Annotated in this window: 61 protein-coding genes and 6 pseudogenes (1 of these 67 cut by a window edge); 32 read left to right on the top strand and 35 right to left on the bottom strand. The window is 37.2% G+C overall.

Going from position 1 to position 57,671, the window contains the following annotated elements:
- Positions 1-109 carry the start of a thiamine-phosphate kinase gene (gene thiL, locus CA730_RS06695; RefSeq protein WP_096665439.1) on the bottom strand. The gene continues 959 nt to the left of window position 1, outside the view, so only the first 109 of its 1,068 coding nucleotides appear in the window; the start codon lies at positions 107-109; its stop codon lies beyond the left edge, outside the window.
- Positions 110-276: 167 nt separating this feature from the next.
- Between thiL and CA730_RS06690 the strand changes: the two genes are divergently transcribed.
- From CA730_RS06690 to CA730_RS06670, 5 genes are all read left to right on the top strand, one after another.
- Positions 277-1,455 carry an RNA-guided endonuclease InsQ/TnpB family protein gene (locus tag CA730_RS06690; RefSeq protein ID WP_096665435.1) on the top strand — a complete coding sequence of 393 codons (1,179 nt, stop codon included), beginning with the start codon at positions 277-279 and terminating at the stop codon, positions 1,453-1,455.
- Between the two features lie 93 nt (positions 1,456-1,548).
- Positions 1,549-2,121: a Uma2 family endonuclease gene (locus CA730_RS06685; protein WP_096665432.1), complete on the top strand. Its 573-nt coding sequence runs from the start codon at positions 1,549-1,551 to the stop codon at positions 2,119-2,121.
- A gap of 60 nt (positions 2,122-2,181) precedes the next feature.
- Positions 2,182-2,823 carry a type I restriction endonuclease gene (locus tag CA730_RS06680; RefSeq protein ID WP_096665429.1) on the top strand — a complete coding sequence of 214 codons (642 nt, stop codon included), beginning with the start codon at positions 2,182-2,184 and terminating at the stop codon, positions 2,821-2,823.
- 157 nt (positions 2,824-2,980) lie between these two features.
- Entirely contained in the window at positions 2,981-3,163 is a 183-nt protein-coding gene (locus CA730_RS06675) for a hypothetical protein (protein WP_096665426.1), read from the top strand.
- 153 nt (positions 3,164-3,316) lie between these two features.
- Positions 3,317-3,586, top strand: coding sequence for a hypothetical protein (locus CA730_RS06670; RefSeq protein ID WP_096665423.1), 270 nt, complete (start codon positions 3,317-3,319; stop codon positions 3,584-3,586).
- A gap of 311 nt (positions 3,587-3,897) precedes the next feature.
- On the opposite strand, the gene CA730_RS06665 is transcribed toward CA730_RS06670, so the two are convergent.
- Positions 3,898-5,004, bottom strand: coding sequence for a peptidylprolyl isomerase (locus tag CA730_RS06665; protein WP_096665420.1), 1,107 nt, complete (start codon positions 5,002-5,004; stop codon positions 3,898-3,900).
- Between the two features lie 261 nt (positions 5,005-5,265).
- Between CA730_RS06665 and efp the strand changes: the two genes are divergently transcribed.
- A complete protein-coding gene (efp, locus tag CA730_RS06660) occupies positions 5,266-5,823 on the top strand; it encodes an elongation factor P (RefSeq protein ID WP_096665417.1) in 558 nt (185 codons plus the stop codon).
- A 274-nt stretch (positions 5,824-6,097) separates the two neighbouring features.
- Positions 6,098-6,619 carry an acetyl-CoA carboxylase biotin carboxyl carrier protein gene (accB, locus tag CA730_RS06655; RefSeq protein WP_096665414.1) on the top strand — a complete coding sequence of 174 codons (522 nt, stop codon included), beginning with the start codon at positions 6,098-6,100 and terminating at the stop codon, positions 6,617-6,619.
- 3 nt (positions 6,620-6,622) lie between these two features.
- On the opposite strand, the gene CA730_RS24165 is transcribed toward accB, so the two are convergent.
- Together CA730_RS24165 and CA730_RS06645 are read right to left on the bottom strand one after the other, a co-directional pair.
- Positions 6,623-6,907 carry a hypothetical protein gene (locus tag CA730_RS24165; protein ID WP_197705504.1) on the bottom strand — a complete coding sequence of 95 codons (285 nt, stop codon included), beginning with the start codon at positions 6,905-6,907 and terminating at the stop codon, positions 6,623-6,625.
- 10 nt (positions 6,908-6,917) lie between these two features.
- Entirely contained in the window at positions 6,918-7,529 is a 612-nt protein-coding gene (locus tag CA730_RS06645; protein ID WP_096665411.1) for a GerMN domain-containing protein, read from the bottom strand.
- 548 nt (positions 7,530-8,077) lie between these two features.
- Between CA730_RS06645 and CA730_RS06635 the strand changes: the two are divergent.
- Positions 8,078-8,266, top strand: a pseudogene (locus CA730_RS06635) (Uma2 family endonuclease); the annotation flags it as partial.
- Between the two features lie 66 nt (positions 8,267-8,332).
- Here CA730_RS06635 and CA730_RS06630 read toward each other — a convergent pair.
- Positions 8,333-10,141, bottom strand: coding sequence for a proline--tRNA ligase (locus tag CA730_RS06630; RefSeq protein WP_096665404.1), 1,809 nt, complete (start codon positions 10,139-10,141; stop codon positions 8,333-8,335).
- Between the two features lie 224 nt (positions 10,142-10,365).
- On the opposite strand from CA730_RS06630, the pseudogene CA730_RS06625 reads away from it, so the two are divergent.
- Positions 10,366-11,603, top strand: a pseudogene (locus tag CA730_RS06625) (1-acyl-sn-glycerol-3-phosphate acyltransferase); the annotation flags it as partial.
- 56 nt (positions 11,604-11,659) lie between these two features.
- Here the strand turns inward: CA730_RS06625 and CA730_RS06620 are convergent.
- Positions 11,660-12,277 (bottom strand): hypothetical protein, encoded by a 618-nt coding sequence (locus tag CA730_RS06620; protein WP_096665400.1) that lies wholly within the window; start codon positions 12,275-12,277, stop codon positions 11,660-11,662.
- A gap of 240 nt (positions 12,278-12,517) precedes the next feature.
- On the opposite strand from CA730_RS06620, the gene CA730_RS06610 reads away from it, so the two are divergent.
- Positions 12,518-12,958, top strand: a complete 441-nt coding sequence (locus CA730_RS06610) for an ISAs1 family transposase (RefSeq protein WP_407919773.1) — start codon at positions 12,518-12,520, stop codon at positions 12,956-12,958.
- A 239-nt stretch (positions 12,959-13,197) separates the two neighbouring features.
- Complete coding sequence (locus CA730_RS25985; protein ID WP_269076503.1) at positions 13,198-13,320, top strand: hypothetical protein; 123 nt, start codon at positions 13,198-13,200, stop codon at positions 13,318-13,320.
- A 2-nt stretch (positions 13,321-13,322) separates the two neighbouring features.
- On the opposite strand, the gene CA730_RS06605 is transcribed toward CA730_RS25985, so the two are convergent.
- The 6 genes from CA730_RS06605 to CA730_RS06585 all read right to left on the bottom strand — a co-directional run bounded on the left by CA730_RS06605 (position 13,323) and on the right by CA730_RS06585 (position 17,294).
- Entirely contained in the window at positions 13,323-14,909 is a 1,587-nt protein-coding gene (locus tag CA730_RS06605) for an Hsp70 family protein (protein ID WP_096665394.1), read from the bottom strand.
- A 100-nt stretch (positions 14,910-15,009) separates the two neighbouring features.
- Entirely contained in the window at positions 15,010-15,561 is a 552-nt protein-coding gene (locus tag CA730_RS06600; protein WP_096665391.1) for a nucleotide exchange factor GrpE, read from the bottom strand.
- A 54-nt stretch (positions 15,562-15,615) separates the two neighbouring features.
- Positions 15,616-15,828, bottom strand: coding sequence for a DUF2997 domain-containing protein (locus tag CA730_RS06595; protein ID WP_096665388.1), 213 nt, complete (start codon positions 15,826-15,828; stop codon positions 15,616-15,618).
- A gap of 101 nt (positions 15,829-15,929) precedes the next feature.
- Positions 15,930-16,304, bottom strand: a complete 375-nt coding sequence (locus CA730_RS06590) for a DUF1257 domain-containing protein (RefSeq protein ID WP_096665385.1) — start codon at positions 16,302-16,304, stop codon at positions 15,930-15,932.
- A gap of 239 nt (positions 16,305-16,543) precedes the next feature.
- A complete protein-coding gene (locus CA730_RS25980; RefSeq protein ID WP_269076504.1) occupies positions 16,544-16,672 on the bottom strand; it encodes a hypothetical protein in 129 nt (42 codons plus the stop codon).
- 10 nt (positions 16,673-16,682) lie between these two features.
- The gene (locus tag CA730_RS06585; RefSeq protein WP_096665411.1) at positions 16,683-17,294 is read right to left on the bottom strand and encodes a GerMN domain-containing protein; all 612 of its coding nucleotides are present in this window, start codon (positions 17,292-17,294) and stop codon (positions 16,683-16,685) included.
- A 548-nt stretch (positions 17,295-17,842) separates the two neighbouring features.
- Here CA730_RS06585 and CA730_RS06575 point away from each other — a divergent pair.
- Positions 17,843-18,031 (top strand): annotated as a pseudogene (locus tag CA730_RS06575) (Uma2 family endonuclease); the annotation flags it as partial.
- Positions 18,032-18,097: 66 nt separating this feature from the next.
- On the opposite strand, the gene CA730_RS06570 reads toward CA730_RS06575, so the two are convergent.
- A complete protein-coding gene (locus CA730_RS06570; RefSeq protein WP_096665404.1) occupies positions 18,098-19,906 on the bottom strand; it encodes a proline--tRNA ligase in 1,809 nt (602 codons plus the stop codon).
- A gap of 224 nt (positions 19,907-20,130) precedes the next feature.
- On the opposite strand from CA730_RS06570, the pseudogene CA730_RS06565 reads away from it, so the two are divergent.
- Positions 20,131-21,368 (top strand): annotated as a pseudogene (locus tag CA730_RS06565) (1-acyl-sn-glycerol-3-phosphate acyltransferase); the annotation flags it as partial.
- Between the two features lie 56 nt (positions 21,369-21,424).
- On the opposite strand, the gene CA730_RS06560 reads toward CA730_RS06565, so the two are convergent.
- Entirely contained in the window at positions 21,425-22,042 is a 618-nt protein-coding gene (locus tag CA730_RS06560; protein ID WP_096665400.1) for a hypothetical protein, read from the bottom strand.
- A 240-nt stretch (positions 22,043-22,282) separates the two neighbouring features.
- Between CA730_RS06560 and CA730_RS06550 the strand changes: the two genes are divergently transcribed.
- Both CA730_RS06550 and CA730_RS25975 read left to right on the top strand, forming a co-directional pair.
- The gene (locus CA730_RS06550) at positions 22,283-22,723 is read left to right on the top strand and encodes an ISAs1 family transposase (RefSeq protein WP_407919773.1); all 441 of its coding nucleotides are present in this window, start codon (positions 22,283-22,285) and stop codon (positions 22,721-22,723) included.
- 239 nt (positions 22,724-22,962) lie between these two features.
- Positions 22,963-23,085, top strand: a complete 123-nt coding sequence (locus tag CA730_RS25975) for a hypothetical protein (protein ID WP_269076503.1) — start codon at positions 22,963-22,965, stop codon at positions 23,083-23,085.
- A 2-nt stretch (positions 23,086-23,087) separates the two neighbouring features.
- Here the strand turns inward: CA730_RS25975 and CA730_RS06545 are convergent, their stop codons facing one another.
- The 8 genes from CA730_RS06545 to CA730_RS06505 form a co-directional block, all read right to left on the bottom strand.
- Positions 23,088-24,674 carry an Hsp70 family protein gene (locus CA730_RS06545; RefSeq protein ID WP_096665394.1) on the bottom strand — a complete coding sequence of 529 codons (1,587 nt, stop codon included), beginning with the start codon at positions 24,672-24,674 and terminating at the stop codon, positions 23,088-23,090.
- A gap of 100 nt (positions 24,675-24,774) precedes the next feature.
- Complete coding sequence (locus tag CA730_RS06540) at positions 24,775-25,326, bottom strand: nucleotide exchange factor GrpE (protein WP_096665391.1); 552 nt, start codon at positions 25,324-25,326, stop codon at positions 24,775-24,777.
- A gap of 54 nt (positions 25,327-25,380) precedes the next feature.
- The gene (locus CA730_RS06535; protein ID WP_096665388.1) at positions 25,381-25,593 is read right to left on the bottom strand and encodes a DUF2997 domain-containing protein; all 213 of its coding nucleotides are present in this window, start codon (positions 25,591-25,593) and stop codon (positions 25,381-25,383) included.
- A 101-nt stretch (positions 25,594-25,694) separates the two neighbouring features.
- The gene (locus CA730_RS06530; RefSeq protein WP_096665385.1) at positions 25,695-26,069 is read right to left on the bottom strand and encodes a DUF1257 domain-containing protein; all 375 of its coding nucleotides are present in this window, start codon (positions 26,067-26,069) and stop codon (positions 25,695-25,697) included.
- 284 nt (positions 26,070-26,353) lie between these two features.
- Positions 26,354-27,943 carry an AAA family ATPase gene (locus CA730_RS06520; protein ID WP_096665379.1) on the bottom strand — a complete coding sequence of 530 codons (1,590 nt, stop codon included), beginning with the start codon at positions 27,941-27,943 and terminating at the stop codon, positions 26,354-26,356.
- A gap of 139 nt (positions 27,944-28,082) precedes the next feature.
- Positions 28,083-28,874: a GUN4 domain-containing protein gene (locus CA730_RS06515; RefSeq protein WP_172891160.1), complete on the bottom strand. Its 792-nt coding sequence runs from the start codon at positions 28,872-28,874 to the stop codon at positions 28,083-28,085.
- Positions 28,875-29,348: 474 nt separating this feature from the next.
- Positions 29,349-30,464 (bottom strand): SUMF1/EgtB/PvdO family nonheme iron enzyme, encoded by a 1,116-nt coding sequence (locus tag CA730_RS06510; RefSeq protein ID WP_096665376.1) that lies wholly within the window; start codon positions 30,462-30,464, stop codon positions 29,349-29,351.
- Positions 30,465-31,188: 724 nt separating this feature from the next.
- Entirely contained in the window at positions 31,189-32,667 is a 1,479-nt protein-coding gene (locus tag CA730_RS06505; protein ID WP_231940004.1) for a formylglycine-generating enzyme family protein, read from the bottom strand.
- Positions 32,668-33,222: 555 nt separating this feature from the next.
- On the opposite strand from CA730_RS06505, the gene CA730_RS06500 reads away from it, so the two are divergent.
- Entirely contained in the window at positions 33,223-33,420 is a 198-nt protein-coding gene (locus CA730_RS06500; protein WP_039200944.1) for a hypothetical protein, read from the top strand.
- Between the two features lie 252 nt (positions 33,421-33,672).
- Here the strand turns inward: CA730_RS06500 and CA730_RS06495 are convergent, their stop codons facing one another.
- The 10 genes from CA730_RS06495 to CA730_RS06445 all read right to left on the bottom strand — a co-directional run bounded on the left by CA730_RS06495 (position 33,673) and on the right by CA730_RS06445 (position 40,046).
- Entirely contained in the window at positions 33,673-34,053 is a 381-nt protein-coding gene (locus CA730_RS06495) for a HEPN domain-containing protein (protein ID WP_096665374.1), read from the bottom strand.
- The gene (locus CA730_RS06490) at positions 34,050-34,373 is read right to left on the bottom strand and encodes a nucleotidyltransferase domain-containing protein (RefSeq protein WP_096665371.1); all 324 of its coding nucleotides are present in this window, start codon (positions 34,371-34,373) and stop codon (positions 34,050-34,052) included. The genes CA730_RS06495 and CA730_RS06490 overlap by 4 nt, the downstream gene beginning before the upstream one ends.
- A gap of 473 nt (positions 34,374-34,846) precedes the next feature.
- On the bottom strand, positions 34,847-35,389 hold the full coding sequence (locus CA730_RS06480) for a (2Fe-2S) ferredoxin domain-containing protein (RefSeq protein WP_096665367.1): 543 nt from the start codon (positions 35,387-35,389) through the stop codon (positions 34,847-34,849).
- A 156-nt stretch (positions 35,390-35,545) separates the two neighbouring features.
- A complete protein-coding gene (gene nifT / locus CA730_RS06475; protein WP_096665364.1) occupies positions 35,546-35,749 on the bottom strand; it encodes a putative nitrogen fixation protein NifT in 204 nt (67 codons plus the stop codon).
- Positions 35,724-36,011 carry a nitrogen fixation protein NifZ gene (locus CA730_RS06470; protein WP_096665361.1) on the bottom strand — a complete coding sequence of 96 codons (288 nt, stop codon included), beginning with the start codon at positions 36,009-36,011 and terminating at the stop codon, positions 35,724-35,726. Before CA730_RS06470 ends, nifT begins: the two co-directional genes overlap by 26 nt.
- Entirely contained in the window at positions 36,001-37,131 is a 1,131-nt protein-coding gene (gene nifV / locus CA730_RS06465) for a homocitrate synthase (RefSeq protein ID WP_096665359.1), read from the bottom strand. The genes CA730_RS06470 and nifV overlap by 11 nt, the downstream gene beginning before the upstream one ends.
- A gap of 432 nt (positions 37,132-37,563) precedes the next feature.
- On the bottom strand, positions 37,564-37,770 hold the full coding sequence (locus CA730_RS06460; RefSeq protein WP_027404318.1) for a DUF2949 domain-containing protein: 207 nt from the start codon (positions 37,768-37,770) through the stop codon (positions 37,564-37,566).
- A 270-nt stretch (positions 37,771-38,040) separates the two neighbouring features.
- Positions 38,041-38,295, bottom strand: coding sequence for an Asr1405/Asl0597 family protein (locus tag CA730_RS06455; protein WP_096671330.1), 255 nt, complete (start codon positions 38,293-38,295; stop codon positions 38,041-38,043).
- A 28-nt stretch (positions 38,296-38,323) separates the two neighbouring features.
- The gene (gene cysE / locus CA730_RS06450; RefSeq protein WP_096665356.1) at positions 38,324-39,055 is read right to left on the bottom strand and encodes a serine O-acetyltransferase; all 732 of its coding nucleotides are present in this window, start codon (positions 39,053-39,055) and stop codon (positions 38,324-38,326) included.
- 550 nt (positions 39,056-39,605) lie between these two features.
- Positions 39,606-40,046 (bottom strand): DUF2141 domain-containing protein, encoded by a 441-nt coding sequence (locus CA730_RS06445; protein ID WP_231940002.1) that lies wholly within the window; start codon positions 40,044-40,046, stop codon positions 39,606-39,608.
- Between the two features lie 1,184 nt (positions 40,047-41,230).
- On the opposite strand from CA730_RS06445, the gene nifB reads away from it, so the two are divergent.
- From nifB to CA730_RS06390, 11 genes and pseudogenes are all read left to right on the top strand, one after another.
- The gene (gene nifB, locus CA730_RS06440) at positions 41,231-42,670 is read left to right on the top strand and encodes a nitrogenase cofactor biosynthesis protein NifB (RefSeq protein ID WP_096665349.1); all 1,440 of its coding nucleotides are present in this window, start codon (positions 41,231-41,233) and stop codon (positions 42,668-42,670) included.
- A 92-nt stretch (positions 42,671-42,762) separates the two neighbouring features.
- Positions 42,763-43,107, top strand: a complete 345-nt coding sequence (locus tag CA730_RS06435) for a DUF362 domain-containing protein (RefSeq protein WP_096665346.1) — start codon at positions 42,763-42,765, stop codon at positions 43,105-43,107.
- 108 nt (positions 43,108-43,215) lie between these two features.
- Positions 43,216-44,424, top strand: a complete 1,209-nt coding sequence (gene nifS, locus CA730_RS06430; RefSeq protein WP_096671328.1) for a cysteine desulfurase NifS — start codon at positions 43,216-43,218, stop codon at positions 44,422-44,424.
- Between the two features lie 96 nt (positions 44,425-44,520).
- A complete protein-coding gene (gene nifU, locus CA730_RS06425; RefSeq protein WP_096665343.1) occupies positions 44,521-45,420 on the top strand; it encodes a Fe-S cluster assembly protein NifU in 900 nt (299 codons plus the stop codon).
- Between the two features lie 206 nt (positions 45,421-45,626).
- Positions 45,627-46,058 (top strand): annotated as a pseudogene (locus CA730_RS06420) (AAA family ATPase); the annotation flags it as partial.
- A 253-nt stretch (positions 46,059-46,311) separates the two neighbouring features.
- Entirely contained in the window at positions 46,312-48,561 is a 2,250-nt protein-coding gene (locus CA730_RS06415) for a WD40 repeat domain-containing protein (RefSeq protein ID WP_096671326.1), read from the top strand.
- Positions 48,562-48,773: 212 nt separating this feature from the next.
- Positions 48,774-48,986 (top strand): hypothetical protein, encoded by a 213-nt coding sequence (locus CA730_RS06410; RefSeq protein ID WP_096665337.1) that lies wholly within the window; start codon positions 48,774-48,776, stop codon positions 48,984-48,986.
- Positions 48,967-49,245, top strand: a complete 279-nt coding sequence (locus tag CA730_RS06405) for a type II toxin-antitoxin system RelE family toxin (RefSeq protein WP_096665330.1) — start codon at positions 48,967-48,969, stop codon at positions 49,243-49,245. Before CA730_RS06410 ends, CA730_RS06405 begins: the two co-directional genes overlap by 20 nt.
- Before the next feature lie 192 nt (positions 49,246-49,437).
- A complete protein-coding gene (locus CA730_RS06400) occupies positions 49,438-49,611 on the top strand; it encodes a type II toxin-antitoxin system HigB family toxin (RefSeq protein ID WP_407644796.1) in 174 nt (57 codons plus the stop codon).
- Positions 49,611-49,841: a hypothetical protein gene (locus CA730_RS06395; protein WP_096665327.1), complete on the top strand. Its 231-nt coding sequence runs from the start codon at positions 49,611-49,613 to the stop codon at positions 49,839-49,841. Before CA730_RS06400 ends, CA730_RS06395 begins: the two co-directional genes overlap by 1 nt.
- Positions 49,842-49,843: 2 nt before the next feature.
- On the top strand, positions 49,844-50,068 hold the full coding sequence (locus CA730_RS06390; protein WP_096665324.1) for a type II toxin-antitoxin system HicB family antitoxin: 225 nt from the start codon (positions 49,844-49,846) through the stop codon (positions 50,066-50,068).
- Between the two features lie 18 nt (positions 50,069-50,086).
- Here the strand turns inward: CA730_RS06390 and CA730_RS06385 are convergent, their stop codons facing one another.
- Both CA730_RS06385 and CA730_RS06380 read right to left on the bottom strand, forming a co-directional pair.
- Positions 50,087-50,692 carry a hypothetical protein gene (locus tag CA730_RS06385; RefSeq protein WP_015081303.1) on the bottom strand — a complete coding sequence of 202 codons (606 nt, stop codon included), beginning with the start codon at positions 50,690-50,692 and terminating at the stop codon, positions 50,087-50,089.
- 60 nt (positions 50,693-50,752) lie between these two features.
- Positions 50,753-52,180 carry an integrase gene (locus tag CA730_RS06380; protein WP_096665321.1) on the bottom strand — a complete coding sequence of 476 codons (1,428 nt, stop codon included), beginning with the start codon at positions 52,178-52,180 and terminating at the stop codon, positions 50,753-50,755.
- A 110-nt stretch (positions 52,181-52,290) separates the two neighbouring features.
- Between CA730_RS06380 and nifH the strand changes: the two are divergent.
- From nifH to CA730_RS06360, 4 genes and pseudogenes are all read left to right on the top strand, one after another.
- A pseudogene (gene nifH / locus CA730_RS06375) lies at positions 52,291-52,737 on the top strand (nitrogenase reductase); the annotation flags it as partial.
- A gap of 174 nt (positions 52,738-52,911) precedes the next feature.
- The gene (gene nifD, locus CA730_RS06370) at positions 52,912-54,306 is read left to right on the top strand and encodes a nitrogenase molybdenum-iron protein alpha chain (protein ID WP_096665318.1); all 1,395 of its coding nucleotides are present in this window, start codon (positions 52,912-52,914) and stop codon (positions 54,304-54,306) included.
- Positions 54,307-54,755: 449 nt separating this feature from the next.
- Positions 54,756-55,502: a hypothetical protein gene (locus CA730_RS06365; RefSeq protein WP_096665315.1), complete on the top strand. Its 747-nt coding sequence runs from the start codon at positions 54,756-54,758 to the stop codon at positions 55,500-55,502.
- Positions 55,503-55,710: 208 nt separating this feature from the next.
- The gene (locus CA730_RS06360) at positions 55,711-56,319 is read left to right on the top strand and encodes a Uma2 family endonuclease (RefSeq protein ID WP_096665312.1); all 609 of its coding nucleotides are present in this window, start codon (positions 55,711-55,713) and stop codon (positions 56,317-56,319) included.
- A 16-nt stretch (positions 56,320-56,335) separates the two neighbouring features.
- Here the strand turns inward: CA730_RS06360 and CA730_RS06355 are convergent, their stop codons facing one another.
- Positions 56,336-56,725, bottom strand: a complete 390-nt coding sequence (locus tag CA730_RS06355) for a hypothetical protein (RefSeq protein ID WP_096665309.1) — start codon at positions 56,723-56,725, stop codon at positions 56,336-56,338.
- 137 nt (positions 56,726-56,862) lie between these two features.
- Here CA730_RS06355 and CA730_RS06350 point away from each other — a divergent pair, with 137 nt between their 5' ends.
- Entirely contained in the window at positions 56,863-57,618 is a 756-nt protein-coding gene (locus CA730_RS06350; RefSeq protein ID WP_096665304.1) for a Uma2 family endonuclease, read from the top strand.
- The last annotated feature ends 53 nt before the right edge of the window (positions 57,619-57,671 follow it).

Genomic DNA, 57,671 nt, shown 5'->3' with positions numbered 1-57,671 from the left:
CTGCGGCATCATCACCAATGATATCGGGTGGACAAAAGCGTTGTAATCTTTCTAAAAGACCTTGTTCACCAATATCTCGAACTCGCAGGGAAGATAAATTATTATTCATAATAACATTTACTGATTACAGAAGTATCTGGTAAGCGTAAAGCTCAGTGGCTTCAGAGAAAGAGATATAAGCGACACGGGCGGTTTTAACCGCCTTTAATCTTGTACTGCTAAATATCTTGACAATCTTACGCCACAAATAGTAGTATAAGATTGGAAGTGGGAATAATGCTAATTTTTGAGTTTAAAGTTTACGGAAAATCAGTTCAGTTAACAGCAATAGATGATGCAATTCGTACTGCCCAATTCGTTCGTAATAGCTGTATTCGGCTATGGATGGATGTTAAAGATACAGGCAAAAATGACTTGCAAAAATATTGTGCTGTACTAGCAGCTAATTTACCGTTTGCTAATGAACTCAATTCAATGGCGCGACAAGCTAGTGCTGAACGGGCATGGTCTTCTATCTCTCGGTTTTACGATAATTGCAAGAAGAATATTCCTGGTTTAAAGGGATATCCTCAATTTCAAAAAGATTGTCGTTCTGTTGAATATAAAACATCAGGATGGCGGCTTGCTGATAATCGTAAATCCATCACATTTACCGACAAAAAGGGTATTGGTAGATTAAAAATCAAGGGAACTCGTGACCTTCATTTCTACCAAATCAACCAAATAAAACGGGTAAGATTGGTAAAACGGGCTGATGGTTATTATTGTCAATTTTGTATTGATGTGAACCGTCGAGAAAATGTAGAACCATCAGGAAATACAATTGGATTAGATGTAGGACTAAAAGAATACTACACCGACTCCAATGGTGTAATGATTGAGAATCCTAAATTTCTGCGTATTGGGGAAAAAGTTCTTAAACGTTCGCAACGTCGTGTTTCTAGAAAAATCAAAGGTTCAAAGAATAGGGGCAAAGCTAGACAGATTTTAGGAAAACGCCACCTCAAAATAAGTAGGAAACGTAAAGACCATGCTGTGAAATTAGCACGGTGCGTAGTTCAGTCTAACGACTTGATATCCTACGAAGATTTGAGAATTAAAAATCTGGTGAAAAATCATTGTCTAGCTAAGTCTATTAACGACGCATCTTGGTATCAGTTTCGTGTCTGGCTTGAATATTTTGGACTCGTATTCAAGAGGGTAAGAGTAGCGGTTAACCCGCAATACACGAGCCAAGAATGCTCTAGCTGTGGTGAAATTGTCAAAAAATCTCTGTCCACTAGAACGCATACTTGTAAATGCGGTTGTGTGATGGATAGAGATGAAAATGCGGCTAGAAATATCCTGAGTCGAGGATTGAGTACGGTAGGACATACCGGAACTTTTGCGCTAGACGCAAGCAACGCTTTAGGAGATAAGACCTCTATTCAGACTGGAGAAATCCTGCCTGAGTAAGTCATATCGTTGATTAAAGAATCTCAGTGTCTTTAGACCTGAGAGTGTCAATTTACAGACTAAAATAAAAGTATCATCTAGGACAATATTGATATGGTAACAACATTAGTAAAAAACCTCTCCTTTGAGGAATACTTAAACTATGATGATGGATTTGGTTTGAAGTATGAACTGGTTGATGGACAGTTAGAAATTATGAACCCACCAAAAATTGAACATTTCTTGATTGTCAATTTTCTTGATACAACATTAACAGCGGAAATAAAGCGTTTAACTCTACATTGGCTGTGTTTTCGGGAAACTGGGGTGAGAACAAGTAGAAACAAATCGCGGTTGAGTGATTTGTGTGTAGTCACCCTAGAAGATGCAAAGGAATTACAAAATACTTCTGCTGTATTTCAATCACCACCATTATTGATTATCGAAGTGGTTAGTCCAGAATCGGTAAAAAGAGATTATCGTTATAAACGGTCGGAATATGCAGCTTTAGGAGTTCCTGAATATTGGATTGTCGATCCTTTAGAGAATAAGATTTCTGTGTTATTTCTGGAAGAAGGATTATATGAAGATACGGTATTTACTGCTAATCAAAAAATTATATCGCGGACTTTTTCCGAATTGAATATTACAGTTGAGCAGGTATTCAATGCAGGTAATTTGGGATAGTCAGTGTAAATAGTGGGTTAGCTACCCTACAAATCTGAGATATTTTTAAAGGTAGCAGAAATGGTTTCTACCGTTGGCATTACAGACACTATTAAAAGCTTGAGTGATTTACAAGCTCGTTGTAACTTACACCAAGCAGAAGATGAAAACTTTTTTAATGAATGGTTGATAGATTTACCCCAACTCAAACCACAAGAACAATCAGGTGTTACTCGCATTAAACAGCGTTATGATTATCATCGTGTTGATAGTCTATTATTAGAAGGGACAATTAATCTTTTAGTCGTTTCACCACTTTTGGAACTTGCAGGTTTTCTAGATTCACCTTACCGAATTCGTTCACCCTATGGCATAACTTTAGAAATTGAAGAACCAGAAGAAACAATTCGCGGTTTTATTGATGTCCTAGTTGTACAGGGAGAACTTTGGATTTTTGTGGTTGAATCTAAACGAAATAGCATTTCAGTTGTCGCAGCAATACCGCAGTTATTAGCCTATATGTTAACTACTCCCCACCGGGATAAATCAGTATTTGGTATGGCTACAAATGGCGATGAATTTATATTTATAAAACTAGCTATCACAGACAAACCTGAATACGACGTATCACGCACATTTTCCCTATTTCCCCGACGACATGAATTAGCTGAAGTGTTGCAAATTTTAAAACGATTAGGAGAAGCTATAGCGGTATGCACTTGAGTGAGATACAGTCAGCAAATCGTCAAGTCTGTAGGGGCGGGGAAACCCCGCCCTGGATTGTATTGTATCAAGCGCGATAACCCCTATAGTGGTTGGTTATGCAAGTTTTTGTCGAAATTAGGGGATACTACAGATAGTTATTTTTTTAGTTTCCCAAATGAGTGACATCAAAAGAATAGACACAAACGCCTATGTAACAGTACAGGGGCAATATGCTGTAGTTAATGAAGGTTCTGGATATGCGATCATCAATACTCAGACGAAACAGGTAATTGCCCGCAATATATCATCTTTCCTGGATTGTGTAAAAACTCTAGAGTATATCTTTAGTAATGCTTAATCTCAAAATTCTGATCCAATCCAAACCTCCGCTTTTATTTCTGAACCAGACACTCCTCCTAAATCAGTTTAAGAAAAAATTAATTATGAACCTAAAAAACTAGATGAACTAGATTTTGCTCTTGTCAGAAGTCTAGCCTCTTATTTTGAAGAAATGAATGGTAAAATCCGCCATTACCGTAAAGATCATCATGCTTCAGAAGAAGAAGCAGAGGTAATAGGGAGTTATTACCTAAAGACTGCTGGTATTGTTAGGGGCGTTAAAACTCAAAAAGATTTGGCGGAACTAATTGAATATATAGAAAACCTCAAGGAAAAGGTTAGTATATACCAGCATGAAAGCTATAAATATCGTTGGTCTACAAGTTTAGAAAACAACGTTCTAGTTAAATTAAGGAAAATAATGGATAGACTCAAGAATTAATTGAAAGACGTTATTACTACTAACCGCAAGCGGAAAAGGTTAGAGTCGCTTTTAGAGGATATTTTAAAAGTTTATGGCTAACGCCACGCTACGCTATCGGCGATTAGAAATCGCTACTACACAAACGAAGTCCACCTGCGTGGACTAACTAAAAATTAAGGGTTTGAAACCCATGAAGATGGGTTTTGTCTGTGTAGCCGCGACTTCCAGTCGCCAAGGCAAGTAATAAATTAGATTTTTCAAACATCCTCTTAGAAAGTAGAGACGTTTATCAAACTCAAACGTCCCTACATTTTGATTTTAATCTCTTATTAAGCTGCTTGAGGCTGAACTAAATTTTCAATTCCTTTAACAACGGTTGCAGATTCAATTTTGTCACCAGCTTTGAGTTTATCTAAAACCTCTCTCCCTTCAGTCAAATAACCAAACACAGAATAACGACCATCTAAAAGATTACGTCCTGCGGGAGTAAGTTCTGGTTCAAAAAGGAAAAAGAAAACTTGAGAAGAACCACCATTAGCTTCATTTTCTGGACGTGCCATAACTAAAGCGCCAAAAGACGAAAATGGTAAAACCGGCATATCTAAATAACGTCCAGCTTCTTCGAGAGTAATGCCATAGGTTGGTTCTTTTTCACCTTGGACTAGAATTTCTAAAGGAACAGCCCGATATTCGCCAGTTTGAGGATCAATAAAACCGACTTCCTTACCTACAGGATCTCCGGTTTGGAGAAAATAAGATTCTTCCGAACGGGTGAACTCTAAACCGTTATAAAAACCTCTTTGTACCAAATCAACAAAGTTACCAGCAGTCACGGGAGCGCTATAGCCATCAACAACTACAGTCAAATCACCTTTATTAGTTTTAAAAGCAATGGTAGCGCGTCCTTTGAGTTGGGGTAAGTTACTATACTCAGCCGGGACTTCAAAGGGGAATTCCTTCACCATTGATTCTTCTAACAAGCTAACAAGATTGAGTAATTTAGCTCTTCCGTCAAGAACGGGTTCTTTTTGTTTAGTTTTCACCACTTCTTGCAGTTCTATGATGCCAGATTTCAATTCAGTCATCCAAGCTTCGGCTTGAGGTTGGCGTTCTTCCGGAACGCTTGCTAATATTTGGGAAGGTTTATCGAGTATTCGCAATGCCTGTTTGAGGTCATTATTAACTGCACCCCATCGTTTATTTGCCCGCAGTTGGTTAGAAATATCCTCTAAACTGGCTTGCAATTTACGGACAGGTTGATTATCTATCGGCAGTGCATAGCGCAACAAAGCCTTACCGTCGGTAATTGCGTTTCCTGCTGGTAAGCCGGCATTACTAGCGGGAGTCCACCCAGCCGTACTTGTGCCTAAAAATATTGTTAATAGCAATATTACTTTTAGGCTATTCTTCACCCAGGACTTAAATAAGTTCAACATGAAATTTCCCTTTCTTCAGCATCAAAGTGTTGACTGGAAGTAACTCATTGATTATCTTCCCACATTGGGGGACTGGGGATTGAAGAGGCAGGAGAGCAGGAAGCAGGGAGAATATCTGTCTATTGCCTCTTTCTTAACAACTGACAACTGACAACTGACAACTGAGCGCTGACAACTGACAACTGACAACTAACAATTAACCAATTATGACGCTGGAAGGGTACAATAAATGCCGATTGTCTTGCAAAATTTGAAAGTTTCATGATCTCTAGTAACGACTTTCGACCTGGTGTTTCAATTGTATTAGATGGTTCGGTTTGGCGCGTGATAGATTTCCTTCACGTTAAGCCAGGCAAGGGTTCTGCCTTCGTGCGGACAACACTGAAAAATGTCCAAACTGGCAAACAGTTAGAAAAAACTTTTCGGGCTGGGGAAAGCGTTCCTCAAGCGACTTTGGAAAAGGTGACGATGCAACATACCTATAAAGAAGGCGATGAGTTTATCTTTATGGATATGGAAACCTATGAGGAAGGTAGATTAACTTCAGCGCAAATTGGCGATCGCGTCAAGTACCTCAAAGATGGTATGGAAGTTAACGTGATTCGCTGGGGTGAACAAGTCCTAGAAGTGGAGTTACCTAATTCTGTAGTTTTGGAAATTGTGCAAACAGATCCCGGTGTCAAAGGTGATACTGCTACAGGTGGTACTAAACCCGCAATCCTGGAAACTGGGGCAACTATCATGGTTCCTTTGTTTATTGCCCAAGGGGAACGGATCAAAATTGATACCAGAGAAGATAAGTATTTAGGCAGGGAATAATTTTCCTATTTTTTTGATACCAATTTGGAATAGTGAGGAATACAGCAGGAGTCAGGAGTTAGGAGTCAGCGTCAGGAGTAAAACCCTGTTGTGGCATAAGTTTAATTCATGTCAATTGAGTTCCTAATCACCTGGAAAGTTGCCATAAAATCCCAAATCTAAAATCCCAAATCTAAAATTGGTGCTAATGATTTCAATCCCTTTTTTATAGAGGGATTAAATCCCTGCCTTACTTAGAATTTTAATTTAACAGTTAGGTCGAGGTAAAATAATTGTGACATTAGACTTTAATGAAATCCGTCAGCTATTAGTAACTATTGCCCAAACAGATATTGCGGAAGTTACCCTCAAAAATAATGAATTTGAGCTAAAAGTCCGAAAAGCTGTCAGTTTTAGTAATAATGCTCCAGGAACAGTTAGTGGTGTGGTGAGCGCTGGTGTAACCCAGTTAGTATCTACAGCCTTACCCAGTTCCACTGAGGGGGCTGTAACCAATAAAGTTGTTGATAATTCAGTCGCACAACCTCCTCATTCTTCTTCACCAATTAATCAAAAATTAGTTGAAGTACCATCACCAATGGTAGGGACATTTTACCGCTCCCCAGCCCCAGGAGAAGCAGCGTTTGTGGAGGTAGGCGATCGCGTCAAAGCTGGTCAAAGTGTCTGTATCATTGAAGCTATGAAGCTAATGAACGAAATTGAAGCCGAAGTCTCTGGACAGGTGATGGAAATTTTAGTTCAAAATGGTGAACCAGTAGAATATGGTCAGCCTTTAATGAGAATTAACCCTGATTAAGTATTAAATAGGGAACAGGGAACAGGGAACAGGGAACAGGGAACAGGGAACAGGGAACAGGGAACAGGGAACAGGGGGAATATATTTCCCAATGACCAATGACCAATGACCAATGACCAATGACCAATGACCAATGACCAATGACCAATGACCAATGACCAATGACCAATGACCAATGACCAATAACCAATGACTAATGACCAATGACCAATAACCAATGACTAATGACCAATGACCAATGACCAATGACCAATGACCAATGACTAATGACCAATGACCAATGACCAATGACTAATGACTAAAGCGGATAATTTTTCTGAAAACTTTCGCGGGTGAGAGGTTGTTCTAATTCCACACCTTCACCCCCTAAAACCTCTAAAAGCTTGCCATTGACTTCGATATATACTTTGGCTTGAGGATTTAAACTAGTAGCAGTATATACAACTTGCCCTACACGCCCCATCATGGACGTGCTACCTCCACCAGTGGTAAACTTTTCAGACAAATTCACATGAATATTATTATTTTCTGCTTTGAGTCCCAATAGTTGAGTACCCTGGGGAATAGTAGTAGAGCCTGTGCCTTCACTTCGACCTGCTAATAAAGTTTTAAATGCTGCTTCTAAAACTTGATTGGGTTGGGTAGCAGCAACTTTAAAGGGTTGGGGAACTAAATCCAGGTGATTTTCCTTGGATCTGAGCCAATATATACTAGCAATCTGTTCATTACCTTGTTGAGTTGTTGATTGCTTGATAGGCTGTTTAATGGTTTGTGAAGAGTTATCAGGTGTAGAATTATTGGGAGTCTGAGCAGAAAACCAAGCCATACCACCGCTAACCACCACCACTGCTGCGGAAATAGCTGCTATCACACCGGAAGAAACGCCGTTAGTTCTTTGTTGGTTATTCATAATATAAAACCTACTGGATTGAGGATGGAAATAGTATTTGTAAGATAAGTAGTACAGCACCGCGTAAATAAAGCAACCATTTTTAATCGCCGAGAAGCTTGCTCAATATTGCTTTTGACTTTTGACTTTTGACTTTTGACTTTTGACTTTTGACTTTTGACTTCCGCCTTGCGATAGTATCCTGTTTATAAACGTTATTCCCCGCTTCAAATCTTGGCTTTTGATTTGGACATGAATTTTTATTGCCAGTTTTGCCTCTTGCCATTCCAATTGTAGAGTGATCTTTACAAGTCAGTTACCTTTCTCTTTATCTAAATCCTATGGTTTCTTGAAAAAATTTTTAAATTAGAATTGAGTAAAATATGGTAAGCAAATCAAATAGCAGCAAATAAACGCACTAAATTCTCAGTTTTACTCCTGATTTCGGAAAAAGGGCGCAGTCCCTGCGCCCCTACATATTGCTATAATCAAGTTCTCAAGGACAATTTCCCAAAAAAAGAATTTATAAAATACTATAATTAATAATCGATCCCTTATTTGTGGTTGTTATGGTTGTTACTGCTTCGACCCACAAGATTACCTGGGAACTCTTGCCTGAAGATTTTGTTTTAGAAGATGAACCAGTGGATGATGTTAATCAACCTTCTTTAGCCGCTGCACTGACGGAAAGCCTACAACTGGCAGGGACACTCCCAGCAACAGCCCTGACTACGACCAATTACGGCATCTGTACCTCATGAGGGCAGGAAGGGTAATACTTCGACTGATTTAGTCTCAGAATACCCACTTGACAATAGTTAAAGTTAACTTGCTATTGCATCTTTAATCCATTGTTGCAATGTATTGATCACTTCGTCAATGGCAATTTCTTGAGATTCACGGGTTGCGCGTTTGACTACTTCGACTTTACCATTTGTAATGGCTCTGCCAGTGACGATTCTGAAGGGGATACCGATTAAATCTGCATCTTTGAATTTTACTCCTGCCCGTTCATCTCTGTCATCTAATAAGGTTTCTATTCCTGCTTGGTTGAGTTCTGTGTAAAGTTTTTCGGCAACGGCGATTTGTTGGGCATCTTTAATGTTAGGAATGGTGATGATGGCGTGATAGGGGGCGATCGCCACTGGCCAAATTATGCCATCTTTATCATAGGATTGTTCTACGGCTGATTGTGCTAAACGTGACACACCTACACCATAACAACCCATAACTAAAGGTTTCTCTTCCCCTTGTTCGTTGGTATAAGTTGCACCCATCACCTGGGAGTATTTTGTCCCCAGTTGGAAGATATGACCGGCTTCGATGCCTCTAGCTGTTTGTAGGGTTTGGGTTGGGTCGTGCAGGGAGCGATCGCCTAATTTTGCCTTACGAATATCTACGGTTAGTGCAGGTAATTTAAATTGCTCACCCCAATTTGCGCCAACGACGTGAAAACCAGCTTCATTTGCACCAGTGACAAAGTTTTTTAACTCCACAGCAGTCTTATCCACCAACCGCACAAACTGAGAATTTACCTGTTTACTTTCCGCAATATAATCATCACTAAGATCAGGTGCTATGTAACCCAAAGGCAAAGATTTTGTTTGCCATGTTGCTTGAGCTTCAGCATTTGGTACAGTTAAAGTGAGGATAGTTTTAGCACCAAATTGAGGAGCTAATTTAGTCAATTCATTTTGTAATTTAACTTCATTAATTTCCTGATCTGAGCGAATATTTATTAATACCAAAACAGTAAAACCGTTATCATAAACAGTTTGATATAAAACGTTTTTCACAATTTGGGTAGGAGAACATTTCAAGAAATTACAAACTTTATCTATAGTTTCTGTTCCCGGAGTTTCCCGTTTTTCATAAGTTGTAAAAGGTGAAATTTCCGCATCTGCTGGTAAAGAAACTGCTTTTTCTACGTTTGCTGCATATTTACTATCTTCAGTATAGAGAACTTCATCTTCTCCCGCTTCTGCTAACACCATAAACTCTGTAGAACCAGAACCACCAATGGCACCAGAATCAGCTTCCACAGCCCGAAAAGCCAAACCAGAACGCCGCAACATATTACTGTAAGCAGTGTACATTTCCTGGTAAGTTTTTTGCAAACTTTCCTCATCAGCATGGAAAGAATAACCATCTTTCATAATAAATTCTCGTCCGCGCATTAAACCAAACCGGGGACGAATTTCATCACGAAACTTAGTTTGAATTTGATATAAATGTACAGGTAATTGACGATAGGAACGAATCATATCACGAGCAACAGTTGTAATTACTTCTTCATGAGTTGGTCCTAGTCCTAATTGTTGTTCCCTTCTATCCACCAAGGAAAACATAATTCCCTCAGCCTTAGTATAAGTGTCCCAGCGTCCCGACTCCTGCCATAATTCAGCAGGTTGTAACTGCGGTAATAAACATTCTTGTGCGCCGGTAGCATTCATTTCTTCCCGAACAATTTGGGAAACTTTTTGCAAAACCCGCCACATTAGGGGAAGATAAGCATAAATCCCACTACCAATGCGGCGGATATAACCTGCACGTAGTAACAATTTATGGCTAGGAATTTCCGCATCAGCCGGATCATCCCGTAGTGTAAAAAATAACATTTGTGATAATCGCATTCTTTTTCCCTTTACTTTACTAACTTTTCAAATCGGTTGCGTCTAAAATGTTTCCTTGTAGTCAAAAAAGTTTTGTAGTAAGGACTTACAACCTAGACCACAAAATGAATTTATCTATTTCTTTGCGTCTTTGCTCCTTTGCGTCTTTGCGCGAAACATTCATAAATATGTGCTTAATTATCACCAACCATGCTTTTTCCATCTAACTTGAGGAGATAACTAGCTTGTCAGAATTAATGTATCAAGCACAACCACCTTTAGAATTTATTCCGCCAGCTTTTAACCCTTTATTGTTAAAAATGATACATTTAGTTCTACCTAACTGGATTCGCTGGAAAACACCCATTAGCAACATTGAAGCAGACAATGTTGAAGTTTTGGCGGATTGCTATCAACGGTTTCAGGATGGTAAAATCAGGTTTATGTTGGCGTTTCGTCATCCTCAAACAGCAGACCCTCTTTGTTTAACTTATTTACTGTCCCAAATCTTGCCTAAAGTAGCACGAGTTGGGGGTACACAGCTACAATATCCCCTTCATGCCCATTTTATCTATGATCGGGGTATTCCTCTCTGGGCTGGTTCTCAAGTTGGTTGGGTAATTTCCCATTTGGGGGGAACTCCGATTCAACGCGGTAAAGCTGACTGGACTGGGTTGCGTTCGGTGCGGGATTTGTATCTCAACGGTCAGTTTCCCATGGCTGCTGCGCCAGAAGGTGCTACAAATGGTTTATCGGAGATTATTAGTCCCTTAGAACCGGGTATCGCACAGATGGGTTTTTGGTGTGCGGAAGATTTGCAAAAAGCGGGAAGAGATGAGGAAGTTTTAATTGTACCAATTGGCATTAAATATAGTTATGTTAATCAGCCTTGGGATAATATAGCAAATTTGTTAACTGAATTAGAAGCAGTTAGTGGTTTATCTGTGAATCCAGAGAAAACTGAGGCTAATTTGGCTGCGCTTTATCCCCGATTATTGGGTTTGGCAGAACATTTATTATCGGTAATGGAGCAATTTTATACTAAATTTTATCATCAAAAATTGCCAGATGAAAAAATTACTAATGGGGAAATTACCGATAGAAATGAGGCTTTAGCTTATCGGTTACAATCTGTGATGAATATTGCTTTATTTATTGCTTAACAATATTTTGATTTGCCATCTAGGGGTCATTGGAATGATAGATGTAGACGGGTAAAGCCGGTTGGAATTATATCTTTAGGGAAGATTTTAAGGATATTAAATTATTATCACCCATTGAGAAAAGTCTGGGAGATAGAGTTGCTGAAGAAGCATATTTTCGGATGTGGCACATGAGATTGGTTGAAAGTTTTGTGGCTGTTCCTGGGATGTATATCCGCGAAAAACCAACTGTGGAAAGATTTGCCGAAATGACTTTACTTTTATGGGATATGATTAATAAAATTAATGACACCTACTCCCTTCCCACTAAAAAAATAGGCATATAAAACCAAGAAATAGCGGTGCGGGGCGAAGCCCTATTTCTTGGCTGGGAGTATCATTGAGATATCCGAATTTTTGTTCTACCATCTATAATTGCTCGGATCTTTGTACCAACAGGAATGATTGCATTACTACCTTTAATAAGAAAACCAAGTGGACTGACAAGGGCGAATACAGCGATACTGACTCCTACGTTTCCACCACCTTCGCTATTTCGCCCTGCCAGCAATGATATCTTCGTGCCGTCTACTGCTGAGGTTGACAAAATTTTGAGAGTAAGTTTTCCTCTTCGACCAAATAATCCTGATTTTTGTACTTCAGCAATTTCAGCACGAGCTCGCGTTCCTGCTGTTATTACTGCTTTACCTTCTATAATTAGATCTTCATCAACCCGCAAGGTAACTAAATCTCCTGTTCTTGCTGTTTTACTAGAAAGCTCATCAAGTGTGGAAAGGATAATCTCGGTTCCGTCAGGAATAGTAACTTCAACGGGATTGGGCAGGGAAATGGGATCTGGTGTTACCGACGGGGAAGGATTGTCCGTTGGTACTGGACTAGGCACAGGTTTCACAGTCTGAGCTTGCACCCAAGCTTGATATGGAGTGATAATATTTGAGGTCAAAGCCATAGCAGTTAAAGTTGCAAAAAATGTAGTCCTCATTTTCAAAGTCATGTTTTCTTTTCTACTGTGGTATTCATGAAGTCATACGAATATAATTGTGACACGAATGCCTACAAGTGTCAACATTAGTGCGATCGCCGATCTTGTAGGTTGGGTTGACAATAGGAAACCCAACATTTGTATGGTTTAACAGATAAAATCATCCGTTCTAGCTGAGGTTTATTGTGTATTAAAAGATCGTGTCCCCATAATTCATTTTTGCAGAAGTGTTGAATGTTAAGATTTTGAGGATTGTGTCCAAGTTGTGCATGGGTAAAACGCAAAGATTGTAAAGTTTTATTGCAGGATTCAACACTTGTGGATCCAGACAATAAATGGCTAAATCTTCAAAGTGTAGGAATGGTAGAATATATACAAAAAATCAATGGAAAAACTCAGGTTGAAACCCGTTATTATATTAGTAGCTTGACGAATAATGCCAAATTATTAGGACAATCAGTTCGCAGCCATTGGGGTGTAGAAAACTCATTACATTGGGTTTTGGATGTAGCTTTTAGAGAAGATGATTGTCGGATAAGAAAGGATAACGCACCACAAAATTTCGCAGTTCTTCGTCATATAGCAGTTAATCTTTTAGGAAAAGAAAAAAGTCAAAAACTAGGAATTAAAAGTAAGCAGGTTTGTGCAGGATGGGATGATGAATATTTAGAGAAGATTTTAGAATGTATCTGATAAAAATCAGAACCTATAGACAACTATCAATATAAATAGCTTATTTTCTGTGGATTCTGCAATAGGATCTAGATGTTTAATGTCAAAAAATATAGATATTAATATATAGAAATGAACAAAATAAGTTTTTTATCAAGAATAAATAATTACCCTGAATTTATTAAATTTTCAGAATTTTAATAAAGAAATTAATCAGTTTTTGAATGAAGTTAGATATTTTTCTATCTTGATTCACTAAAATGATATTTTGTCAAGATAATTTAGATGCGTTTCCCCTGGTTGCTGCTAGACAATCTGCGGCTGAGTTGACGACTGATTTACAACAAGTTTTGCAGGGTTTGATAGATACAGTGGCTATATAATTTTAGCTCAATTTATAAATTTCTCCCCTATCAACTAACATCTCTCCTCTCAATAAATCCTTCACAGTTGCTAATAAAGTCCGTCGAGAATCTACCTCAAATAACACAGATATTCTATCAATACCTGCTTCACCTGGTGGGTTAAGTTTAGCAACACATACCTGTTGATGTTGAGTATCTAGGGAACGGTAACTTTCTTGATGTTGAAGAGTGCTAGAAGTCATTCTTCCCCAAGCATCAAACGCAATTTCCGTTTGTGTCATATCAGCTAATTCACCAATATCTAAACGAATTTCTGTTTGTCCATTATTTGCTGTTTGTAAGGTTAACCATTGGGAACTTTGACAAGGATATTTTGTACCTTTAGTAAATATAGGATGATAAATATAACTTCTGCTATAACTTTCCCATAAACGAATTGCGTAACTATGACGTAAAAAATCATCTATTTCGGTAATTTGTGTTATTGCTAATGCACCATGAGAGACAGCATCAAAAGGTTTATTTAGTTTTACCTTAGCTTTACCAAAGTAGGAAATAATTAATTGTTGAACTGCGGGAATTAAACAACTTCCTCCGACCAATAAAACCTGTTCAATATCATTTTTACTAATACCCTTTCGTAAAGCAGAAGCTAAAACCTCATCTAAGGTATTTCGTAACTGTTGTAAAAACTGTCTATATTCTAAAATTTCCTCTAATTTTTCACGATTAATTTTTAATTCATAAGACATAAAAGATTCATCATCAAACCAACTTTCAGCGACAGATTGATTTTTTGATAATTGAATCTTTAACCGTTCAGCAATTTCTAATAAATTCTGATAACCAATTTTTCCTACTTGTTCTGGTGTTAGATTTTGAGAACGTAAATAATCATCAACTATCCAAACATCAATATCTTCCCCACCTACATAGGCTTCCGACTTAGCTAAAACCTCAGCACGTAAACTGTTATTTTCATCAGCATTAGTTACAGTTTTAACTAAACTTAAATCAAGAGTTCCCCCACCAAAATCTACTACTAAAATTAACTTACCAGGGTGTTTTATAGCATATCCTAAAGCCGCAGCAGTAGATTCATCAACAATGGAAACTTGAGGAACATTTAACTTTTTTCCTAAATCTCGAAACCAATCTAAATAACGTTCAAAAGCACCAACGGGAACAGTAAAAATTAAATGACTAGGGTGGATATTTTGCTTTTGTATTTCTGTCCAAATAGTTTGGATAAATAACTCAGAAATAGAGACAGCATGATAATGTATACCATCAATTTGGATTGCTGGTGGTTGATAATCTCCAGCTAAATCACGTTTAAACTTTTTAAATAACCGTTCAGGAGGATAAGTTTGAGAAAGTCCTAATCTTTGACTACGAACACCTTCACCTAATATGATATTATTACCCGATTTAATAAATACTACACTAGGAATAACTGGATATTCTAATCTTTCACCTTGAGGAGTCACACCAACAAATACACGGGATAAATTAGGAAAACGTAAACTTTTAGGTTGTTGAGTATCAGGTTCTAAAATACTAATTACAGTATTACTTGTACCAAAATCAATTGCTATAGTTGTCATAATTTATTAATTATATTGTTTTTGTCTTGTGGTGCAGGCATCTTGCCTGCTATTATGATTAGGCGGGCAAGATGCCCACCCCACAAAATTGTATAATAATTTAAGATTGATTATATCCACTAGGAAGAGTGCGACTAACTTTAGCAGGATACAGAACTTTATCACCATCTTGATAACCAATAAAACGAATATATACTAATTCCCCTTCTTGAATATCATCGCTATCAGCTTGATGTAATTGAGGATTATAATTAACCTGTTCCCAAGTTTCACCAATCACAGTATAACCCCAACTGGTAATTAAATTATCTAAAGATGTAAATAGAGAGACTAGGTTTTTAGCAGGTAATTCAGGTTTAGCTAAAGCCATTTTTTTGACTGTGGGATAGTTGCTGAGTAAAGTTTGTAATTGGGTAAAAGTTTCATTTTGAAAATCGCTTTGTAATTGTTGAGATTGTTGTTTTAGTTCTTCGCGCAGTCGTTGACATTGAACCTCTAAATCTTTAATCTTCTGTTCTGTATCTGGAGAAATAGCAGATTGATTATTAATTGATTTATTTTCATTAGTTTCTGGGAATAATATCCGCAGAATAATATAAACGATGATTACGAGAATTACAGCAAAAGCAATATTATTAATTTGTTCTAGCATATTATTTATGTGGTATTCAGATCCCCGACTTCTTAAAGAAGTCGGGGATCTAGTTTATTGTTGTTTTAAAGATTGACTTTCAGCAATGTTAATATTCTCTTCTCGTTCGTAATATTCGGGTAATAATTCCTGAGATTCTATTTGTCCCAAAGATTTTTCTAAGCCTTTTGTAGTTTCCACACAACTAGAACCAGTGACATTTAAAACCCGTTCCACAATTTTACCATCTTTCCCAATGCGATATTCAATCTTTTGATATTCAGCCATAATAATTTTTCCTTTTGTCCTTAGATCCCCGACTTCTTTTTAATATCTTATCAATCAATGATTAAATAAAGTAAGAAGTCCGGGATCTTATTTATGCTTATTTAAACCCATCTACCAACTAAAACCCGCACCGTACCATCTGCTAAAACCTCCTCTTCCTCCACATTAAAACCCTCAGTTTGAATTGTTTCCATCAAAGTTTTATGAGCGTATTTTTGACTAATATTATTAATAAACTCCTGCTGATTAATTTTCGCACCCCAAAAATCTGCCACTAACTCATAACTTTCTCCATTTTTACGAAAACCTAAATCATAACCATTAGATTGCTTAATCACATATTCAGCATTAGTTTTATCACCCATGTAACCGCGTACATTAGTATTTTGTTCAACTTGATAACCCAACTCTTGCAAAACGTCAAGCAAAACTTCACCCTGTTTAATTTGCACCTTAATAGTTGTAAAATGAGACATAAAAAATCAACTCCTTATGTATTTTTAACCCCTCTCCAAACCTATCCCCTAATAGGAGAGAGGCTTATAATAAATTAGTAGGGTGCGTCAGACAGAATAATAACATAAATAAACAAATTTTTGATATCTGACGCACCCTACAGTTTCCCTTCGTGGTTTATTTTAATTCTTATCAATTCCAAATTACGAATTACGAATTACGAATTACGAATTACGAATTACGAATTACGAATTACGAATTACGAATTACGAATTACGACCAATAACCAATGACTAATGACCAATGACCAATAACCAATGACTAATGACCAATGACCAATGACCAATGACCAATGACCAATGACTAATGACCAATGACCAATGACCAATGACTAATGACTAAAGCGGATAATTTTTCTGAAAACTTTCGCGGGTGAGAGGTTGTTCTAATTCCACACCTTCACCCCCTAAAACCTCTAAAAGCTTGCCATTGACTTCGATATATACTTTGGCTTGAGGATTTAAACTAGTAGCAGTATATACAACTTGCCCTACACGCCCCATCATGGACGTGCTACCTCCACCAGTGGTAAACTTTTCAGACAAATTCACATGAATATTATTATTTTCTGCTTTGAGTCCCAATAGTTGAGTACCCTGGGGAATAGTAGTAGAGCCTGTGCCTTCACTTCGACCTGCTAATAAAGTTTTAAATGCTGCTTCTAAAACTTGATTGGGTTGGGTAGCAGCAACTTTAAAGGGTTGGGGAACTAAATCCAGGTGATTTTCCTTGGATCTGAGCCAATATATACTAGCAATCTGTTCATTACCTTGTTGAGTTGTTGATTGCTTGATAGGCTGTTTAATGGTTTGTGAAGAGTTATCAGGTGTAGAATTATTGGGAGTCTGAGCAGAAAACCAAGCCATACCACCGCTAACCACCACCACTGCTGCGGAAATAGCTGCTATCACACCGGAAGAAACGCCGTTAGTTCTTTGTTGGTTATTCATAATATAAAACCTACTGGATTGAGGATGGAAATAGTATTTGTAAGATAAGTAGTACAGCACCGCGTAAATAAAGCAACCATTTTTAATCGCCGAGAAGCTTGCTCAATATTGCTTTTGACTTTTGACTTTTGACTTTTGACTTTTGACTTTTGACTTTTGACTTCCGCCTTGCGATAGTATCCTGTTTATAAACGTTATTCCCCGCTTCAAATCTTGGCTTTTGATTTGGACATGAATTTTTATTGCCAGTTTTGCCTCTTGCCATTCCAATTGTAGAGTGATCTTTACAAGTCAGTTACCTTTCTCTTTATCTAAATCCTATGGTTTCTTGAAAAAATTTTTAAATTAGAATTGAGTAAAATATGGTAAGCAAATCAAATAGCAGCAAATAAACGCACTAAATTCTCAGTTTTACTCCTGATTTCGGAAAAAGGGCGCAGTCCCTGCGCCCCTACATATTGCTATAATCAAGTTCTCAAGGACAATTTCCCAAAAAAAGAATTTATAAAATACTATAATTAATAATCGATCCCTTATTTGTGGTTGTTATGGTTGTTACTGCTTCGACCCACAAGATTACCTGGGAACTCTTGCCTGAAGATTTTGTTTTAGAAGATGAACCAGTGGATGATGTTAATCAACCTTCTTTAGCCGCTGCACTGACGGAAAGCCTACAACTGGCAGGGACACTCCCAGCAACAGCCCTGACTACGACCAATTACGGCATCTGTACCTCATGAGGGCAGGAAGGGTAATACTTCGACTGATTTAGTCTCAGAATACCCACTTGACAATAGTTAAAGTTAACTTGCTATTGCATCTTTAATCCATTGTTGCAATGTATTGATCACTTCGTCAATGGCAATTTCTTGAGATTCACGGGTTGCGCGTTTGACTACTTCGACTTTACCATTTGTAATGGCTCTGCCAGTGACGATTCTGAAGGGGATACCGATTAAATCTGCATCTTTGAATTTTACTCCTGCCCGTTCATCTCTGTCATCTAATAAGGTTTCTATTCCTGCTTGGTTGAGTTCTGTGTAAAGTTTTTCGGCAACGGCGATTTGTTGGGCATCTTTAATGTTAGGAATGGTGATGATGGCGTGATAGGGGGCGATCGCCACTGGCCAAATTATGCCATCTTTATCATAGGATTGTTCTACGGCTGATTGTGCTAAACGTGACACACCTACACCATAACAACCCATAACTAAAGGTTTCTCTTCCCCTTGTTCGTTGGTATAAGTTGCACCCATCACCTGGGAGTATTTTGTCCCCAGTTGGAAGATATGACCGGCTTCGATGCCTCTAGCTGTTTGTAGGGTTTGGGTTGGGTCGTGCAGGGAGCGATCGCCTAATTTTGCCTTACGAATATCTACGGTTAGTGCAGGTAATTTAAATTGCTCACCCCAATTTGCGCCAACGACGTGAAAACCAGCTTCATTTGCACCAGTGACAAAGTTTTTTAACTCCACAGCAGTCTTATCCACCAACCGCACAAACTGAGAATTTACCTGTTTACTTTCCGCAATATAATCATCACTAAGATCAGGTGCTATGTAACCCAAAGGCAAAGATTTTGTTTGCCATGTTGCTTGAGCTTCAGCATTTGGTACAGTTAAAGTGAGGATAGTTTTAGCACCAAATTGAGGAGCTAATTTAGTCAATTCATTTTGTAATTTAACTTCATTAATTTCCTGATCTGAGCGAATATTTATTAATACCAAAACAGTAAAACCGTTATCATAAACAGTTTGATATAAAACGTTTTTCACAATTTGGGTAGGAGAACATTTCAAGAAATTACAAACTTTATCTATAGTTTCTGTTCCCGGAGTTTCCCGTTTTTCATAAGTTGTAAAAGGTGAAATTTCCGCATCTGCTGGTAAAGAAACTGCTTTTTCTACGTTTGCTGCATATTTACTATCTTCAGTATAGAGAACTTCATCTTCTCCCGCTTCTGCTAACACCATAAACTCTGTAGAACCAGAACCACCAATGGCACCAGAATCAGCTTCCACAGCCCGAAAAGCCAAACCAGAACGCCGCAACATATTACTGTAAGCAGTGTACATTTCCTGGTAAGTTTTTTGCAAACTTTCCTCATCAGCATGGAAAGAATAACCATCTTTCATAATAAATTCTCGTCCGCGCATTAAACCAAACCGGGGACGAATTTCATCACGAAACTTAGTTTGAATTTGATATAAATGTACAGGTAATTGACGATAGGAACGAATCATATCACGAGCAACAGTTGTAATTACTTCTTCATGAGTTGGTCCTAGTCCTAATTGTTGTTCCCTTCTATCCACCAAGGAAAACATAATTCCCTCAGCCTTAGTATAAGTGTCCCAGCGTCCCGACTCCTGCCATAATTCAGCAGGTTGTAACTGCGGTAATAAACATTCTTGTGCGCCGGTAGCATTCATTTCTTCCCGAACAATTTGGGAAACTTTTTGCAAAACCCGCCACATTAGGGGAAGATAAGCATAAATCCCACTACCAATGCGGCGGATATAACCTGCACGTAGTAACAATTTATGGCTAGGAATTTCCGCATCAGCCGGATCATCCCGTAGTGTAAAAAATAACATTTGTGATAATCGCATTCTTTTTCCCTTTACTTTACTAACTTTTCAAATCGGTTGCGTCTAAAATGTTTCCTTGTAGTCAAAAAAGTTTTGTAGTAAGGACTTACAACCTAGACCACAAAATGAATTTATCTATTTCTTTGCGTCTTTGCTCCTTTGCGTCTTTGCGCGAAACATTCATAAATATGTGCTTAATTATCACCAACCATGCTTTTTCCATCTAACTTGAGGAGATAACTAGCTTGTCAGAATTAATGTATCAAGCACAACCACCTTTAGAATTTATTCCGCCAGCTTTTAACCCTTTATTGTTAAAAATGATACATTTAGTTCTACCTAACTGGATTCGCTGGAAAACACCCATTAGCAACATTGAAGCAGACAATGTTGAAGTTTTGGCGGATTGCTATCAACGGTTTCAGGATGGTAAAATCAGGTTTATGTTGGCGTTTCGTCATCCTCAAACAGCAGACCCTCTTTGTTTAACTTATTTACTGTCCCAAATCTTGCCTAAAGTAGCACGAGTTGGGGGTACACAGCTACAATATCCCCTTCATGCCCATTTTATCTATGATCGGGGTATTCCTCTCTGGGCTGGTTCTCAAGTTGGTTGGGTAATTTCCCATTTGGGGGGAACTCCGATTCAACGCGGTAAAGCTGACTGGACTGGGTTGCGTTCGGTGCGGGATTTGTATCTCAACGGTCAGTTTCCCATGGCTGCTGCGCCAGAAGGTGCTACAAATGGTTTATCGGAGATTATTAGTCCCTTAGAACCGGGTATCGCACAGATGGGTTTTTGGTGTGCGGAAGATTTGCAAAAAGCGGGAAGAGATGAGGAAGTTTTAATTGTACCAATTGGCATTAAATATAGTTATGTTAATCAGCCTTGGGATAATATAGCAAATTTGTTAACTGAATTAGAAGCAGTTAGTGGTTTATCTGTGAATCCAGAGAAAACTGAGGCTAATTTGGCTGCGCTTTATCCCCGATTATTGGGTTTGGCAGAACATTTATTATCGGTAATGGAGCAATTTTATACTAAATTTTATCATCAAAAATTGCCAGATGAAAAAATTACTAATGGGGAAATTACCGATAGAAATGAGGCTTTAGCTTATCGGTTACAATCTGTGATGAATATTGCTTTATTTATTGCTTAACAATATTTTGATTTGCCATCTAGGGGTCATTGGAATGATAGATGTAGACGGGTAAAGCCGGTTGGAATTATATCTTTAGGGAAGATTTTAAGGATATTAAATTATTATCACCCATTGAGAAAAGTCTGGGAGATAGAGTTGCTGAAGAAGCATATTTTCGGATGTGGCACATGAGATTGGTTGAAAGTTTTGTGGCTGTTCCTGGGATGTATATCCGCGAAAAACCAACTGTGGAAAGATTTGCCGAAATGACTTTACTTTTATGGGATATGATTAATAAAATTAATGACACCTACTCCCTTCCCACTAAAAAAATAGGCATATAAAACCAAGAAATAGCGGTGCGGGGCGAAGCCCTATTTCTTGGCTGGGAGTATCATTGAGATATCCGAATTTTTGTTCTACCATCTATAATTGCTCGGATCTTTGTACCAACAGGAATGATTGCATTACTACCTTTAATAAGAAAACCAAGTGGACTGACAAGGGCGAATACAGCGATACTGACTCCTACGTTTCCACCACCTTCGCTATTTCGCCCTGCCAGCAATGATATCTTCGTGCCGTCTACTGCTGAGGTTGACAAAATTTTGAGAGTAAGTTTTCCTCTTCGACCAAATAATCCTGATTTTTGTACTTCAGCAATTTCAGCACGAGCTCGCGTTCCTGCTGTTATTACTGCTTTACCTTCTATAATTAGATCTTCATCAACCCGCAAGGTAACTAAATCTCCTGTTCTTGCTGTTTTACTAGAAAGCTCATCAAGTGTGGAAAGGATAATCTCGGTTCCGTCAGGAATAGTAACTTCAACGGGATTGGGCAGGGAAATGGGATCTGGTGTTACCGACGGGGAAGGATTGTCCGTTGGTACTGGACTAGGCACAGGTTTCACAGTCTGAGCTTGCACCCAAGCTTGATATGGAGTGATAATATTTGAGGTCAAAGCCATAGCAGTTAAAGTTGCAAAAAATGTAGTCCTCATTTTCAAAGTCATGTTTTCTTTTCTACTGTGGTATTCATGAAGTCATACGAATATAATTGTGACACGAATGCCTACAAGTGTCAACATTAGTGCGATCGCCGATCTTGTAGGTTGGGTTGACAATAGGAAACCCAACATTTGTATGGTTTAACAGATAAAATCATCCGTTCTAGCTGAGGTTTATTGTGTATTAAAAGATCGTGTCCCCATAATTCATTTTTGCAGAAGTGTTGAATGTTAAGATTTTGAGGATTGTGTCCAAGTTGTGCATGGGTAAAACGCAAAGATTGTAAAGTTTTATTGCAGGATTCAACACTTGTGGATCCAGACAATAAATGGCTAAATCTTCAAAGTGTAGGAATGGTAGAATATATACAAAAAATCAATGGAAAAACTCAGGTTGAAACCCGTTATTATATTAGTAGCTTGACGAATAATGCCAAATTATTAGGACAATCAGTTCGCAGCCATTGGGGTGTAGAAAACTCATTACATTGGGTTTTGGATGTAGCTTTTAGAGAAGATGATTGTCGGATAAGAAAGGATAACGCACCACAAAATTTCGCAGTTCTTCGTCATATAGCAGTTAATCTTTTAGGAAAAGAAAAAAGTCAAAAACTAGGAATTAAAAGTAAGCAGGTTTGTGCAGGATGGGATGATGAATATTTAGAGAAGATTTTAGAATGTATCTGATAAAAATCAGAACCTATAGACAACTATCAATATAAATAGCTTATTTTCTGTGGATTCTGCAATAGGATCTAGATGTTTAATGTCAAAAAATATAGATATTAATATATAGAAATGAACAAAATAAGTTTTTTATCAAGAATAAATAATTACCCTGAATTTATTAAATTTTCAGAATTTTAATAAAGAAATTAATCAGTTTTTGAATGAAGTTAGATATTTTTCTATCTTGATTCACTAAAATGATATTTTGTCAAGATAATTTAGATGCGTTTCCCCTGGTTGCTGCTAGACAATCTGCGGCTGAGTTGACGACTGATTTACAACAAGTTTTGCAGGGTTTGATAGATACAGTGGCTATATAATTTTAGCTCAATTTATAAATTTCTCCCCTATCAACTAACATCTCTCCTCTCAATAAATCCTTCACAGTTGCTAATAAAGTCCGTCGAGAATCTACCTCAAATAACACAGATATTCTATCAATACCTGCTTCACCTGGTGGGTTAAGTTTAGCAACACATACCTGTTGATGTTGAGTATCTAGGGAACGGTAACTTTCTTGATGTTGAAGAGTGCTAGAAGTCATTCTTCCCCAAGCATCAAACGCAATTTCCGTTTGTGTCATATCAGCTAATTCACCAATATCTAAACGAATTTCTGTTTGTCCATTATTTGCTGTTTGTAAGGTTAACCATTGGGAACTTTGACAAGGATATTTTGTACCTTTAGTAAATATAGGATGATAAATATAACTTCTGCTATAACTTTCCCATAAACGAATTGCGTAACTATGACGTAAAAAATCATCTATTTCGGTAATTTGTGTTATTGCTAATGCACCATGAGAGACAGCATCAAAAGGTTTATTTAGTTTTACCTTAGCTTTACCAAAGTAGGAAATAATTAATTGTTGAACTGCGGGAATTAAACAACTTCCTCCGACCAATAAAACCTGTTCAATATCATTTTTACTAATACCCTTTCGTAAAGCAGAAGCTAAAACCTCATCTAAGGTATTTCGTAACTGTTGTAAAAACTGTCTATATTCTAAAATTTCCTCTAATTTTTCACGATTAATTTTTAATTCATAAGACATAAAAGATTCATCATCAAACCAACTTTCAGCGACAGATTGATTTTTTGATAATTGAATCTTTAACCGTTCAGCAATTTCTAATAAATTCTGATAACCAATTTTTCCTACTTGTTCTGGTGTTAGATTTTGAGAACGTAAATAATCATCAACTATCCAAACATCAATATCTTCCCCACCTACATAGGCTTCCGACTTAGCTAAAACCTCAGCACGTAAACTGTTATTTTCATCAGCATTAGTTACAGTTTTAACTAAACTTAAATCAAGAGTTCCCCCACCAAAATCTACTACTAAAATTAACTTACCAGGGTGTTTTATAGCATATCCTAAAGCCGCAGCAGTAGATTCATCAACAATGGAAACTTGAGGAACATTTAACTTTTTTCCTAAATCTCGAAACCAATCTAAATAACGTTCAAAAGCACCAACGGGAACAGTAAAAATTAAATGACTAGGGTGGATATTTTGCTTTTGTATTTCTGTCCAAATAGTTTGGATAAATAACTCAGAAATAGAGACAGCATGATAATGTATACCATCAATTTGGATTGCTGGTGGTTGATAATCTCCAGCTAAATCACGTTTAAACTTTTTAAATAACCGTTCAGGAGGATAAGTTTGAGAAAGTCCTAATCTTTGACTACGAACACCTTCACCTAATATGATATTATTACCCGATTTAATAAATACTACACTAGGAATAACTGGATATTCTAATCTTTCACCTTGAGGAGTCACACCAACAAATACACGGGATAAATTAGGAAAACGTAAACTTTTAGGTTGTTGAGTATCAGGTTCTAAAATACTAATTACAGTATTACTTGTACCAAAATCAATTGCTATAGTTGTCATAATTTATTAATTATATTGTTTTTGTCTTGTGGTGCAGGCATCTTGCCTGCTATTATGATTAGGCGGGCAAGATGCCCACCCCACAAAATTGTATAATAATTTAAGATTGATTATATCCACTAGGAAGAGTGCGACTAACTTTAGCAGGATACAGAACTTTATCACCATCTTGATAACCAATAAAACGAATATATACTAATTCCCCTTCTTGAATATCATCGCTATCAGCTTGATGTAATTGAGGATTATAATTAACCTGTTCCCAAGTTTCACCAATCACAGTATAACCCCAACTGGTAATTAAATTATCTAAAGATGTAAATAGAGAGACTAGGTTTTTAGCAGGTAATTCAGGTTTAGCTAAAGCCATTTTTTTGACTGTGGGATAGTTGCTGAGTAAAGTTTGTAATTGGGTAAAAGTTTCATTTTGAAAATCGCTTTGTAATTGTTGAGATTGTTGTTTTAGTTCTTCGCGCAGTCGTTGACATTGAACCTCTAAATCTTTAATCTTCTGTTCTGTATCTGGAGAAATAGCAGATTGATTATTAATTGATTTATTTTCATTAGTTTCTGGGAATAATATCCGCAGAATAATATAAACGATGATTACGAGAATTACAGCAAAAGCAATATTATTAATTTGTTCTAGCATATTATTTATGTGGTATTCAGATCCCCGACTTCTTAAAGAAGTCGGGGATCTAGTTTATTGTTGTTTTAAAGATTGACTTTCAGCAATGTTAATATTCTCTTCTCGTTCGTAATATTCGGGTAATAATTCCTGAGATTCTATTTGTCCCAAAGATTTTTCTAAGCCTTTTGTAGTTTCCACACAACTAGAACCAGTGACATTTAAAACCCGTTCCACAATTTTACCATCTTTCCCAATGCGATATTCAATCTTTTGATATTCAGCCATAATAATTTTTCCTTTTGTCCTTAGATCCCCGACTTCTTTTTAATATCTTATCAATCAATGATTAAATAAAGTAAGAAGTCCGGGATCTTATTTATGCTTATTTAAACCCATCTACCAACTAAAACCCGCACCGTACCATCTGCTAAAACCTCCTCTTCCTCCACATTAAAACCCTCAGTTTGAATTGTTTCCATCAAAGTTTTATGAGCGTATTTTTGACTAATATTATTAATAAACTCCTGCTGATTAATTTTCGCACCCCAAAAATCTGCCACTAACTCATAACTTTCTCCATTTTTACGAAAACCTAAATCATAACCATTAGATTGCTTAATCACATATTCAGCATTAGTTTTATCACCCATGTAACCGCGTACATTAGTATTTTGTTCAACTTGATAACCCAACTCTTGCAAAACGTCAAGCAAAACTTCACCCTGTTTAATTTGCACCTTAATAGTTGTAAAATGAGACATAAAAAATCAACTCCTTATGTATTTTTAACCCCTCTCCAAACCTATCCCCTAATAGGAGAGAGGCTTATAATAAATTAGTAGGGTGCGTCAGACAGAATAATAACATAAATAAACAAATTTTTGATATCTGACGCACCCTACAGTTTCCCTTCGTGGTTTATTTTAATTCTTATCAATTCCAAATTACGAATTACGAATTACGAATTACGAATTACGAATTACGAATTACGAATTACGAATTACGAATTACGAATTACGAATTACGAATTACGAATTACGAATTATTAATCCACCTCCAAAGGACCCAAACCCTGCTGCTGAGAATAAACCTTCAACTCCTCAATTAACAGCGTATCAATAGAAGCCGTTCTTGCGCCAGCTTCCGCAGCCCAGCGTTTTAAACTCGTAATTTGTTCCTTAGCAATAGCCGCCAAAGGAACAGTTTCCGATACCGCCGCTAAAATATCTTCCGTGCTAAAATCCCTCCTATTACCAGCGACTAAACTACCAAAAGCGCGGTGCATACCATCAATAATTACCTGTTGAATTTCCGCACCGCTAAAATTTTCGCTATGACTTGCAAGTTTCTGTAAATCAAATTCTCGCAGTCGGGAAGGACGGATTTTTTGCAAGTGAACTTTAAAAATATCATGGCGTTCTTTTTCCGTAGGTAAATTTAAAAAGAATATTTCATCAAATCGCCCTTTTCTTAATAACTCGGCTGGTAATATTTGCACATTATTAGCAGTAGCCACCATAAACACCGGACTAGTTTTTTCTTGCATCCAGGTAATGAGTGTACCAAATACCCGGCGCGATGTTCCAGAGTCACCATCTGTACCACTATTAATATTACCAAATGCTTTATCTACTTCATCCATCCATAATACACAGGGTGATATTGCTTCTGCTAATTGTATCATTTGCCGAATGCGACTTTCACTTTCTCCCACTATACCCCCAAATAATCTGCCCACATCCAAACGTAACAATGGTAAACGCCATTCGTGGGCGATAGTTTTGGCTGATAATGATTTTCCTGTGCCTTGGATTCCTACTAATAAAACTCCCTTCGGGTTGGGTATTCCATAACGTCTTGCTTCTTCGGTAAAAGCATCTTGACGCATTCGCACCCACTGTTTGAGATTTTCCAAGCCACCGACGTTTTTTAATGATTCATTGGCCGTGTAAAATTCTAAAATTCCGGTTTGTTTAACTGCTTGTTTTTTCTCTTCTAAAACTCTATCAATATCTGTTTCGTTAACTTGTCCTTTGGCTGCTAAAGCAGCGGCTAAAACTCTTCTAATTCTGGCGCGACTTAATCCTTGACAGGCTTTGATTAATTGTTCTTTTCCTAGTCCATTTAAGTTAAGTTTTTCCGGGACTATTAATTGCTGAATTAAATAATCAATTTCTTCGATGTTGGGTAAGGGAAAATCAATAACTGTAACTTCTTCTTGTAATTCTGGAGGAATGGTTAATATATGACTAGTGAGGATGAGGGTTTGGCGTGTGCGTTTCAGTTGACGGGTGAGGTTTTTGATAGCCCGAATTACGGGAGCATTTTTTTCTGTTTCAGAGTTTTTGAGGATAAAATGTATGTCTCGCAATACAAAAATTGTGGTTGTATTTTCTGAGGTTTTGGTAATTCTTGATAATGCACCCATGACTGAACCTTTATCAGTTCCGTTGTCATCCCAACCGGTGACGATATCCCATAATAATAGTTGTCGTGGTGTCTGGGATATTTGGGTGAGTTGTTGCAGGACTTGTTCTATTGGTTCTTCTTCGACTCCGACTATATATAGTAGGGGATAGCGGGCGCGAAGCATGAGGTCTATTTGTTGGAGTAGTTGTTGGTGGGGGTTATTCATTATGTATAAATAGGGGGAGTAGTTGTTAGTTTATTGGGGTTTTTATTTCGCGCAAAGGAGCAAAGACGCAAAGACGCAAAGAAGAAGATAAAGGTACTTTGTTAGCAATTATTTGTTTATAAATAATTTTTTGTAATTGTTATATGTTACAACTTACCAGTCTCAACAAAAGAGGAGATAACCCCCACAAAGGTACACCAAACTCACCCCAACCTGGCGGTATGCGTTCTCCAATAACAGCCCCCACTAAAGGGAGGTTTCCTTCTGATGATCTTATATCAAATTCAATATCACTATAACACAGCCATTTTTCTCCTTTTCTCCATCCCACATAATCGCCAAATTTACACCAAATTTTGTAATTGTATTTCGTTGTTCCCCCCAACATTTTATAAATGCGCTTTTGTACAGAAAATCCAAAATGTCCATTACTGTACTTTACCCACAACTGGTCAATAATGTGAATATCTTTACACGAGAAATTTTGAATGTGTTCAGCATCTAACCAAGCTTCTTTGTCCCGTTTTGCTACAGTTAACATTACTCGTGCTGTTTCCTCGTCTGCCTCCTTCCACTTTCCCAAAGCAAGACAGTCACGTAAAGATGTGTAGTCAGTTGAATATTTTTTTAAAGGTGCATCGAACTCTGTTAATATTTGTTTAATTGTTGGTTCTGTTCGAGATTTTAATAACGAATAAGCCGCATATTCTACATTCCAAGATTCATCATTTAAACATACAATCACTAAATCTAAACCCTGTTCTCCATAATTCACAGCTTGCTCAAGTGCAGCAATTCTCACCTTTGCATCTGGATTTTGCAACCGCAACTTTACCCCTTCAATACCACCTAAAACCGCAGCACCTTCTGGTGATGGACTATTACCACCAAGCACAGCATCGTATTCTCGCGGTTGTTGTGGATGATTCATGATTCGTTCATGGTTGGTTTGATGTATGCTGTATATAAAATAGCATATTTGGATAATTTTGTTATTTGTTTACATAATTTTAATATTGTCTGAATCAGGATGTCCAGGATTTGAGGATGTACAGGATATGATTGTTTGATTATTCGTTAGTTGTTGATGATTAGGATAGAGAAAAGTAAATATTTATGAAGTGAGATAGAAGATTATTGTCAGAATCAGGATATCCAGGATTTGAGGATGTACAGGATGTGATTGTTTAATTATTCGTTAGTTGTTGATGATTAGGATAGAGGAAAGTGAATATTTATGAAGTGAGATGGAAGAATAAATATATGAATCTCATCTATCAATCATCAAATAACAATCCTGTCAATCCTATAATCCTGGTTATCCTGATTCTGACAAAAAATTTTTCTCGCTATGCGAGAGGGATAAGAAAAGAAAAGAGCAAGAGGGCAAAAGCGCATAGTGCTATTAAGTCCTCGCCGCACTAAAACAGACAACGCGAAAACCGCTATCGTTGACCCTGACAGCGCGGTTGTAGTAGAGGCGGGAGGCAGAACGGCAGTATACAGGAACGTCGGACCACGAAGCACCGCACAGCAGTTTTGACGTAGTTGAGCTTGTCACAGCACTACCATTTGTAGGCGCGTTATTATACCTATTTACCCAATCATCCAAACACCACTCCCGGACATTCCCGTGCATATCATACAAACCAAAAGCGTTAGGGGGAAAAGAGCCTACATCTGTAGTTTGTTTACGATACTCACCTCTAGGAGCAGAAGCGTAAGTATAATTACCATAATAGTTAGCTAAATCCGTTGTAATTGTCTCTCCAAAGTGAAATGGTGTGGTAGTTCCGGCTCTACAAGCATATTCCCATTCAGCTTCACTAGGTAATCTGTAGGTTTTTCCTGTCCTTTGGCTTAACTTTTCACAGAATTTAACCGCATCATTCCAACTAACGCTTTCCACAGGGCGGTTTTGACCTTGGAAGTGAGAAAGGTTATTACCCATGATCGCTTGATATTGTGCCTGTGTTACTGGATATTTCCCCATAAAAAAACTAGGAACAGAAACCTGATGTTGAGGACTTTCATTATCCAAGCTTCTATCTTCATTTTCCGGTGAACCCATCATAAAAGTACCACCAGGAATTGCAGCCATTTCTAATTTGACACCATTACCCACATCTTCAGTAAAATATCTAGCTATACGGGGCTGTCGTTGAATGATTTCCCCAAATTTATTAACTGTTACTACTTGAATTTGTTCTAGTTTAAAACCTAATTGACGAGGATCTTGTAATATTTGCTTAATTCTTGGTTCTGTTCTTTTATTTAATATTAAATAAGCCGCATTTTGAATATCCCAAGATTCATCTTTTAAACCTGCAATTACTAAATCTAAACCCTGTTCTCCATAATTCACAGCTTGCTCAAGTGCAGCAATTCTCACCTTTGCATCTGGATTTTGCAACCGCAACTTTACCCCTTCAATACCACCTAAAACCGCAGCACCTTCTGGTGATGGACTATTACCACCAAGCACAGCATCGTATTCTCGCGGTTGTTGTGGATGATTCATGATTCGTTCATGGTTGGTTTCATGTATGCTGTATATAAAATAGCATATTTAGGGCATTTTGTTATTTGTTTACATAATTTTAATATTGTCAGAATCAGGATATCCAGGATTTGAGGATGTACAGGATGTGATTGTTTAATTATTGGTTGGCTGTTGATGATTAGGATAGAGAAAAGTAAATAAATATTTATGAAGTAAGATAGAAGATTATTGTCAGAATCAGGATGTCCAGGATTTGAGGATGTACAGGATATGATTGTTTGATTATTCGTTAGTTGTTGATGATTAGGATAGAGAAAAGTAAATATTTATGAAGTGAGATAGAAGATTATTGTCAGAATCAGGATGTCCAAGATTTGAGGATGTACAGGATGTGATTGTTTAATTATTCGTTAGTTGTTGATGATTAGGATAGAGGAAAGTGAATAAATATTTATGAAGTGAGATAGAAGATTATTGTCAGAATCAGGATGTCCAAGATTTGAGGATGTACAGGATGTGATTGTTTGATTATTGGTTGGTTGTTGATTATTAGTATAGAGAAAAGTGAATATTTATGAAGTGAGATGGAAGAATAAATATATGAATCTCATCTATCAACCATCAAATTACAATCCTGTCAATCCTTTAATCCTGGATATCCTGATTCAGACAAAAAATTTTTCTCGCTATGCGAGAGGGATAAGAAAAGAAAAGAGCAAGAGGGCAAAAGCGCATAGTGCTATCAAGTCCTCGCCGCACCACTACACACAACCCGAAAACCAATATGGTTGTAGGTGTAATCGAAGATGTAGTAGTGGCGATAAGCAGAACGGCAATTCCCAGGATTGTAGAGCCACGAACCACCGCGCAGCAGCTTAGAATTGGTATTTTCTTCAGTATCTAGCCATGCGCTCCCATCTGTCGGCGCACCTTTATAGCTAGTATACCAACTGTCTTCACACCACTCCCAGACATTGCCGTGCATATCGTATAAGCCAAAATTATTCGCTACTCCAAAGCTGCCTACTTCTGTTGTTTCTTCTCGGTAAATTCCTTTAATCCCACCGCCATAAGTGTAGTCACCATTATAGTTAGCTAAATCCGTTGTAATCGTCTCTCCAAAGTGAAATGGTGTGGTAGTTCCTGCTCGACAAGCATATTCCCATTCAGCTTCACTAGGTAATCTATAGTTTTTTCCTGTCCTTTGGCTTAACTTTTCACAGAAAGCTATTGCATCATTCCAAATAACTCTTTCAACAGGGCGATTACTACCATTGAAATAAGAAGGGTTAGTTCCCATAATAGCTTGATATTGTGCCTGTGTTACTGGATATTTTCCCATGAAGAAACTAGGAACAGTCACTTGATGTTGGGGACTTTCCCTATCACGTCTTCTCTCTTCATTTTCTGGTGAACCCATCATAAAAGTACCACCAGGAATTGCAGCCATTTCTAGTTTTACACTATTATCCAAATCTTCTATAAAATATCTAGCTACACGCGGCTGACGCTGAATAATTTTGCCATATTTGTTAGTTGTGACTACTTCAATTTGTTCTAGTTTAAAACCTAATTGACGAGGATCTTGTAATATTTGCTTAATTCTTGGTTCTGTTCTTTTATTTAATATTAAATAAGCCGCATTTTGAATATCCCAAGACTCATTTTTTAAAGCTTCAATAACCAAATCCAAACCCTGTTCTCCATAATTCAATGCTTGTTCAAATGCAGCAAATCTTACAGTAGAATCACTATTTTTAAATCGTAATCTCACATCCTCAATTAAATTGATTAAAACATAATTAACTTTTTCCAATAATGCTTGTTTAATAAGAATTTTTTCCTCTTCATCCTTTTGATCTTTCTCTTGATTAAAAAATAAATTTTGCATTTTTATCATCAGACTTGACTTTATTTTATGTTGTTTTTGAATTTGAGACATTAACAACAATTGTTGTTTTTCTTGCCAATCATTTAACAATATATAAGCCTGTTTTTGCACCTCCAATGAATCATCTTTTAAACCTGCAATTACTAAATCTAAACCCTGTTCTCCATAATTCACAGCTTGCTCCAGTGCAGCAATTCTCACCTTTGCATCTGGATTTTGCAACCGTAATTTTACCCCTTCAATACCACCTAAAACCGCAGCACATTCTGGTATTGAGCTATTACCACCAAGCACAGCATCGTATTCTCGCGGTTGTTGTGGATGATTCATGATTGGTTAATGGTTGGTTTCATGTATGCTGTATATAAAATAGCATATTATTGTCTGAATCAGGATATCCAGGATTTGAGGATGTACAGGATGTGATTGGATGATTATTGGTTATAGCGGTTATCGGTTGCATGATATACAAGAACCCCACCCCCAACCCCCTCCCCGCAAGCGAGGAGGGGGCTTATGACTGTATTTCATTCAAGTGCATACCGCTATAGTTGTTGATGATTAAGATAGAGAAAAGTGAATATTTATTAAGCAAGATATAAGAATCAATACATAAACAACGGTGATCAACCATCAAATAACAATCCTGTTAATCCTATAATCCTGGTTATCCTGATTCTGACAAAATATTATACTTCGTGAAGCATCATCACCCGCCTGGGAATGAATTCCCAGTCTCATAGCGAAAGTCCGTTAAAACGGACTAAAGAAATTTTGCAATAAGCATCCTGAAAATCCTTTAATCCTGGGTATCCTGATTCTGACAATTTTATAATATCGTCATGATGTTACAATCGGAATTGAGAGAAACAGGAGCATAAAACTATGCCATTAATCAAAATACCAAGACATTATCTTGTATCTCAAGATGAAGATTCAATTACAGTAGATGTACCAGAATCAATGCTATTACATTGGAAAAAAGACTATGAAAAAATTATTCAAGCCAAAGGAATTTTAAAGCATAAAAAAGCAGCAATGTTAGCTCATTTAGATACTCTGCGTCAGGAATGGGAAGAATGAAATATCTTTATGATACCAATATTTTTATTTACTATCTAGCAGATGATATATTAAACTTCCTGATGCAATTATCGCCGCTACAGCAATAAATCAAGACGCATTTTTAGTAACAAGAAATGTCGGTGATTTTAAAGGAATTACTGGACTAAAGATTGAGAATCCTTTTGTTAATTGATAATGGAGGAAAATATAACTTTTATCCTGTAAATCCTATCATCCTGGATATCCTGATTCTGACAAAATAGCCTAAATTTATAAACAATCAATATTCGCTTTGGCAAAATTCAGAATTTCTATAGTTCTTTGAATAATCAGATCCGCATCAGCTTCTGTAATATTAGGATCAGTATTATAATCACCTCGTAAACGAGTTCTTTCTGCATCAATTAAATAACGATGAAATTCACGAGGAACTCTTTCTGTGCGAGCAAATTTTTCTCCAAAAGCAGCAATAACGGCCGAATGTTTAGAATAAGCCAGTCCTTCTCCTTCTAAAAAAGCCGTAGCAATATAAAACATGGCATAATAACCACGAGAAGCAGCAAATTCAGCAAAACCTTTTTGGTTAAGTTCCACTGCTGCTTGTAAACTCCTCTCAGCTTTTTCTAACAATCTTTGTTGTTCAGGATTCATATTACTAAACCATCTTTTCTAACATTACGAAAAAAGCCACTATTATGATTTTCTAATTGTTCAGAATTAGCAAAAGTACAACTGATTAAAACATTATATTCTAGGCACAAATCAGCAATTAATTGACTAATTTTTTCACTTTCTTGAGAATAGTTGAAAACATCTTTTAACACGATTAAAATATCAATATCTGAATCTGGTTGTGCTGTTCCTCTAGCTTGTGAACCATATAAAATTAGTTTTTCTAACTGTTCTCCATAAAGTTGTTTTAAGTTTTGTTGTACTTGGGTTAAAACAGTGGAAATAGGTTGATTTAGCATAATTTTTAATCAACAATTACTCTGAGTTAATGGTTACTTTGATATATTCTATATTCAAAATAGCATATTATTGTCAGAATCATGTGGTTATTGAGCGAAGTCGAGATAACCACCTGATTTTGACAAAATATTAAATAAATATATGAATCTCAGTAAGTATTCAGCTATAGCACTTGTTTCGAGATCCCCGACTTCTAAGATAGATTTATCCTTTCCGAATACAATAGACATCTCCGAAAATTAAATATGCGTAACCTGAAACCCTTGGTAGGGACAATTCATGAATTGTCCCTACATCTTTTTCGCAGAGGTCTAATCAAAGAAGTCGGGGATCTTATCACCTCACCTGAATCCTTACTTTTCTAATGCTTTAGCAAAATCTACAAATCAACCTTTATTATTCAAAGGTAATGATTTTATTCACACCGATATTGATCAAGTGAATGATTGAATAAATACATAAACACCAGCCATTAACTAATTAAATGATTCTCTAGCAAAGATGCGATCGCTTCTGGCTGAACTTTCTTGTATTGTTTTTTACCTAACATCAAAACACAATTGGGAGCGCTGCTACAGCGTTTTTGACAGTCGGTATGTTCAATTGTCACTTTATCAGATAAACCGCGATCGCCTAAAGTTTTTTCTAAGTCTGACAATAACCCCTTTCCACCCCGTTTCAGACAACCAGATTTTTGACATACCATAATTTTGGCTTTGGGTTGCGGAAGGAAATTTTCCAGCACACAAAAACCAATGGCTTGAATTTGATAAAGTTGCAGTTTGAGTTTATTGTTACGGAGATTTAATTTACTAATAGCATCTATGCGAATTTGTTCACCAGGAACTAAGGATAAACCTAGCGAACAACGTAAATTTTTAGGAATTTTTAGTTTGATATTTCCCCCAGGAACTGCTAACTGTAAATGTTTACATTTCCCAGCATCTTTACCCACAAAGCCTAAGAACTGTCCTTCAATATTCAATTCCGATAAGGTCAAATATTTTTCACCCATTTTCGATAACTCTATGTTTCAAATAAAAAATAATAAACCCCACATTACCAATTGATAATTAATCCATGTCCCCCTCCTCGCTTGCAGGGAGGGGTGGGGTTCTTCTACCCATCCAACCGAGAACCATAGTTAACGACTGACGGCTGAATTCTGACATTAAGAAAGACGTTTAGCTTCCACTGTTACTGGTAAACGACTTTTATCGGGAAATTCACTAAATTCTAATTCCCAACCATTAGTTAAAGTGAGAATTTTACCTGCTTCACCATCTGTTTCTTTAACTACTTCTTCTTCTAAGTCTTTTTTAGGGACGTAGACAACTAAAGTACCAGCATCATTCATTCGGAGCATTACTTTCATGTGTTTCCTCAGCAGATTCTAGTTCTCTTTTTCGACAACCGATGATGTACCCTGTTTCCAAAAAATGGACAGCATAGATATAATAAGCTTGCAAAAATGTGCCAATGCTGGAGACATAACCAACATCACCAATGTTTGCTAAAACTTCCCCAATCTCTCTACCTGGAAAAGTTCCATCGTTTTTGATTAGTTTCTTAACTCGAACTTTTTGACCAATTTCAAAAATGGGTTGCGAGTCCAGTTCTATTTCATCACGTTGCATGGGAATACCTTTTTTCGCTGACTAAATTTAATAATTCTTCTGTAGTGAGACTGCGTTTTTTGAGGATTGATTGCTGACGGACTACATCTAAAATAGCTTGGGTTTCTTGAGAATCAAGAAAGATGCCATGCTGTTCTAATAGATTAGATAATGAATGCCGACCAGAATGTTTACCGATGACTAAACGCCGTTCCCAACCCACATCTTCAGGAGCATAAGGTTCATAAGTAACGGGGTTTTGCAGAACACCATGAGCATGAATACCAGACTCATGAGCAAAGGTATTTTCACCCACAATTGCTTTCCAAGGTTGAACATTAGCGCCGGAGGCTTTAGCGACTAATTGAGATAGTTTTAACAAGTGTTGAGTTTGAATTCCTAAGTCAACACTGTAAATACATTTTAGAGCCATGATTACTTCTTCTAAAGCGGCATTTCCGGCTCTTTCTCCTAGTCCATTAACGGTAGTATTTACAGATAAAGCACCAGCTTTGATTCCGGCTAAGGCGTTAGCAGTTGCTAGTCCAAAATCATTATGGGTGTGAATCTCAATAGGAATTGATAGAGTTGATACTAAATGCTTAACTTTTAGGTGAGTTCGGAAGGGATCAAGTACCCCAACTGTATCACAAAATCGAAACCGAGATGCGCCCCATTCTTGTGATAACATGGCAACATCTTGGAGAAAGTTTTCGTCGGCTCTAGAAGAATCTTCACCACCAACTGATACCCAAAGACCTTGATCTAATGCGAAGCTAATACAGTCTTTTAGTTTTTGTAAACTTACTCGCCATTGTCCATGAAATTTAGCGGCAATTTGCACTCCAGATACAGGAATAGCAATATGTACTCTTTCTAGTCCACAGGCTATAGAAGCTTTTATATCTGATAATACAGCGCGATTCCAACCTAATAATTTAGCGTTTAAATCTAAGTTACGAATGGCAACAATGGCGCGAATTTCTTCTTCTCCCATTGCCGGAATTCCCACCTCTAATTCATGGACACCAATGGCATCTAGGAATTGAGCGATCGCTACTTTTTCTTCTAAGTTAAAAGCAACACCTGCTGCCTGTTCCCCATCACGTAATGTCGTATCATTAATCATGATTTGATACATTTTCAACATCCCTCTAGCGGAGTTTTTTGTAATATCCTTGTTCGCTACAATTCTTCATGGTGGTAGATGGGCAATAAATTCTAAATTGAGCGAATAAATCATGAATCATGATTTACGATCCTTAATTATTAATCAAATATTTCTGTTGCATCTGTATGACAAGAAACAAAAAATAAGTATAATTTATCCAACATTTCTGGTGGTATTATTTGTGGATTTTGTTAATAGCCAATAACCCAGATAAATATTAGTAAATCCTGTAAAAAATAACATACTCATACCAGCAACCAAACTAGTACCGCAGGGCGTTCGTCAAAAGTCAAAACGAATATAGAATGAGCTTTCCAGTAGTTTGGAATGGTCTATTTATTTCCGCCGACCTGTACTAGTAATCATAATTCTTACCTCTTATGTTTACTGGTAATTTTTCATCTACCTCAATTCAGGATGTTCTGCAAGCCAATCAAAAATTCTGTCTAGTTGTTGTAAATCCACTAAACCATATTGCCAAAGCAGCATCGGTAAAGGTCCATGATTGAACTCAGGATGTCGCGTTGCTACAGCAATATCAGCCTGGGAAAGTGCCAGTTCTTTTTGGAGAAATTGCAGTAACTTCCTATCAATACGATTAATCACCATAATTGGACATTGACAATTGCAATCAACATAAGGGACAGGTTATTCCCATCAGCAATTACTAATTTTTTTTAGTTTTAGCTAACTGAGTGAACCTTAGCTTATGTGAATTATCTGGAATATGCAAGGTATTTTGTGAGTGAATAATGACTTGAGATCAATCAGACTTGCATTAAAAATTAACCTCTGATATGCTTTGGATTAGACGGGGCTAGAATTATTAATTGTTATCAGTCGTACTAATCAAAAAAACATGATTGTTTCCAGCAATCTTTACTCAACAACGTTACACAAACAATTCTCTAACCATGTCACCAATTGATGACGGGAAGCAAAAAATTGCATCAATGTACTACGAACAAGAATCGCTTCTTCTAGGTTATTAACTTGCACGCGCAAAGACCCATCCGGGGGACAGGAACAGGAAATCATCAACTCTTGCAACCGATGATAAATACACCATCTATCACCTAAAGGAACTTGCAAAATTTGTTCACCGACAGTTAAAAAGTTACAATTTGGTGACATCAGTAATTCACAATTTATGGAGTTAACTTTATTGATCATCTTGGTGATGATTGGTGAAAGTTTGGACTTGTTGTTCCAACTGCTCAATCCGCGAGAGTAAAGAACGAATCACACCTGCCTCTATATCGGGTAATTTGCCATGTTCTAAGGGGGAAATGGGGTGATTAGACTTAGGAGCAATAATCCGTCCAGGAATGCCCACCACAGTGGCATCTGGAGGCACATCACCCAAGACAATGGACCCTGCACCAATACGGACGCGATCGCTAATTTGAATATTTCCTAATACTTTCGCACCCGCACCGACAACAACATTATTACCCAATGTCGGATGACGTTTACCGCTTTCTTTCCCAGTTCCCCCCAATGTTACACCCTGATAAATAAGTGTATAGTCTCCCACAATAGCAGTTTCACCAATCACGACACCCATGCCATGATCAATAAATACACCCTTGCCAATTTTTGCCCCTGGGTGAATTTCAATACCTGTGAAAAACCGTCCTAAATGGGAAATAAACCGGGGAATAAAACTCACCTTGTGGATGTGTAACCAATGGGAAAGACGATGTAAACAAAGAGCATGAAATCCAGGGTAACAAAATATCACCTCTAACCAATTACGTGCCGCTGGATCACGCTCAAAAATAATCCGAAAATCACTGATTAATGGTTCTGAAAAAAATCTAGAACCTTCATTTTTACGTAGCTTTGTATTTATAGTCTCAGTCCTACTGATCCTGTTTAATGACTGGTGCATTGGTACTGTTAGGTGAAAAAATTCTGTACTGTTTTCATGCTTATATCAGATAGCTCACCAACAGAAGAAATTAGCAACGCAGATTAGATTTATTAAATTTATTAAGCTTGTACTCAATAGGTTTAAACCCCTATTTAACAGAACTTTACATTTTCTCTTGGGGTAGGGGTACTAGCTTTTTATCACAGGGGTACTAGTATTTTCAGATCAGGGAGGCAGCCTTTTTGTACTCACCACAGACCTCTTAACCTGTAGGGCTTTACAGCTATTTAGCCAAGATATTTTTCCATATATTTAGTTGTACTCATTTCCTGATAAACGTTGTCTTAATGACAGTAAATATAGATTTTATGTATTACTCACTACTACTATTATTTTATTATTTTGGTAGTCGAAAGGTGGATTTCTTTATTTTGTTTTCGGATTTATTTGCTGTATGTGGGGATACAAAATTGTAATAAGATCCCCGACTTCTTTGATTCATTCTGTCCATAAATAATAAATCAATGTTAGAAGTCGGGGATCTGGGTATGAACGATTGCTATATCAATCAAGAACCAAAGAAATATTTCATCTTAATCTTAATATCAGTAGTAGTTTTAGATACAGCAACAGCCGAATCATTAAACTTAGGCGGTCCAGTGAAAACCTCTGGATTGTTAGAAAACCCAAAACCTTCTATGGGCGCACCAAAAGCACCAGTATCAAGATTACCATTTTCATTGGCATCATGAATTAATCCAACAGCATAACTACCTGCTCTCAAGTTATTGAAAGTCAGTTTTTGAGATAGTTCTGTGATCTTGATACATTGAGATTGTAAAGCATTTTTACTATCACGAGGAAATCCTTGACTTTTATCAAAAAGCGTAGCACAAACTTGTCCAGATTTGTTTTTGAGTCCCTCTACTTCAATTGTCAGACTACTATTCAACTCTGCCTTAGCATTAGCTAAAAAGAGTAAATTTCCCAATATAGGGAGTAGTAACATTAGCCTCAGACTTGATGTTTTCTGCAACGCAATGTTTAACTTTTTCTTCATTAATTTACCCTCTATTAAATTAGAATTAATATTTCACCCAGCCATATTGTCAAGTTAGATTTTCTGAATCATCTAACAGACACTTTTGTAAATATAACAGAAATTAACAAAATGTCAAAAATCAATAACTAAATCTGCATTCAGCAACTTCACCGAATCCAAATTTTGAGAACTACAAACACCCGTCACGTCAGTCACAAAGATGCTTATATACTAATACATTTTATTTGTTAAAGTTGCGGCGCATATAAATAAATTAAATCTATACTGTAACAGTATCCGCCTCATATTTATCATCAGGATGGATAACAATAACTTTGATCACATTTTTCCTAATCTGCTTTGTTTACTATATTTATAGCGTAGTAATGGGGGAAAGTTCATGGCTAACATAATTATCAATATCATCAAAAAATAATGATCAAAAAATTAAATCTTTTGCAAATTATCTGCATTAATATAGATGTTGCAATGAAGCTATACTCACTATACAGTAAGCAATACAGCTATAAAAATATCATGAATAATCAAAAACTTAAAAAAATATAAATTGCATTTTTACTCTAGAAAAAAATGATAGGTTGTATACAGAATTGAATTTCGCACGTACCTGGAGTAATCGGGTTGATTTTACTCCAGTTTTTTAACCTCAAATCTCTGAATAACAAGAGTTTTTAGGAGAATTTGCAGGAAAGTTGAGTACAGTCGAATATCAGGAAAATTCGCTAAAAATATAGCCAAAAACCTTGCAGGTATTGAGTTTGAGATGAGTACAAAGAAATCCTGAACCCCTAACTATAAATACTCGTACCCCTAACTATAAATACTCGTACCCCTACCCGAAAAAATCTTTTTTAATTTTTGTATCGTTGCAATGCAAGGATTTAAGGATTTGAGTACAAACATAATAAATCCAATAAGTTCTATCCTGGTGTAAACCAAAGGGGACAAAAAAAGGGCTGCTATAAATCATTTATCGCCAATCACTTAACGCTCCTTAACAAAACCAAGTTAGCAGTCAAAAGTGAGTGGAGGGATGAGATTAGCACCATGTCTAAAATAATTTAGGTATTGGCAGTAGTAAAAGCATCTCCCACAGTGGCTCTCAAGTCCACCTCCAACAGCGAAATTCAATGACACTACCTGCTACAGATATTCTCACCTCCGACTTTCAGAATGCCATTATCACCCCCGCTACATCTGCTGCTTGCGGTTGCGACAGCACCACAACTCCAGAAATGGACGAAAAACTCATAGAGCGTATTTCTAAACACCCTTGCTATAGTGAAGAGGCTCATCATCACTATGCACGGATGCACGTTGCCGTCGCTCCAGCTTGCAATATTCAATGTAACTATTGTAACCGCAAGTATGACTGCGCTAACGAAAGTCGTCCTGGAGTAGTGAGTGAATTACTCACACCGGAAGAAGCTGCACATAAAGTGTTAGTAATTGCCGGAAAAATTCCCCAAATGACTGTATTGGGAGTTGCAGGTCCTGGTGATCCTTTGGCTAATCCAGAAAAAACTTTTCGGACTTTTGAATTAATTGCCGATAAAGCACCAGATATTAAATTGTGCTTATCTACTAACGGTTTGATGCTGACAGAACATATTGATCGCATTAAACAATTAAATATAGATCACGTTACTATTACCCTTAATACCATTGACCCCGAAATAGGCGCACAAATCTATTCTTGGGTTCACTATAAACGCAAGCGTTACAGAGGGGTTGAAGGAGCAAAAATTCTTCTAGAAAAACAGTTGGAAGGATTGCAAGCTCTCAAAGAAGCTGATATCTTATGCAAAGTTAATTCCGTAATGATTCCCGGAATTAATGATCAACATTTGGTAGAAGTTAATAAGGCTATTCGTGAAAGAGGCGCATTCTTACATAACATTATGCCGCTAATTTCTGCACCAGAACATGGGACTCATTTCGGTTTAACTGGTCAACGGGGACCAACAGGAAAAGAACTGAAAGAAGTCCAAGACAATTGTTCTGGTAACATGAAAATGATGCGCCACTGTCGCCAGTGTCGAGCAGATGCGGTAGGATTATTAGGAGAAGACCGTAGCCAAGAATTTACTAAAGATAAGTTCATGGAAATGGCTCCAGAATATAACTTGGAAACCCGCCAAGAAGTTCACGAAGGTATTGAGAAATTTAGAGAAGAAATTAAGGCTGCAAAAGATAAAGTATCAACTGGCAAAAAATCTGCTAATAGTCCTAAAATTTTGATTGCAGTAGCAACAAAAGGTGGTGGATTAGTTAACCAACACTTCGGACACGCCAAAGAATTTCAAGTTTATGAAGTTGATGGTAATGAAGTTCGTTTTGTTAGTCACCGCAAGATTGATCAATATTGTCAAGGTGGTTACAGCGAAGAGGCTACCGCAGACAATATAATGAAGGCGATCGCAGATTGTAAAGCAGTCTTGGTATCGAAAATAGGCAATTGTCCCAAGGAAAAATTAGAAGCAGCAGGAATCCAAACTGTTGAAGCCTATGACGTAATTGAAAAGGTTGCTTTAGAATTTTACGAGCAATATATTAAGGCTAATGGGTAATTCAATTTTGGATTTTGGATTTTGGATTTTATTGAATTAACTCTAATCTAAAATCTAAAATCTAAAATCTAAAATCTCAGAGGTAAATAATCATGGCTTACGAAATTACTAGCCAGTGTATTTCCTGCAAGTTGTGTTTATCTGTTTGTCCTACCGGTGCAATTCAAGAAGTTGACGGTAATTACTGGATTGACTCTGAACTTTGCACAAATTGCGCTGGTAGTATTCATACCGTACCTCAATGTAAAGCCAGTTGTCCTACTGTTGATGGTTGCGTTAAACAACCTAGTGATTATTGGGAAAGTTGGTTTGCTACTTACAACCGTGTTTTAGCAAAGTTAACCAATAAACAAGACTATTGGGAGAATTGGTATAACTCTTATTCCCAAAAGTTTTCCGAACAATTGCAAAAGCACCAAGGACAAGTAGTTATATAAGTAATGGGTAATAGGTAATAGCTTTTCCCAATTACCTTTACCCATTACCAATCACCAATCACCAATTAAGAATTCCCCCTGATTACTCATAATATTTATATGGAAACTATGCAAAATAATTGCATCTATCTTGATAATAATGCCACCACTAAAATAGATCCTCAAGTTGTTGAGGCAATGATGCCTTATTTGACGGACTATTATGCTAATCCTTCTAGTATGCACACTTTTGGTGGACAACTTGGAAAGGCTGTAAAGACAGCTAGAGAACAAGTTGCGGCTTTACTGGGAGCAGACGAATCAGAAATTGTTTTTACCAGTTGCGGAACTGAAGGCGATAATGCGGCTATTCATGCGGCGTTATTAGCTCAACCAGAAAAACGTCACATCATCACTTCCCAAGTAGAACATCCGGCAGTTTTAAATGTCTGCAAACAATTAGAATCTAAAGGTTATCAAGTTACTTATTTGTCAGTAAATGCTAAGGGACAAATAGATTTGAGTGAGTTAGAAGCTTCTCTAACTGGTAATACTGCTTTGGTAACAGTAATGTATGCCAATAATGAAACCGGCACTATATTTCCAATTGAAGAAATTGGTGCTATGGTTAAGGAATACGGCGCTCTCTTCCACGTTGATGCAGTGCAAGCGGTAGGCAAAATACCCTTGAATATGAAGACCAGCACCATAGATATGTTAACTATATCTGGTCACAAAATTCATGCTCCTAAAGGTATTGGTGCTTTGTATGTGAGACGTGGGGTTCGTTTCCGTCCTCTATTAGTTGGTGGACATCAAGAACGAGGACGCAGAGGCGGTACAGAGAATGTTCCGGGAATTATTGCTTTAGGAAAAGCTGCGGAATTGGAACGATCACATTTGGAAGAGGCAACTACTAAGGAAAGAAAGTTGCGCGATTATTTGGAAAAATCTCTTCTGGCTAAAATTGCTGATTGTGAAGTAAATGGTGATATCAAAAATAGATTGCCAAATACTACAAATATCGGTTTCAAATATATTGAAGGTGAAGCAATTTTGCTCTCATTAAATAAGTACGGTATTTGTGCTTCCTCTGGTTCTGCTTGTACTTCTGGTTCTCTAGAACCTTCTCATGTTTTACGAGCTATGGGTTTGCCCTATACTACTTTACATGGTTCGATTCGCTTCAGTCTTTCTCGCTACACAACTGAAGCTGAAATTGATCAAGTAATTGCAGTCATGCCGGAAATTGTTGACCGTCTGCGAGCTTTATCTCCCTTCAAAAATGATGAAGCAGGTTGGTTACAACAGCAAGGACAAACTTTAGTAAATAGGTAATAGGTAATAGGTAATAGGTAATGGGATTCCTCTATTACCAATCACCAATTACCAATCACCCATCCAAAATCTAAAATCCAAAATCTAAAATTAACTATGTGGGACTACACTGATAAAGTATTAGAGTTATTTTACGATCCTAAAAACCAGGGCGCGATTGAAGAAACTGGCGAAACTGGTGTTAAACTGGCAACTGGTGAAGTGGGAAGTATTGCTTGTGGTGATGCTTTAAGATTACATTTGAAAGTTGAAGAAGCAACAGATAAAATTATTGATGCTCGGTTTCAAACTTTTGGTTGTACCAGTGCGATCGCATCTTCGAGTGCTTTAACTGAAATGGTCAAAGGTTTGACTTTAGATGAAGCTTTGGGAGTGACAAATAAGGAAATCGCCGATTATTTAGGTGGTTTACCTGAAGCTAAAATGCACTGTTCTGTTATGGGTCAAGAGGCTTTAGAAGCTGCGATTTATAATTATCGTGGCATTCCTTTAGAGGCACATGACGATGAAGAAGGTGTCCTCATCTGTAGCTGTTTCGGAATAACTGATGCTAAGATAAAGAAAGCAGTTGCACAAAACAATCTCTTCAGTGCAGAGCAAGTAACAAATTATGTAAAAGCTGGTGGCGGATGCGGTTCTTGTTTAACGAAGATTGATGATATAATAAGAGAAGTAAAGCAGGAAGCCGCCAACAAAAATCTCTACAACTACAGGGCAAACGCTAAAACAGAAATTCTCAGTTCAGAGCCACAAAGACCACTAACTACAGTTCAAAAAATTGCTCTGATTCAAAAAGTATTAGATGAAGAAGTCCGACCCGTTTTAATCGCCGACGGGGGAGATGTGGAACTTTATGATGTGGAAGGCGATAAAATTAAAGTAATTCTTAAAGGTGCTTGCGGTTCATGTTCTAGCAGCACAGCTACTTTAAAGATTGCGATTGAAGCAAGATTACGCGATCGCATCAGCAAAGAAATTATTGTCGAAGCAGTGTAGGGGCGGGGTCTCCCCATCCAGGGTTTTCAACGCCCATTAACCAATTATTCTTACAACCCAATAAACACCATGAAAACAACCAAATTTTCTGTAGAGCGATCGCCTCCATAGATAGCGACGTTCTACAAACGCTCACCGCCGTAGAACTTGGCCGTGAGAACCAATAGACAAAATCACCAATCAACTAATTCTAGGAAACACGAACAATGACTGACGACAAAATTAGACAGATAGCTTTCTACGGCAAGGGCGGTATCGGTAAATCTACCACTTCTCAAAATACTTTAGCCGCTATGGCTGAAATGGGTCAACGCATCATGATCGTAGGTTGCGATCCTAAAGCTGACTCTACCCGTTTGATGCTTCACTCCAAAGCTCAAACAACCGTTCTTCACTTGGCTGCTGAAAGAGGATCTGTTGAAGACCTAGAACTTCATGAAGTAATGCTCAAAGGTTTCCGCGACGTTAAATGCGTGGAATCCGGTGGTCCAGAACCCGGTGTAGGTTGCGCCGGTCGTGGTATTATCACCGCTATTAACTTCCTAGAAGAAAACGGTGCTTACGTAGATTTAGATTTCGTATCTTACGACGTATTGGGTGACGTTGTATGCGGTGGTTTTGCTATGCCTATCCGTGAAGATTAAGCTATTTTGTCTAGGGTTTTTGTTAATGCAATTGGTTGGGAAGTTTGATTTTTTTATGCCCTATTTTTGCCCTGGGAAATATTGGGGAAATGGGGTTTTTGTTAGGGTTTATTCTTTTGTTTACCCTATTTTTTACCTTGTGTCAAGAGAGATACATGATTTTTGACAAATGTGTTACTGATTTGGTGGGTTATAATTAGATTTAGAAAAGAGCAGTATCTACCAACAGTGAGGAGAATTTATCTTTATGGACTCAAATACACAACCACAACATTCTGAAAATAACAATCAAGTTTGGGAATGTTTACCCACTACTTCCAACTATGTAGATCAAATTGCCTTTAGTCCAGATGGAAAAATATTAGCCAGCTTCCATAGAGAATCAACTGAACCAATCAAACTCTGGGATGTAGCAACTGGTCAACAACTCTATACCGCTAATTTTGCCGATCTTCAAGAAGTTGACAGAGAGATTGATTTTTTGTTTTGCAAATCGTTATTTTTTAGCCCGAATAAAAAAGCTTTAGCTTATACTTGGACTTGTAAGGGTTTTGTTTGGGATTTGGCACTAGGCAAAGCAGTTATCATAAAAGCACTAAAGTCACCTTTTAAGGATTACCAGTGGGAAAATGTTGCTCTCAGTCCAGATTTGCAAATAGCAGTCTCAACCAATAAAGATGCTGGGATCATCAAGCTGTGGGAAACATCCACTGGAAAAGAAATTCATACTCTTTCCGTTGGGGACAACGTATGGGATATTTATGGCAATCAGTTTAGCCCAGATGGCAAAATCTTTGCCAGTTTAATCTGGTTCAGGACGTATGAAACAATAAAGCTGTGGGAAGTCGAAACGGGGACAGAGCTTTGTAGTATCACAGTGCCAGATATTACAGGACACAATAAATATACTGGTGTTATTGCGTTGAGTTCAGATGGTCGCATCTTAGCCAGTAATTCTGGAGATAATGATACTCAAGATAGTAATCAAACAGTTATTGTATTGTCAGAAACTCTTACGGGTAAGGAAATTTGTAGGTTTCCAAAGTTTGGATGGGAAGACTTTGTAGCGAAAAAACTTGCAGAGGAAGAATCTGTAGAGAAAGAATCTGTAGGTTTAAAAAAATTTATATCTTCTGCTTTCGATAAATTTCTCTTAATTTTCAGCCCTAAGCTGTCTGAAATGGAGTATGAAATGCAATGGGGAAAGAATCTATTACGGAGCGTAGAATGGACTCATGAATTGATGTCGATAAACAAATCAAAAAAAATTGTATCCCTTGCTTTCAGTCCTAATGATCAGCTTTTAGCAAGTGGTGATATAACTGGCACAATTACCCTATGGCAACTCAAAAAAGGATTATCAGAACCACCTACAACGATTCAGACTTTTACCAGTGTTTCCAAACAACCGATCAAAAGGCTTGCTTTTAGTCCAGATGGACAAATTTTGTCCACCGGACACGGCGACAATGATGGTGGGATTACTCTGTGGGATGTAAACAGTGGGAAAAAACTTAAAACCCTTGCTGGTCATGCGGTATCAGCTTCCAGAGTATGTTGTGATGGTTTCGGGGATCGTGACCAGGTAGCTGTTAGTCCTGATGGAAAGACGATCGCTAGTAGTGGCAACAATGACATGATTAGACTCTGGAACACACAAACTGGTTCTTTCCTCCGTTCCTTTGAATCTAAGTCTCATTCGGGTTCTGCTCACAAAATCACCTTTAGTCGTGACGGTAAATTTTTAGTTAGTGTTTATTGGACAGATATTGTCCTATGGGAAGTATCAACAGGTAGAGAAATTCAGGCAATGATACCTGATCCTGATGCTGATAATTCTTCCTTTCCTTCTTGGGGTTCAAGATATTTAAATCAGTATGGAGACTTACTAGCGATTCGTGAAAAATCTACAAATTTCGATGGTGCAAAGTTACAAATTAAAGTTCTGCAAGTTCCTAATGGTGAAACTGTTTGTACGCTTATTGGTAACTATCAGTTCCCATCCCAAATTATCTTCAGTCCAGATAAACGCCTTGTTGCTACTCGGCATAATATGTCTGAGTTTGGAATATGGGAGCTTGCAACTGGTAAGTTGATTCGTAATATCAACACTGATTACGCTGAAGGTGATACTGACCCTGGAGATCCAGATCCAGTGCTGTTTAGTCCAGATGGTGAAATTTTAGCAATTGCAGGAACTGCAAATATCACCCTATGGCAAGTTAGTTCTGGAGAAAAAATACAGATTATTAATCGTTACCATCAAGGTTGGGGAAGTTGCTTGGCTTTCCATCCCAATGGGCAAATTTTGGCTTTTAGTGGATCAGACAGTACAGACAGTATCAAACTTTGGGATATAAAAACTGGCAGCGAGATTTGTATCCTTCAAGAAACCTTAAATAGAGTTACTTCGCTTGATTTCAGTGGTAATGGAGAAGTTTTAGTGAGTAGTTATCGTGATGGCACGATTTCAGTGTGGCAGCAAAAAAGGGTTTAGCCTGATGAGTGTATGAGTGCGATCGCATTTCCGATATTGTAGGTTTGAAAGCGATAGCGAAGCGCTCCGTAGGAATCGCTTTTCGGGTATTGTGGGTTTTGAGAGCGATAGCGAAGCGCTCCGTAGGAATCGCATTTCTGGTGTTGTGAGTTGTGAGAGCGATCGCTTCTACTAAAGACGGTATAATACTTTTATTCTCAAGGATAATACTCATGGAAATCCAAGAACTTAAAGCAATAATCAAAGAAAGCATCCGCGAAGTTTTGCGAGAAGAAAGAATGTTACTTTGTCAAGTCCTCATACCCTATGTAAGTGACGAAGAACAAGAAGAACTAGATGAAATATTTGGTTCACCATCAGATTATCAAGATGAAGAATTAGTTGATATGACAGAGTGGGTGAAAAATGGCCATAAAATTTCGTAATAATGCTATTAAGTTTTTAGAAAAGGCAAATCTTGAAGATGCTGAGAAAATCCAGGAAAAAATATCCCAACTTCTATATTTTGTCGAAGAACAAGCCATTATTCCCTTTACAGAACTTGATATTAAAAAAATGAAAGGAGATTGGGAAGGATTTTATAGATTACGTATTGGTAAAATCAGAATTGTCTTTACAGTTAATACCCAATCTGGTGAAGTTGAAATTTTCACAATTGGTACAAGAGGAGATGTTTATAAATAAAAGTTTTTAAATTAATAAAGATGTGCATTGTGGGGATGCGATAGCGTTCGCGGTAGCGTCCCGGAGGGAACTAGCGCTCCGTAGGAATCATATTTAGTGTGTCCAAGTAAGTGATTTAATGCTTTAATTAGGATTAAGGATATAACTTTGAGAATTGTTATCAATTCAAAGATAAGGAGATAAAGATGCAAATTGCAGTCAAGCCAGATCAAGAAAAATACATTTCAAGTTGGTAAATTGACAGTTTTTAATATTGGTGGTAACAAAGTTAGACTAATTGCAGCAATTCATTATAACCGCCAAAAAATCTATATCCGTGCTGTGCTAACACATTCAGAATATGATGAAGGAAAGTGGAAAGAATAATGCAAACTTTAAACTTTGAAAAAACCATTAATGCTTGGTCATCCATTGCCGAAAATGTCTTTGTTCCTCACACAGAACAGGAATATGAACACTTAGTTTATATACTAGATTCTCTGATAGATCAAGTTGGTGAAGATGAAAACCATCCCCTTGCTTCACTCATGGAAGTCATCGGAGTTTTAATTGAAAACTATGAAAATGAACATATTCCTGAACTAGAGGAAGAGTAATTATGAATCACCATTACAGTATTTTAATTCAGTGGTCAGATGAAGATCAAAAATATGTAGTCAGTTTTCCAGAGTTCGGTCCTTATGCCCATACTCACGGAGAAAGCTATGCAGAAGCTCTAAAAAATGGAGAAGAAGTATTAGAACTTTTAATGGAAGAATATCAGTTACAAGGAAGATCACTTCCACAGCCTTTAATGGTAGGTTCTTCTATGACAATTGATTAGTAACTTTTAATTGCTGAATTACCCGCCATTTTGCATCATCCAAACTAACATACCCAAAATTTCTTCCACAGGAGGGAGAGAATAATCCATTAAATCAATAGTAACAAGATCATTTTCCAACTTCAGGAAACGCCATTGTGTACCACTACTAATTACACCATAAATAACACGAAGGGGATTATTTTTAGCAGCATTAAATCTTTGCGCGGCCACCATCTCTGCAATACATTGTCCAAACCCAGTTCTTAAATCAGCCTTTTTTGCTTCAACAATGACAATTACAGGGGCTTCAATTTCTAACACTTCAGGAGAACTACTTAATAGAAAATCGCAAATTCCATTAAGTCCCACTGACTCATCAACTGTAAAATCTTCACCCGAAAATAAACTAATTTGCCGATTTAAAATTCTTCTGACTTCTAACAAAACTGGGTAAATAATCCCTTCCGAACGTGCTTTTTCACTAGCAGAACCAGCCAGCGGTAAACTTTCTTCAAGATATGCTTTTAGCGTCACAGATGGTTCAATTTTTTCAAGAATAGGAATAAAACGCCCACCTTCCTGAGTTTTTAAACCAAAAGCTTCTTTAACCTTACCAATAGATGTAAATTGACTATAAGACATATCTTGTAACATTCCTAGTTTTATAAAATTACTCTTTGCGCCTCTGGGTGAGGCTAACTCTTATCCTAACTCAATTTTTATCAAACTGTGTCCCATCTGTAACCTTAATCTTTCGTTGTCAATTCTTAACCTCTCATTTTCCTGTTCCAATTTAATCACCATATCTTGTAAATCTTCCACTTTTGATTTTTTCTTAATTGCTTCCTCAATTGCCACCTTGCGATTTTCCAAACTAAACCACTTTTGATAAATGGATGTGTGCATATTCACAGAATGACCTAAATTATCAGCAGCAGCTTTGATGGGAATCCCCATTAAATGCGCTCGAATTGCCCAACCATGCCGTAAATCATAGGGTTGAAAAGGAATCCCCACAAATCTAAACCATCTATCTGTACCATGTCGTGCAGAGTTGATTTCTCGACTGGTAACTTTATCTTTAATTTTTGCCTTTAATAATTCAATTGCTTCGGTATCTGTGGTTAAATTAAAAGTTTCTACCCAGCGCGGATATAATGGTAAAGCTTCTCTTTCCCCGGTTTTACATTCTTCATTAACACGCCAGGTATTCATCACATTTTCCGAAGATAACCACCAATTCAAATCAGGATGCACAAAAATTTCAATTGGTCTTAATCCATAAGTTGCTAACATCCCATATACCCATCTCCACAATTTCCAATTATTTCTATCTTCTCTAGTTATCAACTTACTCGAACGATTAATAGCATAATTTTCAAACTTGAGATATTCCTGTTCTATTTCCGTATCTGTAGGTATATCACGCTTACGTTGAGAAATAGCTTTGATTTTTAAATTACTCAATTCTGGAACTTCTAAACCAGAACATTTACACAAAACCCTAATTACCTTAATTAATTCATTTTTCACACTATCCGAAGATGGGCAAAATTTCACAGCATCAATAAAATTAGCATTTATCGCTATTTTATCCTTTGGTAAATGTGTGTTAGCAATATAGAAATAACTACTAAAAGTATTGTTACTTTTGAGAGTGCATTTCCTAGTTTTAAAATAGTTGTTTTCAAACTCAGAAACCAACTCTCCTATCGTGAGAAATTTCGCTTTAAATCTAGTTTTGCCTAAATATTTATCAGTCCAAATAAATTGTTTTCTAGCAATCAATTTTCCTAACTCATTAGCCTCTTCCTCCGCCGTATTTAAACCATCAAAACTGAAGGCAATACCCAAAGAAATATCATATTGCTTTGTGCCGCTACCGTTTTTATCAATATCACCTGGTTTAATAGGTAAGGTAGTTCTCAACTGTAATGAATTACCGGATTTTCTGACAGAAACACTCACCCTAGAGGCTCTTAGTCTAGCATTAATTGCCTTTAATTCTGTTGTCAGTTTTGCCGTTAGGTGATTTTCTTGATTTTCTACTGCTTGCATTCTGCCTAAATATCCCCCGTCGGTAATAGCTGTTTGGTGAAAATCGGCAAATGCTTCCTGTGTTCTGCTCATACCCTAGATTTACCCTAATAAAAAAACTGTTCACTCTAGACAATGATTGCGGCAAACATAGTTAAAAATGAATATTTTCCGGCTTTTAAAATTATCTTATTACTCTTCCCCGTGAAGGTAAAGCACAAGAAATCTACATCGTTACATCAGGTGAAATGATGGCGATGTACGCTGCAAACAACATCGCTCGTGGTGTACTTAAATATGCTCACTCCGGTGGAGTTCGTTTAGGTGGTTTGATCTGTAACAGCCGTAACACAGACCGAGAAATCGAATTAATCGAAACCTTGGCAAAACGGTTGAACACCCAAATGATTCACTACGTTCCCCGCGACAACATAGTTCAACACGCTGAACTACGTCGGATGACAGTGAACGAGTATGCACCAGAAAGTAAACAAGCTAACGAATACCGCGCACTAGCTAAGAAGATCATCAACAACACTAACCTCACCATCCCTACACCTATCGAAATGGAAGAATTGGAAGAATTGTTGATTGAATTCGGTATTCTTGAAAGCGAAGAAAATGCTGCAAAATTGATTGCTAAAGCATAAATCAGTATAATTCGCTGCCAAGAAAGAATTTTCTCGCACCAGGAAGAAGGCAGAGAGCAAGCACATCAAAAGCTCTCACCTTTGACCAACATTTCCCCTATCGCTACGGGGGACTTCATGTCCCCAAATACCTCATCCCTATTTTCGTTCCTTTAGAAGCAAGAGAGACTAACAATGGCTTCGACCGATGACAAGAAGATTGTTGAACAAAGAAAAGAACTAGTTAAAGAAGTTCTCAAAGCTTACCCCGAAAAAGCTGCTAAGAAGCGTGAAAAGCATTTAAACGTATTTGAAGAAGGTAAGGCTGATTGTGGTGTTAAATCTAACATCAAATCCTTACCCGGTGTAATGACCGCTCGTGGTTGTGCTTACGCAGGTTCTAAAGGTGTGGTTTGGGGTCCTATCAAGGACATGATCCACATCAGTCATGGTCCTGTTGGTTGCGGTTACTGGTCTTGGTCTGGTCGTCGTAACTACTACTTAGGTACAACAGGTGTTGATACCTTCGGTACTATGCACTTCACCTCCGACTTCCAAGAACGCGATATCGTGTTTGGTGGTGACAAGAAACTGACTAAATTAATTGAAGAATTAGATGTATTATTCCCCTTAAATCGTGGGGTTTCTATTCAATCTGAATGTCCTATCGGTTTGATTGGGGATGACATCGAAGCAGTAGCTAGAAAGACATCCAAAACCATCGGTAAGCCAGTTATTCCCGTCCGTTGCGAAGGTTTCCGTGGTGTGTCTCAGTCTTTAGGACACCACATCGCTAACGACATGATTCGTGACTGGGTATTCCCCAAAGCAGATCAAGGCAAGAAAGACGGTACATTGAAATTTGAAGGCACTCCTTATGACGTAGCCATCATTGGTGACTATAACATCGGTGGTGACGCTTGGGCCAGCCGTATCCTTTTAGAAGAAATCGGTTTGCGCGTTGTGGCTCAATGGTCTGGTGACGGTACAATCAACGAAATGTTGATGACACCAAATGTGAAGATGAACCTCATCCACTGTTACCGCTCGATGAACTACATCAGCCGTCACATGGAAGAGGCCTACGGTATACCTTGGCTTGAGTATAATTTCTTTGGTCCTACCAAGATTGCTGAATCTTTACGCGAAATCGCTTCTAAGTTTGATGCGAAGATCCAAGCAAATGCTGAAAAAGTAATTGCTAAGTACCAACCTACTATGGATGCGATCGTTAGTCAATATCGCCCCCGTTTGGAAGGTAAGACAGTTGCAATGATGGTTGGTGGTTTACGTCCCCGTCACGTTGTTCCCGCTTTCCAAGATTTGGGAATGAAGATGATTGGTACTGGTTATGAGTTCGCTCACAGTGACGACTATAAACGTACTACTCACTACATCGAAAACGGAACTATCGTTTATGACGACGTTACCGCTTACGAATTTGAAGAGTTCATCAAAGCATTGAAGCCAGACTTAGTTGCTTCTGGTGTGAAAGAGAAGTATGTCTTCCAAAAGATGGGTCTTCCTTTCCGTCAAATGCACTCTTGGGATTACTCCGAACTTGATTATGTTGCTGGAAAGGTGCGTTAGTTTAAGGTTTTTTGGGAGGTTTTTTAGTTGGGCAATTTTGATATTTTAGTTTTTAGCCTAAATTGATTTTATTATGTTCTATCATAACATTGTTTATGGATAACTGCAAGTGGTGAAAGGGTGACTTTTCCAGGTTTTATTAAGTTATTAATTTTTGATGTTTGGTGGTTTGGTAAAATTGAATAACTTTTTTTGCTTTGATTTTCTAGACTAAATGGCTCTCCTAGACTAGTTAGAGAAAATTAATACTTGATATCAGGTTAAGTCCTTACATAGTAAGGGATTCAATAATCAGAAATCATATTTTTATTAAATTTTTGATTCTCTTTTAGCGAAACCTAGTTATATCAGGTGTTTTAGGTGTTTTTTAGTATTAATATCCATAACACAATCAGAAATATGTCTTAGAAAAAATGTTATTATATTAACCAAGTTTACTTAGTTTGAATATGCTTGATCTAAATTATTTTGATATCGCCCAATATGCAGGAAATAAAGCCTTAGATGAGTTGTATAAAGCATATCTTATATATATTGAACCTATACCAAGGGCTTTGAATAATAATAACATCCATGTTGTTTCTTATGATTTCAAAGAAAATCATGATATAGACATTTTATCTTCAAACCTAACAGTACGAGATATTGATGTAGATTCTGCTGATCCTATAAATGCTTTACACTGGAGTAGTTATCTTATAGCTTTACGTGAAGCGGAGGCTAAATACTGCATTAATGCAGCAATATTTTTTCAAATGAAGATGGAATCTGTGATCAATGACGTTATTGACAACAATGTATTAGGAAAATCTTTCTATGAAAAATGGAAAAACCTTTTAATGTCACATAATGCTACACCAGAAGAACTAGATTATTTGAATGGATACTGTGAAAATATCTATAGAAAAATGCGTAATACAACCATTCATGCTAAACAAAGGTTTGGAATCATAAATGCAGAATTGTTTAGATTTCCTCATGTTCATAAATATATAAAGTTTGGTTGGTATTCGTTTGTTTTCTTGCTTAATAAAACCAATGGATTGAATATGAATTATGAAGATAACTGGTTACAAATATGTCAGTCTATTCATCGTATTCCTGCAAACATATCGGAAGAGGATTTTTGTGATATGAGTATATTGTCAGGAGAAATGTCCAAAAAGCATTATGATTATATAAATCAGAACTTATAGTTTGTTTTAACAAACGAGCGTTGAAAGCACAAAGGATAAAATTTTTAATCGGTAGGTTGGGTTAAGCAACAGCGCAACCCAACATAATTTGAAAAAATCAAAAAAATAATCAATTACATCCTGTAAATCCTAAAATCCTGGATATCCTGATTCTGACAAATGGTTTAAAATATTAATAACTGACATTTATAACAAGGAGCATAAATTTATGCCAATCATGACCCTGAAAGATGTAGAACAAGTTCAAACTGCTTTTAGTGAAGCTGGTTTAGATTACGATGTTGAATTAACAAACGGGAGAATTTCTATTGTGGGTCCATCAGATATTGTATCTAGTGAAATTAGCAGTCGTTTAATTGCTTTTCTCTTCGCTTGGGTAAATCCTCGTCGTTTAGGAAGAGTATTTGATTCTGCTGGTGGTTTTATTTTACCTGATAGCAACCTCACCGCACCGGATGTTTCTTTTGTTCGGGCTGCACGTCTGCGTCAAAGTCCTCGCTATTTTGGCGAACTTGTACCAGATTTAGTAGTAGAAATTAAATCTCAAAGTGATAAAATTAAAACATTAAAAAATAAGATTCTCAACTTGATCAAATTAGGTGCAATTATTGGAATTTTAATTGATCCTGATGAAGAAACAGTAACAGTTTATCCTTCTCAAGGTGAACCAATAGTTTTTCATAATGGCGATATTTTAACTTTACCAGAACTTTTTCCAGGTTGGGAATTAGCTGTTTCTGAATTATGGCCTCCTATTTTTACTGAAGAAGAAATAGAAGGCTTAACGGACGACAAGGGAATTGAAAAAAAGAATTAAAAAATCCAAACATTCTCTAAAATTTTACACCAATTTGACCATTAACTCCTCGCACAGAATTGTAACCAGCACCCACAAAAACATGATCGCTAGTGACTACTTGTACACCACCAGAAACAGCCACTCCTTGATCTTCCGAATACCAACCAATTCCGACATAAGGTGAAATAACTGGTAAACTCAAGAATTTTAAAAAATCTGCTCCCATAGCACCTTGAGGACCCCTTCCTACTTCAACACCAAAACCTAAAACCTTAACACCCGCACCATAGGTAACTTCACTATCTTTACTTCCCACCGTTACCCAAGGTTGTGGTAAAAGTTGAGCCGCAACCTGATGAGGGGTAAATATATTTAAGCAAGTTAGGGATGAAATGAGTATTTTGATCGTCAATGCTTTTTTCATTGTTGTTCTCCTCTACTACCAGTGATATCGTAACATTTTCATAAACATAATTAGAAATGTTTTTGGTGTTGTGTAGGTATAACTTAACATTTTCGGAGTCATGTTATCATTAACAAATAATTACTTGGTATCATATCATGATGATTACTCAAGCGCCAGAATCTCCATCTAACACATTAGGAGATATATCAGAAGAGATAATTTTCCCACCCAGTGACCTCTATAGTGATGAACCTCCCGTGGAAACAGAACTGCATCTCGAACAAATAATGATCTTAATAAAATCACTCAAATGGTTATGGAAAGAGAGAACTGATTTTTATGCTGTCGGAAACCTGAGTATTTACTATAGTCCTCATCAAAAAAAATCAAAAGATGTGAGAGGTCCAGATTTTTTCGTGGTTTTAGGAACAGAACGAAAAACTAGAAAAAGTTGGGTTGTATGGGAAGAAAATGGTAAATATCCTAACCTGATTGTGGAAATTCTTTCACCAACTACAGCGAAAACTGACAGAGAAACTAAAAAAGAACTTTATCAAGATATTTTCCGCACACCTGAGTATTTTTGGTTTGATCCCTATAGCTTAGAATTTGCAGGTTTTTATTTAATACATGGTAAATATCAAGTTGTAGAACCGAATGAAAATGGACATTTATGGAGTCAAGAACTGGGTTTATATTTGGGAATTGACCGGGGTTTATTAAGGTATTTTACATCTGCTGGATATTTAGTTCCTACACCGGAAGAAAGTGCAGAATTTGAAGCACAAAGAGCAACAATTGAAGCACAAAGAGCAGCAATTGAAGCTCAAAGAGCAACAATGTTTGATGAAAAAGCTCAACGGTTAGCAGCAAAGTTGCGAGAATTAAATATTGATCCAGATACAATTTAATTTAAATTTAGATCCCCGACTTCTTTGAGAGGTCGGGAATCTAATTATAATCT

Source organism: Dolichospermum compactum NIES-806 (assembly GCF_002368115.1).
In the GTDB taxonomy this organism is placed as follows: domain Bacteria; phylum Cyanobacteriota; class Cyanobacteriia; order Cyanobacteriales; family Nostocaceae; genus Dolichospermum; species Dolichospermum compactum.
Note: the sequence above shows the minus strand (reverse complement) of the source record. Positions and strands in the feature narration are given on the sequence as shown.

Bases quoted from the DNA above. Each gene is read 5' to 3' on its own strand.
- CA730_RS06355 (WP_096665309.1), bottom strand. From the start codon at position 56,725: ATGAAAAAAGCATTGACGATCAAAATACTCATTTCATCCCTAACTTGC.
- CA730_RS06600 (WP_096665391.1), bottom strand. From the start codon at position 15,561: ATGCTAGAACAAATTAATAATATTGCTTTTGCTGTAATTCTCGTAATC.
- CA730_RS06410 (WP_096665337.1), top strand. From the start codon at position 48,774: ATGGAAATCCAAGAACTTAAAGCAATAATCAAAGAAAGCATCCGCGAA.
- CA730_RS06510 (WP_096665376.1), bottom strand. From the start codon at position 30,464: ATGAATCATCCACAACAACCGCGAGAATACGATGCTGTGCTTGGTGGT.
- nifS (WP_096671328.1), top strand. From the start codon at position 43,216: ATGCAAAATAATTGCATCTATCTTGATAATAATGCCACCACTAAAATA.
- CA730_RS06595 (WP_096665388.1), bottom strand. From the start codon at position 15,828: ATGGCTGAATATCAAAAGATTGAATATCGCATTGGGAAAGATGGTAAA.
- CA730_RS06585 (WP_096665411.1), bottom strand. From the start codon at position 17,294: ATGAATAACCAACAAAGAACTAACGGCGTTTCTTCCGGTGTGATAGCA.
- CA730_RS06405 (WP_096665330.1), top strand. From the start codon at position 48,967: ATGGCCATAAAATTTCGTAATAATGCTATTAAGTTTTTAGAAAAGGCA.
- nifV (WP_096665359.1), bottom strand. From the start codon at position 37,131: ATGTATCAAATCATGATTAATGATACGACATTACGTGATGGGGAACAG.
- CA730_RS06685 (WP_096665432.1), top strand. From the start codon at position 1,549: ATGGTAACAACATTAGTAAAAAACCTCTCCTTTGAGGAATACTTAAAC.
- CA730_RS06460 (WP_027404318.1), bottom strand. From the start codon at position 37,770: ATGGTGATTAATCGTATTGATAGGAAGTTACTGCAATTTCTCCAAAAA.
- CA730_RS06480 (WP_096665367.1), bottom strand. From the start codon at position 35,389: ATGGGTGAAAAATATTTGACCTTATCGGAATTGAATATTGAAGGACAG.
- nifU (WP_096665343.1), top strand. From the start codon at position 44,521: ATGTGGGACTACACTGATAAAGTATTAGAGTTATTTTACGATCCTAAA.
- CA730_RS06470 (WP_096665361.1), bottom strand. From the start codon at position 36,011: ATGCAACGTGATGAAATAGAACTGGACTCGCAACCCATTTTTGAAATT.
- CA730_RS06690 (WP_096665435.1), top strand. From the start codon at position 277: ATGCTAATTTTTGAGTTTAAAGTTTACGGAAAATCAGTTCAGTTAACA.
- CA730_RS06500 (WP_039200944.1), top strand. From the start codon at position 33,223: ATGCCATTAATCAAAATACCAAGACATTATCTTGTATCTCAAGATGAA.
- CA730_RS06570 (WP_096665404.1), bottom strand. From the start codon at position 19,906: ATGCGATTATCACAAATGTTATTTTTTACACTACGGGATGATCCGGCT.
- cysE (WP_096665356.1), bottom strand. From the start codon at position 39,055: ATGCACCAGTCATTAAACAGGATCAGTAGGACTGAGACTATAAATACA.
- CA730_RS06490 (WP_096665371.1), bottom strand. From the start codon at position 34,373: ATGCTAAATCAACCTATTTCCACTGTTTTAACCCAAGTACAACAAAAC.
- CA730_RS06645 (WP_096665411.1), bottom strand. From the start codon at position 7,529: ATGAATAACCAACAAAGAACTAACGGCGTTTCTTCCGGTGTGATAGCA.
- CA730_RS06415 (WP_096671326.1), top strand. From the start codon at position 46,312: ATGGACTCAAATACACAACCACAACATTCTGAAAATAACAATCAAGTT.
- CA730_RS06605 (WP_096665394.1), bottom strand. From the start codon at position 14,909: ATGACAACTATAGCAATTGATTTTGGTACAAGTAATACTGTAATTAGT.
- nifT (WP_096665364.1), bottom strand. From the start codon at position 35,749: ATGAAAGTAATGCTCCGAATGAATGATGCTGGTACTTTAGTTGTCTAC.
- CA730_RS06505 (WP_231940004.1), bottom strand. From the start codon at position 32,667: ATGAATCATCCACAACAACCGCGAGAATACGATGCTGTGCTTGGTGGT.
- CA730_RS06530 (WP_096665385.1), bottom strand. From the start codon at position 26,069: ATGTCTCATTTTACAACTATTAAGGTGCAAATTAAACAGGGTGAAGTT.
- CA730_RS06445 (WP_231940002.1), bottom strand. From the start codon at position 40,046: ATGTTACTACTCCCTATATTGGGAAATTTACTCTTTTTAGCTAATGCT.
- CA730_RS06435 (WP_096665346.1), top strand. From the start codon at position 42,763: ATGGCTTACGAAATTACTAGCCAGTGTATTTCCTGCAAGTTGTGTTTA.
- CA730_RS06590 (WP_096665385.1), bottom strand. From the start codon at position 16,304: ATGTCTCATTTTACAACTATTAAGGTGCAAATTAAACAGGGTGAAGTT.
- CA730_RS06515 (WP_172891160.1), bottom strand. From the start codon at position 28,874: ATGAATCATCCACAACAACCGCGAGAATACGATGCTGTGCTTGGTGGT.
- CA730_RS06670 (WP_096665423.1), top strand. From the start codon at position 3,317: ATGAATGGTAAAATCCGCCATTACCGTAAAGATCATCATGCTTCAGAA.
- nifD (WP_096665318.1), top strand. From the start codon at position 52,912: ATGGCTTCGACCGATGACAAGAAGATTGTTGAACAAAGAAAAGAACTA.
- CA730_RS25985 (WP_269076503.1), top strand. From the start codon at position 13,198: ATGATATTTTGTCAAGATAATTTAGATGCGTTTCCCCTGGTTGCTGCT.
- CA730_RS06560 (WP_096665400.1), bottom strand. From the start codon at position 22,042: ATGACTTTGAAAATGAGGACTACATTTTTTGCAACTTTAACTGCTATG.
- efp (WP_096665417.1), top strand. From the start codon at position 5,266: ATGATCTCTAGTAACGACTTTCGACCTGGTGTTTCAATTGTATTAGAT.
- CA730_RS06630 (WP_096665404.1), bottom strand. From the start codon at position 10,141: ATGCGATTATCACAAATGTTATTTTTTACACTACGGGATGATCCGGCT.
- CA730_RS06535 (WP_096665388.1), bottom strand. From the start codon at position 25,593: ATGGCTGAATATCAAAAGATTGAATATCGCATTGGGAAAGATGGTAAA.
- CA730_RS06385 (WP_015081303.1), bottom strand. From the start codon at position 50,692: ATGTCTTATAGTCAATTTACATCTATTGGTAAGGTTAAAGAAGCTTTT.
- CA730_RS06680 (WP_096665429.1), top strand. From the start codon at position 2,182: ATGGTTTCTACCGTTGGCATTACAGACACTATTAAAAGCTTGAGTGAT.
- CA730_RS06390 (WP_096665324.1), top strand. From the start codon at position 49,844: ATGAATCACCATTACAGTATTTTAATTCAGTGGTCAGATGAAGATCAA.
- CA730_RS06350 (WP_096665304.1), top strand. From the start codon at position 56,863: ATGATGATTACTCAAGCGCCAGAATCTCCATCTAACACATTAGGAGAT.
- CA730_RS06540 (WP_096665391.1), bottom strand. From the start codon at position 25,326: ATGCTAGAACAAATTAATAATATTGCTTTTGCTGTAATTCTCGTAATC.
- CA730_RS06365 (WP_096665315.1), top strand. From the start codon at position 54,756: ATGCTTGATCTAAATTATTTTGATATCGCCCAATATGCAGGAAATAAA.
- CA730_RS06495 (WP_096665374.1), bottom strand. From the start codon at position 34,053: ATGAATCCTGAACAACAAAGATTGTTAGAAAAAGCTGAGAGGAGTTTA.
- CA730_RS06675 (WP_096665426.1), top strand. From the start codon at position 2,981: ATGAGTGACATCAAAAGAATAGACACAAACGCCTATGTAACAGTACAG.
- CA730_RS06360 (WP_096665312.1), top strand. From the start codon at position 55,711: ATGCCAATCATGACCCTGAAAGATGTAGAACAAGTTCAAACTGCTTTT.
- CA730_RS06395 (WP_096665327.1), top strand. From the start codon at position 49,611: ATGCAAACTTTAAACTTTGAAAAAACCATTAATGCTTGGTCATCCATT.
- CA730_RS06455 (WP_096671330.1), bottom strand. From the start codon at position 38,295: ATGTCACCAAATTGTAACTTTTTAACTGTCGGTGAACAAATTTTGCAA.
- CA730_RS06665 (WP_096665420.1), bottom strand. From the start codon at position 5,004: ATGTTGAACTTATTTAAGTCCTGGGTGAAGAATAGCCTAAAAGTAATA.
- CA730_RS06545 (WP_096665394.1), bottom strand. From the start codon at position 24,674: ATGACAACTATAGCAATTGATTTTGGTACAAGTAATACTGTAATTAGT.
- nifB (WP_096665349.1), top strand. From the start codon at position 41,231: ATGACACTACCTGCTACAGATATTCTCACCTCCGACTTTCAGAATGCC.
- CA730_RS25975 (WP_269076503.1), top strand. From the start codon at position 22,963: ATGATATTTTGTCAAGATAATTTAGATGCGTTTCCCCTGGTTGCTGCT.
- CA730_RS06380 (WP_096665321.1), bottom strand. From the start codon at position 52,180: ATGAGCAGAACACAGGAAGCATTTGCCGATTTTCACCAAACAGCTATT.
- CA730_RS06620 (WP_096665400.1), bottom strand. From the start codon at position 12,277: ATGACTTTGAAAATGAGGACTACATTTTTTGCAACTTTAACTGCTATG.
- CA730_RS06520 (WP_096665379.1), bottom strand. From the start codon at position 27,943: ATGAATAACCCCCACCAACAACTACTCCAACAAATAGACCTCATGCTT.